The 56,361-nt window shown below is 68.3% G+C and carries 57 protein-coding genes and 2 tRNA genes (3 of these 59 cut by a window edge); 14 read left to right on the top strand and 45 right to left on the bottom strand.

Going from position 1 to position 56,361, the window contains the following annotated elements; translation table 11 throughout:
• On the bottom strand, positions 1-3 hold the beginning of the coding sequence (locus IM689_RS05225; protein ID WP_047312069.1) for an isoprenyl transferase. Its footprint begins 894 nt before the window's first position; 3 of the gene's 897 nt are visible here — the first part of the coding sequence; its start codon is at positions 1-3; its stop codon lies beyond the left edge, outside the window.
• On the bottom strand, positions 1-797 hold the 5' portion of the coding sequence (recO, locus tag IM689_RS05220) for a DNA repair protein RecO (RefSeq protein WP_193643159.1). The gene continues 1 nt to the left of window position 1, outside the view; 797 of the gene's 798 nt are visible here — the first part of the coding sequence; the start codon lies at positions 795-797; only part of the stop codon is in view: it crosses the left edge, with 2 bases visible at positions 1-2. Before recO ends, IM689_RS05225 begins: the two co-directional genes overlap by 4 nt.
• 154 nt (positions 798-951) lie before the next feature.
• Positions 952-1,173, bottom strand: coding sequence for a (4Fe-4S)-binding protein (locus IM689_RS15000; RefSeq protein ID WP_193643158.1), 222 nt, complete (start codon positions 1,171-1,173; stop codon positions 952-954).
• A 172-nt stretch (positions 1,174-1,345) separates the two neighbouring features.
• Between IM689_RS15000 and IM689_RS05210 the strand changes: the two genes are divergently transcribed.
• The 3 genes from IM689_RS05210 to IM689_RS05200 are packed head-to-tail and all read left to right on the top strand — an operon-like array spanning position 1,346 to position 2,647.
• A complete protein-coding gene (locus tag IM689_RS05210) occupies positions 1,346-1,987 on the top strand; it encodes an alpha-ketoglutarate-dependent dioxygenase AlkB (RefSeq protein ID WP_193643157.1) in 642 nt (213 codons plus the stop codon).
• Between the two features lie 49 nt (positions 1,988-2,036).
• Positions 2,037-2,330 (top strand): hypothetical protein, encoded by a 294-nt coding sequence (locus tag IM689_RS05205; protein WP_193643156.1) that lies wholly within the window; start codon positions 2,037-2,039, stop codon positions 2,328-2,330.
• Entirely contained in the window at positions 2,327-2,647 is a 321-nt protein-coding gene (locus tag IM689_RS05200; RefSeq protein WP_193643155.1) for a hypothetical protein, read from the top strand. The genes IM689_RS05205 and IM689_RS05200 overlap by 4 nt, the downstream gene beginning before the upstream one ends.
• Positions 2,648-2,840: 193 nt before the next feature.
• Here the strand turns inward: IM689_RS05200 and leuA are convergent, their stop codons facing one another.
• From leuA to hrcA, 9 genes are all read right to left on the bottom strand, one after another.
• The gene (gene leuA / locus IM689_RS05195) at positions 2,841-4,589 is read right to left on the bottom strand and encodes a 2-isopropylmalate synthase (protein WP_193643154.1); all 1,749 of its coding nucleotides are present in this window, start codon (positions 4,587-4,589) and stop codon (positions 2,841-2,843) included.
• Between the two features lie 231 nt (positions 4,590-4,820).
• On the bottom strand, positions 4,821-5,567 hold the full coding sequence (locus IM689_RS05190) for a class I SAM-dependent methyltransferase (RefSeq protein ID WP_227484466.1): 747 nt from the start codon (positions 5,565-5,567) through the stop codon (positions 4,821-4,823).
• Between the two features lie 16 nt (positions 5,568-5,583).
• Positions 5,584-6,513, bottom strand: coding sequence for a GTPase Era (gene era / locus IM689_RS05185; RefSeq protein WP_129665342.1), 930 nt, complete (start codon positions 6,511-6,513; stop codon positions 5,584-5,586).
• Complete coding sequence (locus IM689_RS05180) at positions 6,513-7,823, bottom strand: hemolysin family protein (RefSeq protein ID WP_193643153.1); 1,311 nt, start codon at positions 7,821-7,823, stop codon at positions 6,513-6,515. Before IM689_RS05180 ends, era begins: the two co-directional genes overlap by 1 nt.
• 18 nt (positions 7,824-7,841) lie before the next feature.
• Positions 7,842-8,348, bottom strand: coding sequence for an rRNA maturation RNase YbeY (ybeY, locus tag IM689_RS05175; RefSeq protein WP_193643152.1), 507 nt, complete (start codon positions 8,346-8,348; stop codon positions 7,842-7,844).
• Positions 8,345-9,409 (bottom strand): PhoH family protein, encoded by a 1,065-nt coding sequence (locus IM689_RS05170; protein ID WP_193643151.1) that lies wholly within the window; start codon positions 9,407-9,409, stop codon positions 8,345-8,347. The genes ybeY and IM689_RS05170 overlap by 4 nt, the downstream gene beginning before the upstream one ends.
• A gap of 22 nt (positions 9,410-9,431) precedes the next feature.
• Positions 9,432-10,178 carry a 16S rRNA (uracil(1498)-N(3))-methyltransferase gene (locus tag IM689_RS05165; protein ID WP_193643150.1) on the bottom strand — a complete coding sequence of 249 codons (747 nt, stop codon included), beginning with the start codon at positions 10,176-10,178 and terminating at the stop codon, positions 9,432-9,434.
• A 1-nt stretch (position 10,179) separates the two neighbouring features.
• On the bottom strand, positions 10,180-11,313 hold the full coding sequence (dnaJ, locus tag IM689_RS05160) for a molecular chaperone DnaJ (protein ID WP_047312059.1): 1,134 nt from the start codon (positions 11,311-11,313) through the stop codon (positions 10,180-10,182).
• 44 nt (positions 11,314-11,357) lie between these two features.
• Entirely contained in the window at positions 11,358-12,383 is a 1,026-nt protein-coding gene (gene hrcA, locus IM689_RS05155) for a heat-inducible transcriptional repressor HrcA (protein ID WP_118912652.1), read from the bottom strand.
• 184 nt (positions 12,384-12,567) lie between these two features.
• Between hrcA and IM689_RS14590 the strand changes: the two genes are divergently transcribed.
• The 3 genes from IM689_RS14590 (at position 12,568) to IM689_RS05140 (ending at position 14,409) form a co-directional block, all read left to right on the top strand.
• The gene (locus IM689_RS14590) at positions 12,568-12,870 is read left to right on the top strand and encodes a response regulator transcription factor (protein ID WP_047312057.1); all 303 of its coding nucleotides are present in this window, start codon (positions 12,568-12,570) and stop codon (positions 12,868-12,870) included.
• 77 nt (positions 12,871-12,947) lie between these two features.
• On the top strand, positions 12,948-13,829 hold the full coding sequence (locus tag IM689_RS05145; protein WP_047312056.1) for a DUF3097 domain-containing protein: 882 nt from the start codon (positions 12,948-12,950) through the stop codon (positions 13,827-13,829).
• A gap of 121 nt (positions 13,830-13,950) precedes the next feature.
• On the top strand, positions 13,951-14,409 hold the full coding sequence (locus IM689_RS05140; protein WP_193643148.1) for a DUF4870 domain-containing protein: 459 nt from the start codon (positions 13,951-13,953) through the stop codon (positions 14,407-14,409).
• A 73-nt stretch (positions 14,410-14,482) separates the two neighbouring features.
• Here the strand turns inward: IM689_RS05140 and hemW are convergent, their stop codons facing one another.
• Positions 14,483-15,715: a radical SAM family heme chaperone HemW gene (hemW, locus tag IM689_RS05135; protein ID WP_193643147.1), complete on the bottom strand. Its 1,233-nt coding sequence runs from the start codon at positions 15,713-15,715 to the stop codon at positions 14,483-14,485.
• Positions 15,716-15,748: 33 nt separating this feature from the next.
• A complete protein-coding gene (locus IM689_RS05130) occupies positions 15,749-16,780 on the bottom strand; it encodes a YeiH family protein (protein WP_193643146.1) in 1,032 nt (343 codons plus the stop codon).
• 86 nt (positions 16,781-16,866) lie between these two features.
• Here IM689_RS05130 and IM689_RS05125 point away from each other — a divergent pair, with 86 nt between their 5' ends.
• The gene (locus tag IM689_RS05125; protein ID WP_193643145.1) at positions 16,867-17,766 is read left to right on the top strand and encodes a LysR family transcriptional regulator; all 900 of its coding nucleotides are present in this window, start codon (positions 16,867-16,869) and stop codon (positions 17,764-17,766) included.
• Between the two features lie 12 nt (positions 17,767-17,778).
• Here IM689_RS05125 and IM689_RS05120 read toward each other — a convergent pair whose 3' ends face one another.
• Genes IM689_RS05120 through lepA form a run of 4 tightly spaced genes read right to left on the bottom strand, consistent with a single transcriptional unit; the run spans position 17,779 to position 21,700 of the window.
• Positions 17,779-18,252, bottom strand: a complete 474-nt coding sequence (locus IM689_RS05120) for a hotdog fold domain-containing protein (protein WP_129665318.1) — start codon at positions 18,250-18,252, stop codon at positions 17,779-17,781.
• 34 nt (positions 18,253-18,286) lie between these two features.
• The gene (locus IM689_RS05115; protein ID WP_193643144.1) at positions 18,287-19,036 is read right to left on the bottom strand and encodes an SDR family NAD(P)-dependent oxidoreductase; all 750 of its coding nucleotides are present in this window, start codon (positions 19,034-19,036) and stop codon (positions 18,287-18,289) included.
• 1 nt (position 19,037) lies between these two features.
• On the bottom strand, positions 19,038-19,859 hold the full coding sequence (trmB, locus tag IM689_RS05110) for a tRNA (guanosine(46)-N7)-methyltransferase TrmB (RefSeq protein ID WP_193643143.1): 822 nt from the start codon (positions 19,857-19,859) through the stop codon (positions 19,038-19,040).
• Positions 19,856-21,700: a translation elongation factor 4 gene (lepA, locus tag IM689_RS05105; protein ID WP_193643142.1), complete on the bottom strand. Its 1,845-nt coding sequence runs from the start codon at positions 21,698-21,700 to the stop codon at positions 19,856-19,858. The genes trmB and lepA overlap by 4 nt, the downstream gene beginning before the upstream one ends.
• Before the next feature lie 153 nt (positions 21,701-21,853).
• Here lepA and IM689_RS05100 point away from each other — a divergent pair, with 153 nt between their 5' ends.
• On the top strand, positions 21,854-22,450 hold the full coding sequence (locus tag IM689_RS05100; protein WP_193643141.1) for a rhomboid family intramembrane serine protease: 597 nt from the start codon (positions 21,854-21,856) through the stop codon (positions 22,448-22,450).
• A 19-nt stretch (positions 22,451-22,469) separates the two neighbouring features.
• Here the strand turns inward: IM689_RS05100 and IM689_RS05095 are convergent, their stop codons facing one another.
• Positions 22,470-23,717 (bottom strand): MFS transporter, encoded by a 1,248-nt coding sequence (locus tag IM689_RS05095; RefSeq protein WP_319803810.1) that lies wholly within the window; start codon positions 23,715-23,717, stop codon positions 22,470-22,472.
• 102 nt (positions 23,718-23,819) lie between these two features.
• On the opposite strand from IM689_RS05095, the gene IM689_RS05090 reads away from it, so the two are divergent.
• The gene (locus tag IM689_RS05090; RefSeq protein ID WP_319803809.1) at positions 23,820-24,440 is read left to right on the top strand and encodes a type II toxin-antitoxin system PemK/MazF family toxin; all 621 of its coding nucleotides are present in this window, start codon (positions 23,820-23,822) and stop codon (positions 24,438-24,440) included.
• A 67-nt stretch (positions 24,441-24,507) separates the two neighbouring features.
• On the opposite strand, the gene IM689_RS05085 is transcribed toward IM689_RS05090, so the two are convergent.
• Positions 24,508-24,990: a GNAT family N-acetyltransferase gene (locus IM689_RS05085; RefSeq protein ID WP_193643140.1), complete on the bottom strand. Its 483-nt coding sequence runs from the start codon at positions 24,988-24,990 to the stop codon at positions 24,508-24,510.
• Between the two features lie 185 nt (positions 24,991-25,175).
• Here IM689_RS05085 and IM689_RS05080 point away from each other — a divergent pair, with 185 nt between their 5' ends.
• The gene (locus IM689_RS05080) at positions 25,176-26,516 is read left to right on the top strand and encodes an acyl-CoA dehydrogenase family protein (protein ID WP_193643139.1); all 1,341 of its coding nucleotides are present in this window, start codon (positions 25,176-25,178) and stop codon (positions 26,514-26,516) included.
• Between the two features lie 46 nt (positions 26,517-26,562).
• Positions 26,563-27,798 carry an acyl-CoA dehydrogenase family protein gene (locus tag IM689_RS05075; RefSeq protein WP_193643138.1) on the top strand — a complete coding sequence of 412 codons (1,236 nt, stop codon included), beginning with the start codon at positions 26,563-26,565 and terminating at the stop codon, positions 27,796-27,798.
• Between the two features lie 253 nt (positions 27,799-28,051).
• Here IM689_RS05075 and IM689_RS05070 read toward each other — a convergent pair.
• The 7 genes from IM689_RS05070 to IM689_RS05040 all read right to left on the bottom strand — a co-directional run bounded on the left by IM689_RS05070 (position 28,052) and on the right by IM689_RS05040 (position 31,164).
• Positions 28,052-28,127 (bottom strand) — tRNA-Ala (locus tag IM689_RS05070).
• 359 nt (positions 28,128-28,486) lie between these two features.
• Positions 28,487-28,562: transfer RNA gene (locus tag IM689_RS05065), tRNA-Ala, on the bottom strand.
• Positions 28,563-28,656: 94 nt separating this feature from the next.
• Positions 28,657-29,181 (bottom strand): DUF4442 domain-containing protein, encoded by a 525-nt coding sequence (locus IM689_RS05060; protein ID WP_193643137.1) that lies wholly within the window; start codon positions 29,179-29,181, stop codon positions 28,657-28,659.
• A gap of 107 nt (positions 29,182-29,288) precedes the next feature.
• Positions 29,289-29,954 carry a histidine phosphatase family protein gene (locus tag IM689_RS05055; protein ID WP_118912666.1) on the bottom strand — a complete coding sequence of 222 codons (666 nt, stop codon included), beginning with the start codon at positions 29,952-29,954 and terminating at the stop codon, positions 29,289-29,291.
• Positions 29,954-30,325, bottom strand: coding sequence for a ribosome silencing factor (rsfS, locus tag IM689_RS05050; protein ID WP_118912667.1), 372 nt, complete (start codon positions 30,323-30,325; stop codon positions 29,954-29,956). The genes IM689_RS05055 and rsfS overlap by 1 nt, the downstream gene beginning before the upstream one ends.
• Entirely contained in the window at positions 30,326-30,934 is a 609-nt protein-coding gene (gene nadD, locus IM689_RS05045; protein ID WP_264674275.1) for a nicotinate-nucleotide adenylyltransferase, read from the bottom strand.
• Positions 30,931-31,164: a hypothetical protein gene (locus IM689_RS05040; RefSeq protein WP_047312042.1), complete on the bottom strand. Its 234-nt coding sequence runs from the start codon at positions 31,162-31,164 to the stop codon at positions 30,931-30,933. The genes nadD and IM689_RS05040 overlap by 4 nt, the downstream gene beginning before the upstream one ends.
• A 101-nt stretch (positions 31,165-31,265) precedes the next feature.
• Here IM689_RS05040 and IM689_RS05035 point away from each other — a divergent pair, with 101 nt between their 5' ends.
• Complete coding sequence (locus IM689_RS05035; protein ID WP_193643135.1) at positions 31,266-32,264, top strand: glycosyltransferase family 2 protein; 999 nt, start codon at positions 31,266-31,268, stop codon at positions 32,262-32,264.
• A gap of 44 nt (positions 32,265-32,308) precedes the next feature.
• On the opposite strand, the gene IM689_RS05030 is transcribed toward IM689_RS05035, so the two are convergent.
• From IM689_RS05030 to rplU, 5 genes are all read right to left on the bottom strand, one after another.
• Positions 32,309-33,580, bottom strand: a complete 1,272-nt coding sequence (locus IM689_RS05030; protein ID WP_227484465.1) for a glutamate-5-semialdehyde dehydrogenase — start codon at positions 33,578-33,580, stop codon at positions 32,309-32,311.
• A gap of 350 nt (positions 33,581-33,930) precedes the next feature.
• Entirely contained in the window at positions 33,931-35,067 is a 1,137-nt protein-coding gene (gene proB / locus IM689_RS05025) for a glutamate 5-kinase (RefSeq protein WP_182434647.1), read from the bottom strand.
• A 41-nt stretch (positions 35,068-35,108) separates the two neighbouring features.
• Positions 35,109-36,629 (bottom strand): GTPase ObgE, encoded by a 1,521-nt coding sequence (gene obgE / locus IM689_RS05020; RefSeq protein ID WP_118912672.1) that lies wholly within the window; start codon positions 36,627-36,629, stop codon positions 35,109-35,111.
• Between the two features lie 148 nt (positions 36,630-36,777).
• Positions 36,778-37,044 (bottom strand): 50S ribosomal protein L27, encoded by a 267-nt coding sequence (gene rpmA, locus IM689_RS05015; protein WP_047312037.1) that lies wholly within the window; start codon positions 37,042-37,044, stop codon positions 36,778-36,780.
• 49 nt (positions 37,045-37,093) lie between these two features.
• Complete coding sequence (gene rplU, locus IM689_RS05010) at positions 37,094-37,399, bottom strand: 50S ribosomal protein L21 (RefSeq protein WP_047312036.1); 306 nt, start codon at positions 37,397-37,399, stop codon at positions 37,094-37,096.
• Positions 37,400-37,585: 186 nt separating this feature from the next.
• On the opposite strand from rplU, the gene IM689_RS05005 reads away from it, so the two are divergent.
• Entirely contained in the window at positions 37,586-38,122 is a 537-nt protein-coding gene (locus tag IM689_RS05005; protein ID WP_193643133.1) for a DinB family protein, read from the top strand.
• 70 nt (positions 38,123-38,192) lie between these two features.
• On the opposite strand, the gene IM689_RS05000 is transcribed toward IM689_RS05005, so the two are convergent.
• Both IM689_RS05000 and IM689_RS04995 read right to left on the bottom strand, forming a co-directional pair.
• Positions 38,193-41,249: an Rne/Rng family ribonuclease gene (locus IM689_RS05000; protein WP_193643132.1), complete on the bottom strand. Its 3,057-nt coding sequence runs from the start codon at positions 41,247-41,249 to the stop codon at positions 38,193-38,195.
• A 387-nt stretch (positions 41,250-41,636) separates the two neighbouring features.
• On the bottom strand, positions 41,637-42,374 hold the full coding sequence (locus IM689_RS04995; protein WP_082128832.1) for a TIGR03936 family radical SAM-associated protein: 738 nt from the start codon (positions 42,372-42,374) through the stop codon (positions 41,637-41,639).
• Between the two features lie 49 nt (positions 42,375-42,423).
• Here IM689_RS04995 and IM689_RS04990 point away from each other — a divergent pair, with 49 nt between their 5' ends.
• On the top strand, positions 42,424-43,719 hold the full coding sequence (locus IM689_RS04990; RefSeq protein ID WP_193643131.1) for an MFS transporter: 1,296 nt from the start codon (positions 42,424-42,426) through the stop codon (positions 43,717-43,719).
• A 22-nt stretch (positions 43,720-43,741) separates the two neighbouring features.
• Here the strand turns inward: IM689_RS04990 and IM689_RS04985 are convergent, their stop codons facing one another.
• The 11 genes from IM689_RS04985 to rbfA all read right to left on the bottom strand — a co-directional run.
• A complete protein-coding gene (locus IM689_RS04985; protein WP_193643130.1) occupies positions 43,742-44,797 on the bottom strand; it encodes a hypothetical protein in 1,056 nt (351 codons plus the stop codon).
• A complete protein-coding gene (locus IM689_RS04980) occupies positions 44,797-46,800 on the bottom strand; it encodes a TIGR03960 family B12-binding radical SAM protein (protein WP_193643129.1) in 2,004 nt (667 codons plus the stop codon). The genes IM689_RS04985 and IM689_RS04980 overlap by 1 nt, the downstream gene beginning before the upstream one ends.
• 86 nt (positions 46,801-46,886) lie before the next feature.
• Positions 46,887-47,954, bottom strand: a complete 1,068-nt coding sequence (locus IM689_RS04975; protein ID WP_193643128.1) for a threonine aldolase family protein — start codon at positions 47,952-47,954, stop codon at positions 46,887-46,889.
• Positions 47,951-48,631: an SDR family NAD(P)-dependent oxidoreductase gene (locus tag IM689_RS04970; RefSeq protein ID WP_193643127.1), complete on the bottom strand. Its 681-nt coding sequence runs from the start codon at positions 48,629-48,631 to the stop codon at positions 47,951-47,953. The genes IM689_RS04975 and IM689_RS04970 overlap by 4 nt, the downstream gene beginning before the upstream one ends.
• Positions 48,624-50,060, bottom strand: coding sequence for a DUF6421 family protein (locus tag IM689_RS04965; RefSeq protein ID WP_193643126.1), 1,437 nt, complete (start codon positions 50,058-50,060; stop codon positions 48,624-48,626). Before IM689_RS04965 ends, IM689_RS04970 begins: the two co-directional genes overlap by 8 nt.
• Positions 50,061-50,222: 162 nt before the next feature.
• Positions 50,223-52,058, bottom strand: a complete 1,836-nt coding sequence (locus tag IM689_RS04960) for an AMP-dependent synthetase/ligase (protein WP_319803807.1) — start codon at positions 52,056-52,058, stop codon at positions 50,223-50,225.
• A gap of 65 nt (positions 52,059-52,123) precedes the next feature.
• Positions 52,124-53,224: a rod shape-determining protein RodA gene (gene rodA, locus IM689_RS04955; RefSeq protein ID WP_227484464.1), complete on the bottom strand. Its 1,101-nt coding sequence runs from the start codon at positions 53,222-53,224 to the stop codon at positions 52,124-52,126.
• A gap of 16 nt (positions 53,225-53,240) precedes the next feature.
• Positions 53,241-54,191, bottom strand: coding sequence for a bifunctional riboflavin kinase/FAD synthetase (locus IM689_RS04950; RefSeq protein WP_193643123.1), 951 nt, complete (start codon positions 54,189-54,191; stop codon positions 53,241-53,243).
• Positions 54,192-54,200: 9 nt separating this feature from the next.
• Positions 54,201-55,301, bottom strand: coding sequence for a Nickel transporter NicT (locus IM689_RS04945; RefSeq protein ID WP_197078998.1), 1,101 nt, complete (start codon positions 55,299-55,301; stop codon positions 54,201-54,203).
• A 94-nt stretch (positions 55,302-55,395) separates the two neighbouring features.
• Positions 55,396-56,325: a tRNA pseudouridine(55) synthase TruB gene (truB, locus tag IM689_RS04940; RefSeq protein ID WP_193643122.1), complete on the bottom strand. Its 930-nt coding sequence runs from the start codon at positions 56,323-56,325 to the stop codon at positions 55,396-55,398.
• A protein-coding gene (rbfA, locus tag IM689_RS04935; RefSeq protein WP_047312022.1) for a 30S ribosome-binding factor RbfA crosses the window boundary here: on the bottom strand, positions 56,322-56,361 show its final stretch. The gene runs 395 nt beyond the window's last position; the window shows 40 of its 435 coding nt (coding positions 396-435); its start codon lies beyond the right edge, outside the window — the gene reads right to left on this strand; it ends in the stop codon at positions 56,322-56,324. Before rbfA ends, truB begins: the two co-directional genes overlap by 4 nt.

The raw sequence follows: 56,361 nt of genomic DNA, 5'->3' as shown, positions 1-56,361 counted from the left end.
CACGAATGGTGTCCTTCCGAGGCGGTCGCGGGAGCGGCCGGACGAGCGGGGGCCGCGGCGATCTCGTGGTCTCCGCGGTCGACGTGGCGCAGCGAGCGTACGCCGTGTTCAAGGTGCCACTGTACGTACGCGGCGATGAGGGCACTCGACTGGCGGCGCGCGCGATCGTCGGTGGCGGCAACGCCGATCCAGTCGCCGCGCATGAGGGCGTCCATGAGGACGAAGGTCTCCGGCGCGGGTGCACTCGAACCCGGCGGGCGGCACTGAGGGCACACCGCTCCCCCGGACGCCACGTTGAACGAGCGGTGCGGGCCCGGGTCGCCGCAACCCGCGCAGTCGCGGAAGCTCGGCGTCCAGCCGGACGTCGCGACGGCACGCACGAGGTAGGCGTCGAGGACGAGGTAGGCCGGAATCTTGTTCTGCGCGAGGGCCGCCAGGGCTCCCGCGAGGAGGTTGAAGTGGGCGAGGACGCGCTCGGAATCCTCACACAGCCGGTCGGCCGTCTCGAGCATGGCGGCGCAGGCGGTATAGGCCGAGTAGTCCTTGGAGATGGCATCGCCGTACGGAGCGAGGATGTCGACCTGGGTCACGGTGTCGAGGTTGCGCCCCTCGTACATCTGCACGTCGGTGACCATGCCCGGTTCGAGGCGCGCCCCGAACTTCGACTTCGTCTTACGCACGCCCTTAGCGACGGCACGCTTCTTGCCGTGGTTGCGGGTGAGCATCGTGATGATGCGATCGGCCTCCCCCAGCTTGTGGGTACGCAGCACGATCGCTGCGTCGCGGTAGAGGGCCATGACTCCATTGTCTCGCGGGCGTCAACCCGGGGCGCGTGGGCGCGCCGTTGCCGGGTTGGGGTTCCGCTTCTTGGTGGCAGTTGGGGCAGGTGGTGACGGTTGTCCGTCACCATCTACCCCAACCGTCACCACCGGGCGGCCACCAGGTGCGCGCTCAGTCCTCCTCGATGTGCAGGGCCCCGGACGGGCAGCGCCCCACGACCTCGCGCAGGTGATCGGCGGAGGCCCCGTCGGGAGCGTGCTCGGGATTGATCCACGGTCGCTCGGACGTGTTGAAGACGCTCGGCATGCCCTCGACGCAGCGAGCGGCGTGTTGGCAGACCTCCCCCTCGAACGAAACGTCGACGATCGGGCCGGTGTAGGTCTTGCGTGTCACGACAACCTCCTCGGTCGGGTGTCGCTCTGCAGCGTATGCGACCCGAGACGGTCGGCGTTCAGTGCGCCAGCTGGTGAGGTTTGCTGCGGTTGGTGACGTTGCAACGTCACCAACCGCAGCAAACCTCACCAGCTGACCTCCGTCGCAGCTCTCCCATGCCATAATCGAACGCATGTTCGGAGGTTTACAGGGTTCACTGCTCGACCAGGTCGACGAGGTCGGCGTCCGCCCGCTCGCCGGCGCCGTACGTCGCACCGAGTTGTCGCGTGGTGCGTGGGTCGATCTGCGCCCGGGCTTCATCACCGGCGCTGACGAACTGTTCACGCGCCTCAATCTCGGCGGTAGCGCCGGAGTCGACTGGCAGGGTGAACGTCGCGTCATGTGGGAAAAGGAAGTGGAGACGCCACGCCTCCTGCGCTTCTACCGCGGCGACGAGACGTGGCCCGATCCGGTGATGCGTGAAGCACAGGATGCTCTGAGCCGTCACTACTTCCCGGAACTCGGGGAGCCCTTCACCACGGCGGGAATGTGCCTGTACCGCGACGGCCGGGACTCCGTCGCCTGGCACGGTGACAAGGAAGGACGCTCGAGCACGCAGGACACGATGATCGCCATCGTCTCGATCGGCTCACCGCGCACGCTCGCGCTGCGTCCGGTCGGAGGCGGCAACAGCCTGCGATTCCAGATCGGGCACGGCGACCTGCTCGTCATGGGCGGCAGCTGCCAACGGACCTGGGAACACGCGGTGCCCAAGACAACGAAGCCGGTCGGCCCGCGCATCAGCATCCAGTTCCGGCCGTACAACGTCCGCTGAAGGCACTCGTGCTGGGCGAACGTCCAGCGTCGCTGCATAGAGTCCACGCATGGACGCTGCACAGAGACTGATCCGGGGCCAGGAGCTCATGGACGCCGTCATCGCCGACACCGAGGCCATCCGCGCGCTCACGCGCGACCTGCCCGCCATGGGCGAGCGCTTCGACGCCGTCGACGCCGCCCACCACGAGACGTGGAGCGAGAACCCGGACGACCCGGGCGCGGTCTCGATGCCCGTCATCAGCGACGACTACCCGTGGGACATCGCGACGCCCCGCAGCAACGCGCTGCGTCACCTCGTGCGCACCGCCGCCGACCTGCACACCCAGGAGCGTGACGCGTGAGCACCGACGCAACGAACAGTTCAGCGAGTGAGCCTCTGAAGACTGGTCGCGATCAGAGCACCCTCGACGCCGTCGAGCACGACACCGCGCGCATCGCCCGGTTCACGAGCGAGCTGCGCACGATGGACGCCCGCTTCAGCGAGTTCGACGCGTACTACCGCGGCGCCTGGAGCACCGATCGTGACGACGAGGACGCCCCCAACCTGGCCGTCACCGGCGAGGACTACCCCTGGGACGCCCTCAACGACTACCTCGACGCCCTACGCGAACTCCTGCGTATTGGCACCGAACTGCAGACGCGCGAACGTCGTCCCTGATCTCGAACTGGCCCCCGGCCTCACGGCAGGCTCCCCCGCCCAGCGCCGGTCTCCTGCGACACACGACGGGCCGCCGACAGACATGACGAAGCGGGTGGAGCCCAGTACCTTCCCCGGTTACTGGGTTCCACCCGCCCACATGATTATGCCGTCAATCGCGCGCTGATGAGCACTTGCGCGATCACACGACCGCTCAGGCGTTCACCTTCGCAGCGTCACGCTCCGCGCGGTTGACCGCCGACAGGATCGCCATGAGCGAGGCCTTGACCGTCGACTCGTGGATGCCGACGCCCCACAGCACGCGGTCGCCGATGGCCACCTCGACGTACGCCGCAGCGCGCGACGCCTCGCCCGAGCTCAACGTGTGCTCCGAGTAGTCGAGCAGGCGCACGTCGACGTCGATGCTGCTCAGCGCGTCGAAGAACGCGTCGATCGGGCCGTTACCGGTGCCCGTGATCGTGAGCGGCTCCCCCGCGTCCGTGAGGCGCGCGACGATGTGGTCCTGGCCGTCGTCCGTCGACTCGAGCGAGTGACCGACCGGCGAGAAGCGGCCCCACGCGCAGTCACCCGTGCCCGTACCCGGCAGGTACTCGTCGGAGAACGTCTCCCACAGCCACTGCGGCGTCACCTCGCCGCCCGCAGAGTCCGTCCACTTCTGGACGACGCCCGCGAACTCGATCTGCAGACGACGCGGCAGGTCGAGGTTGTGCTCGCTCTTGAGCAGGTACGCGACGCCGCCCTTGCCCGACTGGCTGTTGACGCGCACGACCGCCTCGTACGAGCGGCCCACGTCGTGCGGGTCGACCGGCAGGTACGGCACGCCCCAGACGAGCTCGTTGATCGGCTTGCCCGTCTCCTTGGACTGACGATCCATGTCGTCGAAGCCCTTCTTGATGGCGTCCTGGTGCGAGCCGGAGAAGGCCGTGAAGACGAGGTCGCCGCCGTAGGGGTGGCGCTCGGGCACCGGCATCTGGTTGCAGTACTCGACCGTCGACCGGATCGTCTGGATGTCGGAGAAGTCGATCTGGGGATCGACGCCCTGGCCGAACAGGTTGAGGCCCAGCGTCACGAGGCACACGTTGCCGGTGCGCTCACCGTTGCCGAACAGGCAGCCCTCGATGCGGTCGGCGCCGGCCATGTAACCCAGCTCGGCCGCCGCGACGCCCTCACCCCGGTCGTTGTGCGGGTGCAGCGACAGGATGACCGATTCGCGGCGGTTGAGGTTGCGCGACATCCACTCGATCGAGTCGGCGTAGACGTTCGGCGTCGCCATCTCCACCGTCGCCGGCAGGTTGATGATCATCTTGTGGTCCGGCGTCGGGTCGATGACGTCGATGACCTCGTTGCAGATGCGTGCCGCGAACTCCAGCTCGGTGCCCGTGTAGGACTCCGGCGAGTACTCGTAGTACACCTTCGTCTCGGGGATCGTCTCCTCGAGCTTCTTGCACAGGCGCGCGCCCTGCAGCGCGATGTCGACGATGCCGTCCTGGTCGAGGTTGAACACGACGCGGCGCTGCAGCACCGACGTCGAGTTGTAGAAGTGCACGATCGCCTGCGGAGCACCCTTGATGGCGTCGAACGTCTTCTCGATGAGGTGGTCGCGGCACTGCGTCAGCACCTGGATCGTCACGTCGTCCGGGATGTGCCCGCCGTCGATCAGTTCACGCACGAAGTTGAAGTCGGTGTCGGACGCCGAGGGGAAACCGACCTCGATGTCCTTGTAGCCCATGTCGACGAGCAGCTTGAACATGCGCATCTTGCGCTCGGAGTTCATCGGATCGATGAGCGCCTGGTTGCCGTCACGCAGGTCGACCGCGCACCAGCGCGGGGCCTTGTCGATGACCTTGTCGGGCCACGTGCGATCGGGCAGGTCGACCTTGATCTGCTCGTGGAAGGGGACGTACTTGCCGATCGGCATCGTCGTCGGCTGCTGTGCGTGCATTTGGGTTTTCGCCTCACTGCGTTTCGTTGCGGGTGCCGGCCGAGCACCATTCAACTCCGCGGTGAGGATGGCCGACTATCTGGCCCCACCGCGGCATCGAAGAAGGAGGCTCACTCCCTGCGAAAAGCGCACGTCACCAACCTAAGCGTGACGGGGCGCACAGCGCCACCCCTCGAGACGACCGTTTCAGAAAACGGACAGCGTTGCGGCGGGCAGAGAGTGGGCGTCCCGTCAGCGGCGGATGTCGCTCGCGCGGCGGATGACGAGATACTTCTCGTCGAGTTCCTCGATGGAGTACTTGCCGATCGGCACCTCGGAGACGACGAGTTCCTCGTCGAGCGAGAACGGCGCGATGCGCGTCGTCACCTCGCGCACGATCTCGCCGTCACGCACGGTGCGGTAGGTGTTCGTGATCTCGACGCGCCCGTCCTTGACCGGCACCGTCTGACGCCAGCGCTCGTAGGTGTTGCGGCCCATCGTGGCGCTGGCCGACTTCACCATCTCCTCACCGGTCTCGACGACGCCGTACGCGCGGCTCATGAGGATCGGGGCGCCCTCCGGCAGCACCTGGGCCATGCGGTCCCAGAACGCCTGACGGGCCCGTCCGCCGAGGAAGTAGATGACGTTGAACAGCAGCGCGCCGCCGATCTGCTCGGGCATCCACGCGTCGAGGATGGAGTTCGGCACGACGGTCGTGCGCTCACGCAGTTCGGGGCGTTCGGCCACGCGCATCATGAGCATCGAGCGCATCCAGGCGTCGGGCTCGACGGCGATGAGCTCGGAGTCGGGGAACTGCTCGGCGAGGGCCAGCGTCGTCAGGCCCGAACCCGGGCCGATGTCGACGAGCGGCAGGTCAGGCTTGAAGCCGGCTGCCTCCCAGGGGATTCCGCCGACGTAGTCCGTCGCCGGATCGATCGGCAGACGCAGCGTGTCACCGAATTCGGCCCACGCCTCGTGATCCTTCATGTTGTCAGCCATCGTGTCGTTCACACCCTCAGAAATTGAATCCCAGCTTGCCCAGCTGCTTGGGGTCGCGCTGCCAGTCCTTCGCGACCTTGACGTGCAGATCGAGGTAGACCTTCTGGCCGAGGAGCTTCTCGATGCCCTCACGCGCCGTCGTGCCCACCTCGCGCAGACGCGAACCACCGCGCCCGATGATGATCGCCTTCTGGCTCGAGCGCTCGACGAACACGTTGACGCGCACGTCCATGAGCGGCTTGTCCTCGGGGCGCCCCTCGCGCGGCACCATCTCCTCGACGACGACGGCGAGCGAGTGCGGCAGTTCGTCGCGCACACCCTCGAGCGCGGCCTCGCGGATGAGTTCGGCGATCATGACGATCTGCGGCTCGTCGGTGAGCACGTCATCCGGATACAGCTTCGGCGACGGCGGCAGGTAGCTCGTGAGCACCTTCGCGACGTCCTCGACCTGACGCCCGGAGACGGCGGAGCACGGCACGATCTCCGCCCACTCCCCCAGTCGGTCGACCTCGATGAGGTGCTCGGCGAGGCGCTCACGATCGACCTTGTCGGTCTTCGTCACGATGGCGACGACCGGCTTGCGGCGCACGCGCTGCAGCTCCGCGAGGTCCTTCGCGATGTACTGGTCGCCCGGGCCGACCTTCTGATCGGCGGGCAGGCAGAAACCGATGACGTCGACGTCCAGCAGCGTCTCGCGCACGACGTCGTTGAGTCGCTCCCCGAGGAGCGTGCGGGGCTTGTGCAGCCCGGGGGTGTCGACGAGGACGATCTGCCCGTCGTCCTGCGTGAGAATGCCGCGGATCGTGTGACGCGTCGTCTGCGGCTTGCTCGACGTGATGGCGACCTTCTCGCCCACGAGGGCGTTCGTCAGCGTCGACTTGCCGGCGTTGGGCCGACCCACGAGGCAGGCGAACCCTGCCCGGTACGTGCTCTCGTCAGTGTTCATCACACCATCTCCTCCGCGCCGCTGTTGGCGGCGTGTTCATCCCCGCGCTCGGCGGGATCTTCGTCACCGACGCGCTCGACCACGAGCGTGGCCAGCTGGTGGCGTCGTCCGGCCATCTTCTCAGCCGTGAGGCGCAGACCCGCAATCTCACCGGCGGCGCCGGGCAGCGGCATCCGTCCGTCGATCTTGGCGAGCAGGCCGCCCACGGTGTCGATGTCGTCCTCTTCGATCGTGACGCCGAACAGCTCGCCCAGGTCGTCGATCGACATGCGCGCGGGCACGCGGGTGCGACCGTCCCCGAGATCCTCGACGCCCGGCGTGACGCGGTCGTACTCGTCGTCGATCTCACCGACGATCTCCTCGACGATGTCCTCCATCGTCACGAGGCCCGCGGTGCCGCCGTACTCGTCGACGACGATGGCGAAGTGGACGCGGTCGCGCTGCATCTCCTTGAGCAGGGCGTCGACCGGCTTCGACTCGGGCACGAACGCCATGTCGCGCATGACCTCGCTGATGCGGATCTCCTCGGCCTCACCCGTGAGGTGACGACGCACGACGTCCTTGAAGTAGAGCAGGCCGACGATGTCGTCGGTGTTCTCGCCGACGACGGGCACGCGGGAGAAGCCGGAACGCACGAAGAGGTTCATCGCCTGGCGCAGGCTCTTGTGGCCGTCGATGACGATCATGTCGGTGCGCGGCACCATGACCTCGCGCACGATGGTGTCGCCGAGTTCGAAGACCGAGTGGATCATGCGCCGTTCGTCGGCCTCGATGAGGTCGGAATCCTCGGCGAGGTCGACGAACTCGCGCAGTTCGGCCTCGGAGTCGAACGGGCCCTCGCGGTAACCCTCGCCCGGGGTGACGGCGTTGCCGAGCGCCACGAGCATCCGTGCCAACGGCGAGAGGACCTTGAGCGCGACGAGCAGCGGACGCGACGCGGTGAGCGCCACGGCGTCGGCGTGCTGGTGGCCGAGCGTGCGCGGCGAGACACCGACGAGCACGAACGAGACGACCGCCATGACGGCCACAGCCGTGATGAGCGCGGGCCAGAAGTCGTCGAAGATGCGGGTGGCCGCGACGGTGACGAGCACGGCCGCCGTCATCTCGGCACCGACGCGCATGAAGGTGAGCACCATGAGCGCGGTGCTGTGTCGTTCGACGACGGCTCCGAGCGCCGGCGCGGCGGCGTGGCCGTCCTCGGCGAGCGACGCGACGCGCAGGCGCGTCATGCGGCTGACGGCGGATTCCACGAGGGCGAACCCGAAGCCCAGCACCACGCTGACGAGCGCGGCGATAAGCACGATCGTCACGTGCGTTTCACTCCCCGACTACTCGCGACCGCTGGGTGGCGCGATGCGGATCGTGCCCGCCTCGACGCTGCGGCCGCGGCTCGCGAGGTAGGTGAGCAGGATCGTGCGCTGCAGTTCGAACATCTCGAGGCGCTCCTCGGCCTCGGCGTGGTCGTAGCCGAGCAGGTGCAGCACGCCGTGAACGGTGAGAAGGAGCAACTCCTCCATCGTGTCGTGCCCTGCCGCGGACGCCTGGGCGGCGGCCACCGTCGGGCACAGAACGATGTCGCCGAGCATGCCCTCGTCACTCAGCGCGCCCTCACGACCGGGCGTCAGCTCGTCCATGGGGAAGCTCATGACATCGGTGGGGCCCTCGAGATCCATCCACTGCACGTGGAGGGTCTCCATGGCCGCCTCGTCGATGATGCGGATCGACAGCTCCACGTTGGGGTGGACGAACATCGCGTCCATCGCGTAGCGGGCGCAGTCGTGAATCTCGTCGAGATCGACGGCGACGTCGGTCTCGTTGGCGAGGTCGATCGTCACTCGCGTTCTCCCTGCTCGTCGTTCGCACGCGCCTCGCGGCGCTTCTTGGCCTGCGCCTTACGACGCTCGGCAGCGGCGTCGTAGCGACCGTAGGCGTCGACGATGTCGGACACGAGGCGGTGACGCACGACGTCGCCGCTGCTCAGGTGCGCGAAGTGCACGTCGCCCACACCCGTGAGCACGTCCTCGATGACGCGCAGGCCGGACGTCGTGCCACCCGGAAGGTCGACCTGCGTCACGTCACCGGTGACGACGATCTTCGAACCGAAGCCCAGACGCGTGAGGAACATGCGCATCTGCTCGCTGCTCGTGTTCTGGGCCTCGTCGAGGATGATGAACGAGTCGTTGAGCGTGCGTCCACGCATGTACGCGAGCGGCGCCACCTCGATGGTGCCGGCGGCCATGAGCTTGGGGATCGAGTCGGGGTCGATCATGTCGTGCAGCGCGTCGTAGAGCGGGCGCAGGTACGGGTCGATCTTGTCGTTGAGCGTGCCAGGCAGGAAGCCGAGCCGCTCGCCGGCCTCGACGGCGGGGCGCGTCAGGATGATGCGGTTGACCTGCTTGCTCTGAAGCGCCGCCACGGCCTTGGCCATGGCGAGGTAGGTCTTGCCGGTACCGGCGGGGCCGATACCAAAGACGATCGTGTTCTTGTCGATCGCGTCGACGTACTCCTTCTGGCCCAGCGTCTTGGGACGAATCGTCCGGCCGCGGCTGGAGATGATGTTCGTCGTGAGCACGTCGGCCGGGCGCTGCGCGTTCTTGCTGCGCAGCATGGCGATGGAACGCTCGACGTTGTCGCGGTTCACCGCGTGCCCCGCGTCGATCATCGTGAGCAACTCACCGACGAGGGTCTCGACGATGGCCGCGTCCTCGGCCGGGCCGTCGATCGTCAGCTCGTTGCCCCGCGCGAAGACGAAGAGGCGCGGGAAGGCGCGCTCGATCGTGCGAAGGAGCTGGTCGGTGGGCCCGAGCAGCTGAACCATCGACACGTCCGGCGGGACGACGATACGGGTCTGGCTGGACGAATCGGGGGTGGCCTGGGTGGCGGGAACGTCTGTCATCGTGCCTCCAGTCTAGGGCGCGTCAGCTCCAGCGCGAGCGCGCGAAGAGCGCGGCCAGTGCCGCGGGGCCGGCCGACGACGAGCGCAGCACCGTGCGTCCCATCCGGACGCTCGTGGCGCCCGCAGCGGCGAACGCGTCGAGTTCGCCGGGCGTGATGCCGCCCTCGGGGCCGACGACGAGCACGACGTCGCCCGCGTCGGGCAACGTCACGTCGCTCAGTCCGACCTCGGCGTCCTCGTGAAGGACGAGTGTGAGGGCCGATTCCTCGACGAGGCGGACAACGGTCTGCTTCGCCGCGAGCTCGTCAACGACGGGCGGCGTGGCCTGACGCGATTGTTTCGTGGCGGCCTCGGCCTGCGCCACCCATTTACGGTGCGCCTTGGCGGCCCGCTCGCCCTTCCACTGCACGATCGAGCGCTCAGCCTTCCAGGGCACGACGCGGTCGACACCGAGCTCGGTGGCGGCTTCGAGCGCCTGGAGATCGCGGTCGCCCTTGGCGAGTGCCTGGACGAGGGTGAACGTGACGGCCGGGCGCTCCTCGCGCTCCACCGTCTGCACGAGCGCCGTCAGTTCCGACTTGGCTGTGGACGCGACGACGCAGTGGGCCAGGAGCCCTTCGCCGTCGGCGAGGAGGATCTCCTCCCCCACGGCCATGCGCTTCACGGTGACCGCGTGGCGTCCCTCGTCACCGCCGAGCACGACCGGCTCCTCGGGCCGCATTTGCTCACGCAGCGTGCCCGGCGCGACGAAGTACAGATGTGCGGTCACGTCAGCCCTTCCAGGCCTGACGCAGCTTGCCGAGCAGGCCCTGGTTGACGGGTTGGAACTTGGGAGCAGGCGTTTCCTCGCCGCGCGACGCCGCGAACTGACGCAGCAGGTCGGCCTGCTCGCTCGTCAGCTTGCTCGGCGTGCGCACGTTGGCGTGCACGAGCAGGTCGCCGCGGCTCTCAGTACGCAGGCGCGTGACGCCGAGGCCCTTGAGCGTGACGACGTCGCCCGGCTGGGTACCGGCCTGGATGTCGATGTCGCGCGGGCCGTCGAGCGTCTCGAGCGGAAGGGACGCGCCGAGTGCGGCGGCCGACATCGGCAGTTCGAGCGAGCAGTGCAGGTCGTCACCCTGACGCTGGAACATAGGGTGCTTCGCGACGCGCACCTCGACGTAGAGGTCGCCGGCGGGGCCGCCGCCGTGGCCGACCTCGCCCTCGCCGCGCAGCTGGATGCGCGTGCCGGTGTCGACGCCCGCGGGCACCTTGATGCTGATGGTGCGGGTGTCGCGCTTTCGGCCGTTGCCGTCGCACTCGAAGCAGGGGCTGTCGATGATGTCGCCGTAGCCGTCGCACGCCGTGCACGGACGCGAGGTGAGCACCTGGCCGAGGAAGCTGCGCTGCACCTGCTGGGTCTGGCCTGCCCCACCACACACGTCACACGTGTGCTTGCCGGTGCCGGGGCGCGAACCGTCGCCGTGGCACGTCGTGCAGACGACGGCGGTGTCGAACGTCAGGTCGACCTCGCCGCCGAAGACGGCGTCGGACAGCTCGATGTCGAGCGGCAGCAGGGCGTCCTGGCCGTGTTGTACGCGGCTGCGCGGGCCACCCGAGGCGCCCGCTGCGCCGCCGGTGAAGAACGCGTCCATGATGTCGCTGAAGCTGAAACCGGCGCCGCCGAAGCCGGCACCCGCACCGCCGCCGGGCGCGTACGGGTCGACTCCCTGGTCGTAGGAGGCCTTCTTCTCGGGGTCGCCGAGCACCGCGTAGGCCTGACCGACGCGCTTGAACTGATCCGCCGCCTCGTCGGACGGGTTGACGTCCGGGTGGAGCTTGCGCGCCATCTTGCGGTAGGCGCGCTTGATCTCCTCGCTCGAGGCATCGCGGGAGAGGCCGAGTTCGGCGTAGTAGTCGTTCACGAACGTCCTTGTCGTCAGCGGGTGGAAAGGGATGTGTGCGGGCGTCAGCTCTCGATGAGCTGTGAGACGTAGCGGGCCACGGCCCGCACGTTCGCCATCGTCTGGGGGTAGTCCATGCGGGTGGGTCCGAGCACGCCGAGGGCCGCCACGGCGTCGGGGCCGTAGGAGGTGGTGACGAGCGACGTCGAGTGCAGGCCCTCGTGGGGATTCTCCGCGCCGATGCGGACCGTCACCTGGTCGTGGGCTTCGGCATCCTCGGCGAGGTTGCTCATGAGGCGCAGGATGACGACGTGCTCCTCGAGTGCGTCGAGCACCGGCTGCACGTGCAGCCCGTCTGTTCCGGCGCGCGCGAGGTTGGCCGTACCGGCGAGCACGACACGCTCCTCACGTTCCTCGCCGAACACGGCGGTGATCGTCTCGACGACGGCGTCGACGTCAGCGCGCCGCTCGGGCTCGAACGCTTCGCGCAGCAACGACAGGCCGCGGGCCGCCTCCGCGAGAAGAAGGCCGTCGGTCTCGGCGTTGAGTCGCTCGCGCAGCCGTGCGACGAAGTCGTCACTCTCGGCCACGGGGTGGGCGAACTCGACGTTGCGCTGTTCAATGCGGCCCGAGTCGAGGATGACGACGAGCATGGCGCGGGTCGGCGTCATCGCGAGGCACTCGATGTGACGCACCCGCGAGCGCCGCAGCGACGGGTACTGCATGACGGCGGCCTGCTGGGTGAGCGAAGCGAGCAGACGCGCGGTGCGCTCGACGATGTCGTCGAGGTCGATGCTCTCCGCGAGGAAGGCCTGGATGGCGCGGCGCTGGCTCGGCGTGAGCGGACGCACCTGAGAGAGGCGGTCGACGAAGACGCGGTAGCCGGCATCGGTCGGAACACGCCCGGCGGAGGTGTGCGGCGCGGCGATGAGGCCCTCGTCCTCGAGAGCCGCCATGTCGTTGCGGATCGTGGCCGCCGAGACACCGAGCTGGTGACGTTCGAGGAGGGCCTTGGAGCCGACCGGCTCGGACGTGGAGACATAGTCCTGCACGATCGCGCGCAACACTTCGAGACGGCGCTCGTTGCTCATGCCTTCACACCTCCTTGACCTCCTCCAAGGTTGGCACTCACGGGTATCGAGTGCCAAATCTTTCCGGGCGTGTTCGCTCAGGGCGTCGCGGCCGCGGCCGGCCGGAATGTCGGGTTTTCCCCACCGTCAAGAAGCCCGCAGGCAGGATGGTTGTGCCCCCGTGCCTCTCCATAGCGTCGAAGAGATGAGCACTCCAGACGTCACAGCCCCTGTCCCCACGAACGCCGCCGGCTCGGCGACGGACCGCGAGTTCCGGTGGTCCCCACGCCGTGCACTGCGCGACAGCGTCTACCTGTTCGCAGGCTGGTGGATCCACCTGCTCATCGCCGAGGGTCTGACGAACCGAGGCATCGCGAAGCGCCTCGTCGTCACGGAGGGCGCCGTGGAGAAGCACGTGCAACGCATCTTCACCAAGCTCGATCTGCACACCGACGGCGACGAGCACCGTCGAGTGGCGGCGGTGCTCACCTTCCTCCGCTCGTCCTGACCGTGGGCGGCGCCGCTTCTGCGCCCGCCCAGCGCGCCTCCGCCCGTGCCGCGTCGGGCTTGCCTACCCTGACTGCCATGAACGACCGCTACGGCTCCGATGTCCTCTCCGGTGACTGGCGCGCGCCCAAGCGCGGCCGCTCGCGTGAGGTGCCGGCCGAGCGCGACGTTGTTGTCGAGGACGCCCAGAGCGGTTACGTGGGTGCCGTCGTTCGCGTCGAGAAGTCGGGTGGAACCCACGTCGTCTTCCTCGAGGATCGCTTCGGCAAGACCCGCGGCTTCGCCCTCGGGGGTGGCTTCCTCGTTGACGGTGAACCCGTCATCCTCACTCCCCCGCGTCCCGCAGACGCTGCCGCACTCGCCGAGCGCAAGGTGCAGGCCGGACGCACGGCGTCGGGTTCGGTCGCCGTCCCGAACGCCAAGGCGCGCGTGGCCCTCGGTTCGCGCATCTTCGTCGAGGGCCGTCACGACGCCGAACTCGTCGAGAAGGTCTGGGGTGACGACCTGCGCATCGAGGGCGTCGTCGTCGAGTACCTCGAGGGCGTCGACGACCTCGCCGCCGTCATCCGCGACTTCCGCCCCGAGAAGGGGCGCCGTCTCGGCATCCTCGTCGACCACCTCGTGCCCGGCACGAAGGAGGCCCGCATCGTCGCCGAGGCCCAGGCACTTCCGCAGGCCCGCGATCACGTGCTCATCGTCGGTCACCCCTACGTCGACGTGTGGCAGTCGGTGCGCCCCGAGCGCCTCGGGTGGTCCAAGTGGCCGACGATCCCCAAGGGTCAGTCGTGGAAGCACGGCATCCTCGCCGAGCTCGGGTGGCCGCACCAGAGTCAGGCCGACGTCGCGCGGGGCTGGAAGCAGATCCTTGGCACAGTGCGCACCTACGCCGACCTGCAACCGGAACTGCTCGGACGAGTCGAGGAACTCATCGACTTCGTCACCGACCCCGAGCAGCAGTGACGCCCTGAGCCCCAGCCTCAGGGACGAGCCAGGGTCACCCAGGATGGCGCCGACGGAATGAGGAGGGCATCGTTGAGGTTGGAACGATGTTCACCAAAGCATCCAAGGTCGTGAGGACACCATGAGCCAGCAGCCCTACCCCACCCCCGACCCCCAGTGGAGCCACAACGGCGACGCCTACCCCAAGGGTCGGCCCACCGAGGCGGGCGTCACGCCCCGCCAGTTGAGCTCCGACGAGACGGGCGCCGCTGTGGTCGCCCACCTTTCTGCACTCGTCGCGGCCGTCGTGTCGGCCGGTTCGCTCAGCCTGCTCGGCCCGCTCATCGTGTGGTTCATCTACAAGGACAAGTCACCCGCCGTGCGTGAAGCCGCCGCCGGGGCGTTCAACTTCAACCTCTCCTGGTGGTTGCTCTACTGGGTCGGCTGGCTGTTCGCCATCACGTTCATCGGCATCGTCGTCGCGATCCCGCTGTGGCTCGTCATCACGGTGGTTGCCCTGTGGTGCCACATCCGTGGCGCGCTCAACGCGAGCAGCGGCCGCCCCTACCGCTACCCGTTCCAGCTGCGCGTGCTCAGCTGACTCGGGGCCGACAACGCGAAGGGCCGGAACGTCACATCTCTGGGGTGACGTTCCGGCCCTTCACGTTCGGCGGTCAGTAGTCGAGCAGCCGCCGGACGACGGTGTCTGTGAGCAGCCGCCCGCGCAGTGTGAGCACGGCCCGACGGTCACGGACCGCAGGCGTTCCCTCGAGCAGACCGTCCGCGACGAGTCCCGCCACCGCGCGACGACCCGCGTCGTCGAGCAGGTCGAGCGGCAACCCCTCAGCGAGACGCACGCGCAGGAGCACCTTCTCCTCGTAGCGCTGACGCTCGTCGAGGATCTCGCGCGCGAGCGCAGGTGAGGTTACTTCACCGACCCGCTGTGCGTAGGCGCGCGGGTGTTTGACGTTCCACCAGCGCACCCCGCCGACGTGGCTGTGGGCTCCGGGACCCGCGCCCCACCACGGTTCGTCACGCCAGTAGGCCAGGTTGTGACGGCACTGGAAGCGCGGTTCCTTCGCCCAGTTCGACACCTCGTACCAGCGGTACCCCGCGGCCTCGAGGAGTTCGTCGGCCAGTTCGTACTTGTCTGCTTCGTCGTCGTCATCGGGAAGCGGCAGTTCGCCGCGGCGCACCTGGGCGCCCATCTTCGTGCCCTCCTCGACGACGAGCGCGTAGGCGCTGATGTGGTCGGGATGGAGCGCGATCGCCGCCTCCAACGAGGCCCGCCAGTCGTCGAGCGACTCCCCCGGCGCGCCGTAGATGAGGTCGAGACTCACCTGCAGGCCGGCAGCCTTGGCGGCGCGGACGGCGCGCTCGACGTTGGCCGGATCATGGGTGCGCTCCAGCGTCGCGAGAACGTGCGGCACCGACGACTGCATCCCGACGGAGATGCGCGTGAAGCCGCCCTCGGCGAGCACGCGCAGGTACGTTTCGTCGACCGAGTCGGGGTTGGCCTCGGTCGTCACCTCGGCGTCGTCGGCGAGGCCGAACCGCTCGCGCGCCGCGTCGAGCATCCGCACGAGGTCGGTCGCTGCGAGCATCGTCGGCGTTCCTCCACCGACGAAGATGGTCTGCACTGTCGGCACGCCGCCGGGCGCCTTTCCCATCTCGCGCGCTGCGAGGTCGAGTTCACGTTCGACAGCGCCCGCGTACGTGTCGAGGCTCGCGCCGGGGACGCCGAGTTCGGTGAGCGTGTAGGTGTTGAAGTCGCAGTACCCACAGCGCGTCACGCAGAACGGCACGTGCAGGTACATCGCGAAGGCGCTGCCCGGCACGCTCGCGAGGGCGTCGGCTGGCAGCGCTCCGTCGTTCGGTGCGGGCTCTCCGTCGGGCATCTGCGGCATGGGTGGCATTCTCCCACCGCCTGCGGAGCGTCTCTAACCGACGAGCAACGCCCCGCCCAGGCCGAGGGCGGCGACGAAGACGGTGCAGAGCGCTGCCTGCGCGAAGGGTGCCGCGCCGGCAGCACGCATGGCCTTGGCCGTCACTCCCGTGCCGAGAGCGAACATCGCGGCGGCGAGCAGCAGCGTCTGGAGCACCTTCGCCCCGTCCAACACGGAACTCGGGATCGGCACCACGCTCCGCACGACGACCGCTGCGACGAAGCCGACGACGAACAGCGGCACGAGGGGTGGGAGGGTTGCCGACCCGGACTCTGCCCCGCCCATGGTCCGACGTCGATGCACGGCGATGACGGTGATCAACGGCGCCAGCATGAGCACGCGGGCGAGCTTCACGACGACGGCCACCGCGAGCGCCCCCTGCCCGACGAGGCCCCCGGCAGCGACGACCTGGGCCACCTCGTGCACGCTCGCACCCGCGAAAACGCCCGCGGTGTGATCGTCGAGCCCCAAGGCGGCGGACAGCGCGACGAGCGGGATCATGAGCGTGCCGAAGACGACGACGAGCGCGACCGACGTTGCGACCTCCTCGTCGCGGGCGTCGCTCACCCCTGCTGCTGCGGCGACGGCTGCGGCGCCGCAGATCGAGAACCCGCACGCCGTGAGCAGACTCTGCGTGGGCTCAATACCGAGCCGCTTGCCGCACCACAGCCCGAAGGGCACTCCGAGCGCCACCACAGCAACGGCCAGGACGATGACACCGAAGCCGAGCGAGGCGATGGCGCCGAGCGAGAGCTGGAGGCCGAGCAGCACGATGCCGATGCGCAGAACGCGCTTCCCGGCCAGGTCGAGGCCAGGGCGCCACGCGTCGAGCCGCACGGCGTTGGCGGCGACGACGCCGAGCAGAATCGCCACGAGCACCGGGCTGAGCAGCGGGCTGATGCGTGACACGACGAACCCGACGAGCGCCGCTGCGAACGCCAGGGCCAGACCGCCGGCCACTGGGTGGGATGCAGTTCGGGCCGCTGTTTCTGCGCGGCGTTGCTCGGGTCGGGTCACGCTCCCCATCCTCGAACGCCTACGACCTGGCCGGTAGTGCCATGTTCAGCATGCTGGTATATGCGGCGGATATGGACGCCGGTTACGCTGGCCCGATGAAGAGCTGGCCGGATCTCGCAGCCCTGGAGCTGCTCGTGGCCGTGGCCGACCACGGCTCCCTCAGCGCCGGCGCACGTGCCTGTGGCTCGGCGCAGCCCAACGCCAGCCGCAGCATGGCGCGGCTCGAGCGCTCGGTCGGCGTGCCCCTTCTCCACCGCGCCACAACCGGCGCCACCCTGACGACGCAGGGCCTCATGGTCGTCGAGTGGGCTCGCGGCGTGCTGGAGGCCGCGCGCGATCTCGACGCCGGCGTCACCGCCCTGGTGAGCGGCGTGGATGCACCGCTCACCGTGATGGCCAGCCAGACCGTGGCCGAGCACCTCCTGCCGGGCTGGATCGCGCGCTGGCACGAAGCCCATTCCGGTGAGGCCACGCCGGGCCTCTCCGTCGCCGTCGGCAACACGACCGACGTGCTCAGCGCCGCTCGCTCCGGTGAGATCGATCTCGGGTTCATCGAGGGCCCGGGTGCCCCTCGCGGCCTCAACTCGACGGTCGTCGCCACGGACGACCTCGTCCTTGCCGTCGCCGCACACCACCCCTGGGCCCGAACTCGCAGTATTGACGCGGACGAACTCGCCGCGACGGCCCTCGTCACCCGCGAGCCGGGATCCGGAACCCGCGTGGCGCTCGACCGCGCGATGCGCCCGCGCACCTGCGCTCCGCCACTGCTGGAGCTGTCGAGCAACGCCGCGGTCAAGGTCTCCGTGTCGGCCGGCACCGGGCCGGCCGTCCTCAGCCGACTCGCGATCAGTGATGCCCTGGCCGCGGGCACCCTCGTCGAGATCACCGTCCGCGACGTCGACCTGCGCCGGAAGCTGCGCGCCGTGTGGGCAGGTCCGCGCCGGATGACGAACGAGGCCGCCACGTCGCTTCTTGCGATCGCGGCGGCCTCGTAGCGGCGTCAGGCGTTACTTCTTGGCGGAGACGTAGATCGGGATGATGCCCTGGACGGCGACCGTGCCGTCCTTGACCAGGCGTCCCGTCATGCGCACGTCCACCGTGAAGGGAGGCTCCTTGGCCCAGTCCTCGGGGCTCGTCTCGGCGACGCACTCGACATCGCCGGGGGTCTTGGCGACGTAGTCGAGCTGGATGCCCTTGGGGATCCAGCGCATGCCCTTGGGCACCGTGGCCTCGGCGAGCAGACCCATGGCCATCTCCATGCCGTTGGCAATCGCGATGGCGTGGACGGTGCCGATGTGGTTCTGCACACCCCACCACTTCTTGATGGCCACGACGCCGCGGTGCGGCTCCATGGTCTTCACAACGGGCGCAATCGTGCGGAAGTAAGGCGCCTTGAGCGCGAAGGCGGCCGAGAAGGCTGCGCGACCGAGCTTCTCGTTCTTCTTCGTGAGCTTCGTGTAGAGCGCGAGAGTCTGGTTCATACCCACCAGATTACCCGCGAGTAATAGCGAGCGCTCAGTGGACGCTGAAGCCGCCGTCGGCCGCGATCGTCTGGCCGGTCACGAAACCACTCGCCCGCGACGCGAGGAACACCGCGAGGCCCGCGAAGTCCTCGGGCACGCCGTTGCGTCCGACGAAGGTGCGGGTCGCGAGCGCCTCTTCGCGCCCCGGTTCGGCGACGGTTGGCAACGTCATCGGGGTGACGACGAATCCGGGAACGATCGTGTTCGCCGTGACACCCGAGCGTGACCAGGCCTCCGCTTGCGAGCGTGACAGCCCGGTGACGGCGGCCTTCGTCACGCCGTAGACGCCGGAGTTGCCGAAGGCGCTCCAGCTCTGCTGCGAGCCGATGTTGAGGATGCGTCCGTACCCGCGCTCGGCCATGCGTGGCCCTGCGGCCTGGCCGAGCCGGTAGGGCGCTTCGAGGTTGACGGCCATCGTCTCGGCGTACTGCTCTTCGCTCGTGTCCGCCAGTGGCGGTCGGTGGTTGACGCCGGCACACGTGACGAGGATGTCCGCGTGCTGCACCGCGGCTCCGACAGCCAGGTTCGCCAGCGCGTTCGCATCACCGACGTCGCAGACTTCCCACGTCGCGCCGATCTCGGCGGCCACTGTGGCGAGCTTGTCGGCGTCCCGGGCCACGAGGTGAACGCTCGCACCGGCACCCGCAAGGGCCGTGGCGATACCTCGCCCGATGCCCGACGACCCTCCCGTGACGACGGCATTCAGCCCCTCAAGGGAGAACAGGTCGTCGAGGTAGCTCACGTCAGTTCGCCCGAGTCACCGCGAGATCACGCACGACGCGCTCGACCTTGAGGCCCTTGTTCTCGAAGCGCGTGGTCGTGCGTCCCTCGAAGCGCGGGGCGAACCCGCCACGCGCACCCTCGGGGTCGACGTCCGGGTCACCGGGGTCGGCGAGGCGTCCCACGTGCGGGTTGTCGAAACGCGGTGAGCCCTCGACGACGTCGCGCATGTGCCACGCGTAGTCGGCCCAGTCGGTGGCGAGGCGCCACGTGCCACCGGGCACGAGAACGTCGGCGACGACGTCGGCGAAGCCGGGCTGCACGAGGCGACGCTTGTGGTGCTTTCTCTTGGGCCACGGGTCCGGGAAGAACGTCCACACCTCGGCAACGGAGCCCGGCGCGAAGAGACGGTCGAGCGCCTCCGACGCGTCGATCTCGATGAGCCGGACGTTGGTCACGCCGGCGTGGACGGCCTTGGAGATCGTCTGCGCGATGCCCGGGCGCCACACCTCGAGCGCGATGAAGTCCGTCCCCGGGTTCTCGGCAGCCGCGTAGACGACCTGATCGCCCGCGCCGGAACCGATCTCGACGACGAGCGGCGCGGTGCGTCCGAACACCTGCTCCATGTCGACGTGGTAGCCGTCGATCGGTTCGGTCGAGGCCTCCTTGCGCGGCACGTCGATGACGTACTGCCCGGAGTGGTCGGCGAGCGCACGGTGGTGACGTTCGGGCATGCGGCCGCCGCGGCGGGTGAACGAACGGGTCCGCGCGAGCGGGCGTTCGGCCGCCTGACCCTCGTCACCGGGCGGCGTCACCGAACCCGGGACGAAGCCGGGCTTGCTCACTTCTTGTCCTTCGGCTTCTCGTCGCCCTGGCTCAGCGCTGCGATGAAGGCTTCCTGCGGCACCTCGACCGAGCCGACCATCTTCATGCGCTTCTTGCCTTCCTTCTGCTTCTCGAGCAGCTTGCGCTTACGCGAGATGTCACCGCCATAGCACTTGGCGAGCACGTCCTTGCGGATGGCGCGGATGTTCTCACGAGCGATGACGCGCGTGCCGATGGCGGCCTGGATCGGCACCTCGAACTGCTGGCGCGGAATGAGGTCCTTGAGCTTCGTCGCCATCATCGTGCCGTAGCCGTAGGCCTTGTCACGGTGGACGATCGAGCTGAACGCGTCGACCTTGTCGCCCTGGAGCAGGATGTCGACCTTGACGAGGTTGGCACTCTGCTCGCCGGCGGGTTCGTAGTCGAGCGAGGCGTACCCGCGCGTCTTCGACTTCAGCTGGTCGAAGAAGTCGAACACGATCTCCGCGAGGGGCAGCGTGTAACGCATCTCGACGCGCTCCTCGGAGAGGTAGTCCATGCCGAGCAGGTTGCCGCGCTTGTTCTGGCACAGCTCCATGACGGCACCGATGAACTCGCTCGGGATGAGGATGGTCGACTTCACGACCGGCTCGGTGATGTCGGCGATCTTGCCGTCGGGGAACTCGCTCGGGTTGGTCACCTCGGTGACACGGCCGTCGTCGGTCGTCACCTGGTAGACGACGTTCGGCAGCGTGGAGATGAGGTCGAGGTCGAATTCGCTCTCGAGGCGCTCACGCGTGATCTCGAGGTGAAGCATGCCGAGGAAGCCGACACGGAAACCGAAGCCGAGCGCGGCCGACGTCTCGGGCTCGTAGACGAGCGCGGCGTCGTTGAGCTTGAGCTTGTCGAGGGCGTCACGCAGCAGCGGGTAGTCCGAACCGTCGATCGGGTACAGCCCCGAGAACACCATGGGCTTCGGGTCCGAGTACCCGCCGATGGCCTTGTCGGCCGGCTTGGCCGCGTTCGTCACGGTGTCACCGACCTTGGACTGACGCACGTCCTTCACACCGGTGATGAGGTAACCCACCTCGCCGACGCCGAGGCCCTTCGTCGCGGTCGGCTCGGGCGAGCTGACGCCGATCTCGAGGAGTTCGTGCGTGGCACCCGTGGACATCATGGCGATCTTCTCGCGCGGGTTGAGCTTGCCGTCGACGACACGGACGTAGGTGACGACGCCGCGGTAGGTGTCGTAGACCGAGTCGAAGATCATGGCGCGCGCCGGGGCGTCTGCGTCACCGACGGGCGGGGGCAGCGTGCCGACGATCTTGTCGAGGAGCGCCTCGACGCCCTCGCCGGTCTTGCCGGAAACCTTGAGAACGTCGTCGGGGTCGGCGCCGATGAGGCCCGCAATCTCGGCGGCGTACTTCTCCGGCTGCGCTGCCGGCAGGTCGATCTTGTTGAGCACAGGGATGATCTCGAGGTCGTTCTCCATCGCGAGATAGAGGTTCGCGAGGGTCTGAGCCTCGATCCCCTGAGCGGCGTCGACGAGGAGGATCGCGCCCTCACACGCAGCGAGCGAACGCGAGACCTCGTATGTGAAGTCGACGTGACCGGGGGTGTCGATCATGTTGAGCGCGTACGTCTGACCATCGAGCTCCCACGGCATGCGCACGGCCTGGCTCTTGATCGTGATACCGCGCTCACGCTCGATGTCCATGCGGTCGAGGTACTGCGCGCGCATGGACCGCTGCTCGACGACACCCGTCAGCTGGAGCATGCGGTCGGCCAGCGTCGACTTGCCGTGGTCGATGTGGGCGATGATGCAGAAGTTGCGGATCATCTCCGGCGGGGTCGCGGCCGGCTCGAGTGCCTTGCGGGCCATGGGTGACAACTGAATACCTCGTCGATTTCGTCTGGAGCGCTACGTCGGGGACGGCACAGTACGTGACCATTCATTCTTCCATGCCTGCGCGAACCGGATCACCGCCGTCGTTCCAGTGCCCGACTTGCTCCCCAGCGTTGGCAAAATGGGTCCATGGACCTTCGTGAGCGAACGCGCCAGGCTGGTGGACGGGCAGGGTCCTCCGCCGTCGACACCGCTTTCTTCGTGGCCCTGCTGTGGGTCGTCGAGATCATCGACGTGATCACGCGTCACGCCGTCGACCGCTTCGCGTCGTTGCGCGCCTGGGAGTTCACCGACCTCCCGTCGATCTTCACGTTCTCCTTCGCGCACTACGGGTGGGCGCACCTGATCGGCAACACGGCGCTGCTGCTGCCCTTCGGCTTCCTCCTCGGCCTCAGCGGACGACGGGTGGCCGTGCAGGTGACGCTCGTCGTCATGGTCTGCTCGGGTCTCGCGGCGTGGGCCCTCACTCCCCCGCACTCTGCGACGGCCGGAGCGTCCGGCGTCGTCTTCGGCTGGCTGACCTACCTCATCGTGCGCGGCGCGTGGAGCAAGCGCTGGACCGAGGTTGCACTCGGCCTCGCGCTCCTCGCCGTGTTCGGCTACGTCCTGTGGGGCGTTCTCCCCGGGGCACAGGGCGTGTCGTGGCAGGGGCACCTCGGCGGCGCGGCCGGCGGGCTGCTGTCTGCCTGGCTCATCAACGACAAGCGCTCGCGTCGTCGATTCTGAGCAAACCCCGAAGGGTAGGTCAGGCAGCTGCCGCGTGCTGCGAGGCCGCCTCACGGCGTGAGGTGAACGCTGACGCCGCGGCCACGACGGCGCCGAACACAGCGAGAATGGCGCCCACGCGCGAGCACCACTCGTAGCCGAGCCCCGCGTCGAGGACGACGCCGCCGAGCCACGCCCCGAGGGCGTTGGCGAAGTTGAGCGTCGCGTGGTTGAGCGCGGCGGCGAGCGACTGACCCTCGTGGGCAACGTCCATGAGGCGGATCTGGATCATCGGCACCATGACCGTCGGCAGGAAGCCGAGAAGCCAGACGAACAGCACGGCCGTCGGCTTGTAGTGCGCGGCGTACCCGAACAGGTCGAGCATGACGGCGATCGCGATGAGGCAACCGAAGATGCCGCGCATGAGCCCGTGCATCGCGACGCGTCCGGAGACGAGCGCGCCACACGTCATGCCGACGCCGTACACGACGAGGATGAGCGGCACGGTGGCCTCGGAGAAGCCGGTCAACTCGGTCATCGTCGGGGCGATGTAGCTGAACGTCGAGAACATGCCGCCGAACCCGACGATGCCGATGGCGAGTGCGAACCACACCTGCGGTCGGGTGAGCGCCTTGAGTTCCTTCTTCGCCGTGACGAGTCCCGTCGTCCCCTGGTGAGGCACCCACGCCAACACGGCGAGCGCCGAGAGTAGACCGATGACGGCCACGAGCGCGTAGGGCCACTGCCATCCCATGCGCTGCCCCATCCACGTCGCGATCGGCACGCCGATGACGTTGGCGACGTTGAGGCCGCCGAGCGTCATCGAGACGGCCCAGGTGCGCCGGTGTTGGGCAACGAGCGACGCAGCGACAACCGCACCGAGGCCGAAGAAGGCACCGTGCGGCATGCCGGAGACGACACGGGCAGCGAGGAGCACGTGGTAGTTCGGAGCCAGAGCAGCCCCGACGTTGCCGACGAAGAACGCGAGCATGAGGCCGATGAGCACCGTCTTGCGCGGCACCTTGGCGAACACCATCGTGACGAGCGGCGCGCCGATGACGACACCGAGCGCGTACGCGGAGACGGCGTTGCCCGCCTGCGGGATCGAGATGCCGAGACCGCGGGAGATGTCGGGCAGCAGCCCCATCGTGACGAACTCCGTCGTGCCGATGGCGAAGCCGCCGAGCGCGAGCGCCGCGATCGCGAGACCGGCCCGCGGATGGGCGCCGTTGCCCTCGTCGACGACGGAGGGGTCGGCGATGTCGCGGAGCGCGGTCGGTTCGATCACCTATCGATTGTTCCAGCCGCCGAGGAGTGCCTCGTACCGTCCGCGGGGCTGCCGACGCGTGTGTTTCGTCACGAGGGCGGGCCCGCTCGTTAGGCTCGTGGCGTGAACCTCAAGCAGATGGCCGGTCGTGTCGCTACCTCCCTCGCGCGCGAGGGCATGAGGGCTCTTCTCGACGGGAGATCGCGCTCGGATCGCTCCGGTGCTGCGAAGCGATCGAAGGCGCCGAAGACCCCGGGCACCGTCGCGACGCCACAGCACTCACGGGGCGGCGGGCGGCGCTCGCCTGCATCGAACGCCCCCGCCGACACGGGCTATCGAGGCGACTGGCATGGCGTCCTGCCCGCCACGAGCTGGCAGGCGAAGGACGACGGCCGTCCCGACCCCGGCGAGATCGTCTGGGCGTGGGTGCCCTACGAGGAGGACCACACCCAGGGCAAGGACAGGCCGGTGCTCGTCGTCGCCCGTCACCCGCAGGAGGACGGCGTGACGCTCGCGCTCCCCCTGACGAGCAAGGACCACGACCGCGACGCCGCGCAGGAAGCACGAGCCGGTCGGCACTGGATGGACATCGGATCGGGCGCGTGGGATCGCGCCGGGCGTCCGAGCGAGGTTCGCCTCGACCGCATCCTCCAGCTCGACGAGGCGTCGGTGCGCCGCGAGGGCACGGCACTGGATCGCGAGATCTTCGAGTCGGTCATCGCCGCCGTTCCAGGACGGCGCTGACCAAGAACGACGACAGGTCTGACCGACGCCGCTGACGCTGTCATGCCGCGCCGGGTCGCGAGACGAGTCAGTCCAGGCCCATCGACATGTGTTGGAACGGCCCGACCGGGCTGAACCCGGCCTTGCGGTAGAGCGAGTGGCCACTCTCGGTGGAGAACAGGCTCACCCACCCGGCGTCCTGTTCGCGACACCAGGCGAGCGCGGCGTCGAGCAAGGTCTTGCCGTAGCCGCGACCGCGGAAGACCAGATCGGTGCTCATGTCACCGAGGTACGCCGAACGCCCCGATCCGTCCGGTCCGGGAAGGTGCTGCTCCACGGACGTCGAGACGATCGATGCGAGCGGTGTGCCGGGGCCCGCACCCTCCTCGGCGTCGATGACGAAGCACGCGTAGTTCGGCGAGTCGAGCAAGGTCGCCGCGGCTGCCGCGCATCGCTCGCCCCACGCGTCGTCGAGCTCGATGTGCCATGGCCAACCGTCCTCCATGAGCAGGCCCTTGAGTCGGACGATCTCGGGGATGTCGGAGTGTTCGGCGCGACGGACGGTGACCATGCGCCCAGGGTACGACCCGGCCCCCCCAGCGTCGTGGCGCCCCGTCCCCAACGCACAGAGCCACGCGCCGAAGAGGTTGTTACCGATACTCACAGTTTCCGATACCGCGCGTACCTACGATCAGGTAACCTCAGGGAAAGTTGGCCCGCCGGGGGGCCGCTCAACGATCCAGAGGAAAGGCCGAGATGACTTCCACGAACTCGAAGGCGTCGATCGCCGACAAGGGCCAGGCGGTCGCTCTTCGACTGTTGGCCAAGGCGGGCGGGCACGACCTGCTCAAGAACCCCGCCGTGCGCTCCAAGGTCGAGCGCGCGCTCTACAACGGCAGCAAGCAGGGCTTCAAGGTTCAGACTGCCGCGGGCCGTGCGTTCGCGAAGAAGAGCGGTTCGGGTGAGCCGGCACGTCCGGCCCCGACGAAGCCGCGTCGGGAGTTCGACCTCACGCCGACCGAGGACCAGGCGATGATCGCCGGAGTCGCCGCCGAACTGGCCGACGAGGTTCTGCGTCCCGTAGCCGCCGACGCCGACGGTGCCCGCGCCGTGCCCGACGAGATCCGCGCCCAGGCGGCCGAGATGGGCCTGACGCTCCTGTCCCTTTCCGCCGAGCTCGGCGGTGTCGCCGAGGAGCGCTCCGCCGTCATGAACGTGCTCGTGCTCGAGCAGCTCGCCCGCGGCGACATGGGTCTCGCGGTCGGCATCATGGCGCCTGCCGCCGTCGCCGGAGCGATTGCCTCCTACGGTTCGTCGGCGCAGCAGGAGACGTACCTTCCCGCGTTCACCGACGAGAAGAAGCCTGCCGTCGCCTCGCTCGCGATTGCCGAGGCCGGCCCGCTGGCCGACCCGCGCAAGCCCGCTACCAAGGGCGAGCTTCGCGGCGACAAGCTCGTTCTCACCGGCGAGAAGGCCCTCGTGCCGTGCGCCGACTCGGCCGAGCTGTTCGTCGTCACGGCCGAGGTCGACGGCGACCTGCGCCTCGTCATCGTCGAGGCCGGCACCGAGGGCCTCAAGGTGTGCGACGACCCGGCCATGGGTGTTCGCGCGTCGCACACCGGCCGCCTGCACCTAGAGAACGTCGAGGTCTCCGCGGACAACCTGCTCGGCACGAGCGAGGACGCGCTCGACGCGATCCGCCGTTCCCGCCTCGCCTGGGCCGCTCTCGCGTGTGGCACCGGCCGCGCCGTGCTCGACCAGGTTTCGCAGTACGTGACGGAGCGCAAGGCGTTCGGTGAGCCGATCGGTCACCGTCAGGCTGTCGCGTTCACCGTGGCGAACATCGCGATCGAGCTCGACGGCATGCGCCTGGCAACGCTGCGTGCGGCGGCTCGTCTCGACTCCGGCCGCAAGCCCGAAGCAGCCGCTGAGGCCATCGCGCACGCTCGCGCGCTCGTCACGAAGTACGGCGCGCAGATCGGTAGCGACGCGGTGCAGCTGCTCGGCGGCCACGGCTTCGTCAAGGAGTTCGACAACGAGCGGTGGTACCGCGACCTGCGCGGCGCAGGCGTCCTCGAGGGCGGCGTGGGCGTCTGACGCCTTGCTCCCCCACTCCCCGAAGATTTCGCGCAAAGGAAACGTCATGATCGATCTCGAAATCCCGAAGAAGTTCGTTCCCCTCGTCAAGCAGGCCGGTTCGATGGCCGACGAGGTCTTCCGCCCCGTCAGCCGCAAGTACGACCTCGCCGAGCACGAGTACCCGCGTGAGCTCGACCTCGTGTCGGCCCTCATCGACGGCATGTCCGACTCGGGCGCCGGAAACGGCGCCGGTGCCTCCGGCTCGACGCGCGCCGCCGAGGACGAGGAGAAGCCGAGCAAGTCCGCCAAGAAGGGCGGCAACAAGAACGGCGCCAACATGAGCTCGGCGCTGTCCATCATGGAGACGTGCCGCGGCGACGTGGGCCTGACGCTGTCGATCCCCCGCCAGGGCCTCGGTAACGCCGCCATCGCCGCCGTCGCGAACGACGAGCAGAAGGAGCGCTACGGCAACCGTTGGGCCGCCATGGCGATCACCGAGCCGGACACCGGTTCGGACTCCGGCAACATCCGGACGACGGCCACGAAGGACGGCGACGAGTACGTCCTCAACGGCGAGAAGATCTTCGTCACCTCCGGTGAGCGCGCCGAGCTCGTCGTCGTGTGGGCGACGCTCGACAAGTCGCTGGGCAAGAAGGCCATCAAGTCGTTCGTCGTGGAGCGCTCGAACCCGGGCCTCAAGCTCGTGCGTCTCGAGCACAAGCTCGGCATCCGCGCCTCCGACACCGCCGCGTTCGTGCTCGACGACTGCCGCGTGCCGGCCTCCGACCTGCTCGGTGACCCGGAGATCCGCACCGAGTGCGGCTTCGGTGGTGCGATGCAGACGTTCGACAACACGCGTCCGCTCGTCGCGTCGATGGCCGTGGGCCTGACGCGTGCCTGCCTCGACTTCACGCGCGCCGCGCTCGAGAAGGCCGGCCACGGTCAGGACTGGGACGCCCCGATCGCCGCGCAGTCGTACGCGAGCGCCCGACTCGTGCAGATGGAGGCCGACTACGAGGCCGCGCTCCTGCTCACGCTGCGCGCCGCGTGGATGGCCGACAACGGCAAGCCCAACTCGATGGAAGCGTCGATGGCGAAGGCCAAGGCCGGCCGCACCTGCGTCGACGTCGCACTGTCGTGCATCGAGCTCGTCGGTGTCGACGGCTACGCCGAAACCGAGCTGCTCGAGAAGTGGGCGCGCGACTCGAAGATCCTCGACATCTTCGAAGGCACGCAGCAGATCCAGCTGCTCGTCGTCGCCCGGCGCCTACTCGGCCTGACGAGCGGCCAGCTGAAGTGACGCACTGACGAGTGCCAGAAGGGGCGGGTGTCTACGGACGCCCGCCCCTTCTGCGTGTGCACCGCCAACCGGGTTCGATCCTTGGGGCAAAGCAGAAGGGCCAGGACGAAAAGCGTGTCCTGGCCGTTCTGCCATTGGTGGAGCTATGGGGACTCCGTCGGACTCGCTAGCGCTCGCCCTCCTCCTCGAATCACAAAGTTCAATAAATGCCAAAACGACCAGGACGAAAAGCGTGTCCTGGCCGTTCTGCCATTGGTGGAGCTATGGGGATTCGAACCCCAGACCTCTTCCATGCCATGGAAGCGCGCTACCAACTGCGCCATAGCCCCGCGCTCACCGGGGTGAGCAACACGGTTACTTTACCCTCCGGTCGCCTCCGCGCCAACTTGGGCCGGGCCCGGCTCCGTCCTACGCAGCAGCGCCACGCCTGCACCTCCGGCGGCCGGCTCCGGGCGGGATGACGCAACGAGGTGCGGATTCTTCCCCTCTTGTGTCCAAGGGCGCATCTTGCGCGCAAGAAGGGAAGATCTCGTCCCTTGTTGCCTTGTGGTTCGGTGGCTGGGGTCGCTGACGCGAGCTATGGGGACCCCGTCGGGCTCGCTACGCTGCGGGGCGGCTCCTCGAATCGCCATGTTCGATAAATGGCAGAACGGCCAGGACGAAAAGCGTGTCCTGGCCGTTCTGCCATTGGTGGAGCTATGGGGATTCGAACCCCAGACCTCTTCCATGCCATGGAAGCGCGCTACCAACTGCGCCATAGCCCCGCGCGAATCACTCAGCAACGCTGCGCGACTCGCATACTTTAGCGAGCCTTCACGGCCACCCGCAAATCGGGGGTCAGCCGACGTTCGACGCCTCTCAAACCGGCGCGCCGGTCGACTGCGCCTGCCCCTGGCGCGCGGCTCGATCCGAGCGCTTACGGATGTAGACCACGCGCTTCGCGTGAGCCACCACGGTGCCGTCCGCCATGTGAAGATCGCATTCGAACGTGTGCAGCACCTTGCCCTCGGCGTCAGCCTTCGCCTTCAACTCGGCGACGAGTTCCTTGGGCGCTTCGAACTCCGCGTAGACGGTGCCTGTGCCCGGCTTCTTGAACTCGATCTCGCACGCCTTGTCCCACACGAGATAGTCCGTGCCGATCTGGTGCATGACGAGCAGCGGGTAAAAGGCGTCAGTCATCGCGTTGAGCGAGCCGCCGAACGCGGTGCCGTTCTGGTTACGGTTGAAGCGGTTGAGACGAAGCTCGACGCGTGCACGCGTCCAGTCCTCGTTGAACTCGCGCACCCGGATGCCGGCGCCGAGCAACGGCGGGTAGAAGTTCATCAGTCGCGCCATGCGCTGCGGTGACATCCGCTTGCGCTCACGTCCTGCGTGCTTACTCATCTCGCTCGTCCGCTCCTCGTGTACGGGTGAGTAACTTTGGTTCCCAATCTACGTCACAGGGCGCAGCGAGACCCAGTGACTGACTCAGCGCTGGACATCGTCACCGATCAGGGCGCCGCAGCCCCGGCGCCCGCGTTCCACTGCTCCACCCGCCACGAGCCGGAGTCGTCGCCCACGAGCACGATCCACCGGCAGTTGCCGATGGCCGTGAAAGTGTGCGCCACCTGCCCGTGAGTAAGACACACGGCGTCAGCAGCCAGGGCGCGCATCGCGGCACCGTGCAGAACGAGCAGGGCACTCTCCCCCGCCGCGAGCGGCGCCGTGGCCTCGTCGAACGCGGGACGGACGCGTGCAGCTACGTCCGCCATCGACTCACCGTGCACGCCGCGCGGGATGTCCTCCCCCCGCGCGAGGGCTGCGCTCTCCTCGGGGTAGGCGTCGTGAACCTCGCTGTGCAGCATCGTCGACCACTGGCCCGTGTCGATCTCGACGAGGCGCTCGTCGCTTCGACGCCGCAGCGGACGTCCGCGAAGATCGAACGCCCCCTTGAGCACGGCCGCCGTCTGCGCAGCGCGGCGCAGCGGTGAGTACGTCAGGGACACGATGGAGGCGTCCCGCACGAGCACCTCGGCCGCCCGCTCCGCCTGGGCGAGTCCCGTGGCATCGAGGGCGATGTCCGTTCGTCCCTGCCAGCGCTTCTCGAGATTCCACGCCGTTTGACCGTGGCGCAGCAAAATGGCCCGCCGAAGCGGGCCATCGAGCGGTGCGACCATCAGGAAGCGGCTTCGTCGAGATCCAACTCGATGACGGGGCAGTCCTGCCAGAGGCGCTCGAGGTCGTAGAACTCCCGGTCCTCCTCGTGGAAGGCCTGCAGCACGATGTCGCCGAAGTCGATGAGCACCCAACGGCCCGACGCGCGGCCCTCGCGGCGCACTGGCTTGGAGCCGAGCGGCAACAAGGCCTCCTCGACGGCGTCGACGATGGCGTTGACCTGACGCTCGCTCTCCGCCGAGGCGATGACGAACGTGTCGGTGATCGCGAGCTGGTCGCTCACGTCGAGCGCGACGATGGACGTCGCAAGCTTGTCCGCAGCGGCCTGGGCGGCCGCCTGCGTCAGTTCGATGGAACGGTCTGTAGCCGTCACCTAGTCCTCCTGGAGGTGGCCCGCGTCGGGGCCGTAAAGCTGATACTTGTGGATGTACTGCACGACGCCGTCCGGCACGAGATACCAGACCGGCTTTTCGTCGCGAACGCGGTCACGGCAGTCGGTGGAACTGATCGCCATGGCCGGAATCTCGTGCAGCGTGACGCGATCACGCGGGAGCCCGTGGTCACTCAACTCGTGCCCGGGCCGGGTGACGCCGATGAAGTGGGCGAGATCCCACAGCTCCTCGACACCCTTCCACGACAGGATCTGTGCCAGGGCGTCGGCGCCCGTGATGAAGAACAGTTCCGCGTCGGGACGCTGCGCGTGCAGATCCTTCAACGTGTCGCGCGTGTACGTCGGGCCGGCACGATCGATGTCGACACGGCTGACGCTGAAGCGCGGGTTCGAGGCTGTCGCGATGACCGTCATGAGGTAGCGGTGCTCCGCAGCCGCGACGTCACGACCGGCCTTCTGCCACGGCTGCCCCGTGGGCACGAAAATGACCTCGTCGAGGTCGAGGAGGCTTTGAACCTCACTCGCCGCGACGAGGTGACCGTGGTGAATGGGGTCGAACGTACCGCCCATGACCCCGATTCGTGGTGTCAGTGCGAAGCCCCGTGCTTCTTGTGGTTGTCGGGAGCCGGGCCACCGTGGTGAGCCTGGCCGCGCGGCGCACCGAAGCGGGCAGCCGTGTTACGGAAGGCCCACAGCAGCGCGAACAGCAGCAAGAAGATGGTGAACGCCATGAGACCGAAGCCCCACGGCGGCATGAAGATGTGGTTCTCCTCGAGCTCCGGAACCTCAACGGCTGCGGCGAGCGAAACAAGCGACGTCATGAAAGCAAGGATACTGCCTCGACACAGCATCGGGACAGCAGGCCCTCCTAACGTCGCTGACGCCAGGCCGTTGCGCACCGCACGTCACGAGAGCTGCCGTCATGAATCCCCACCTTTCCGTCGTCGTCCCCATGTTCGACGAGGAGTCCGTCCTCCCCCTCTTCGTCGAGCGACTCCGCCCCGTGCTTGACGATCTGCGCGCGTCCTACGAGGTCGTGTGCGTGGATGACGGCTCCCGTGACGCGACGCCCGCTCTGCTCGAGCGCTACCGCCGCGCGTGGCCGCAGCTACGCGTCGTCCGGTTGCGCGCCAACTCGGGTCACCAGGCCGCGATCAGCGCCGGCCTCGCCCGCGCACGTGGCGACTGGGCGGTGACGATCGACGCCGACCTGCAGGATCCGCCCGAGGTGATCAGCGAGATGCTGCGCGTCGGCACGGAGCGCGGCGTCGACGTCGTCTACGGCGTGCGCACGGATCGCTCGAGCGACACGTTCTTCAAGCGGGTCACCGCCGAGGGGTTCTACGCCGTCATGGCCCGGCTCGGCGCACGCGGCGCGATGAACGCCGGCGACTTCCGGATGATGTCGCGCGCGACCGTCGACGCCGTTCTGGCCCTGCCGGAGACGAACCGCGTGCTGCGCCTCGCCGTGCCGACGCTCGGTTTCCCCTCCGCCGAGGTCGGCTACCGCCGCGAGGAACGCGCCGCCGGCCGCTCCAAGTATCCGCTGAGCAAGATGTTGCGGCTGTCGCTCGACGCCGTCACCGGCGCATCGAGCGCACCGCTGCGCCTCGCGACGTGGTGCGGGCTGCTCGGATTGCTCGTCGCCTTCGGCGTCGGCGCGTTCGCATTGTGGGCCAAGGTCATGGGCCACTCCGTGACGGGCTGGGCCTCCACGATCGTCGTCATCAGCGGCTTCGGGGCCGCGCAGTTGCTCGGCCTCGGGCTCCTGGGCGAGTACGTGGGCCGTATGTTCGCCGCGGTGCAGGCACGCCCGACGCACTACGTCGCCTACGACTCGCTCGAGGAGTCCGCGCTCGGCCGCCAGCCGTCGATCGAGCACCTCGCCCCGGAACCCGCCGTAATCGCGCACGCGTCGTAAAGGAGGGCGCGTCGGGCAGTCCGTCAAGGCATCGGCGAGGCCGCTCAGCGGATCTGACCGTCTCCGTCGACGACCCACTTGGTCGTCGTGAGCTCGGCGAGCGCCATCGGTCCGCGGGCGTGCAGCTTCTGCGTCGAGATACCGATCTCGGCGCCGAAGCCGAACTCGCCGCCGTCGGTGAAGCGCGTCGAGGCGTTGACCATGACGACGGCCGAGTCGACCTGGGCGATGAACGCGCGTGCGGCGGCACGGTTCTCGGTGACGATGCAGTCGGTGTGGTGCGTCGAGTAGCCGTCGATGTGCTCGATGGCCTCGTCGAGTGAGTCGACGACGCCGACGGACATTTCGAGGTCGTGGAACTCGGTGTTCCAGGCTTCGTCCGTGACGGGCTTCGTCTCGACGTCGCCGGCGAGGGCCGTGGCGCGCTCGTCGGCGTGAAGGGTCACGTCCTTGTCGGCGAGCGTGCGCAGCACGCGCGGGAGGAACTCGTCAGCGACGTCGCGGTGCACGAGCAACGATTCGGCGGCGTTGCAGACGCTCGGACGGTGCGTCTTGGAGTTCACGGCAATCTCGAGCGCCATGTCGAGGTCGGCGTCGGCGTCCACGTAGACGTGGACGTTGCCGGTGCCGGTCTCGATGACGGGCACGGTGGAGCCGGTGACGACGGTCTCGATGAGCTTCGCTCCCCCGCGCGGAATGACGAGGTCGACGAGGCCGCGCGCGGTGATGAGTGCCTGGACGTCCTCGTGGCCGCCGTTGAGCAGCTGCACGGCGTCGGCGGGCAGACCTTGGCGTTCGAGGCTCTCGCGGAGCGCGGCGACAATGGCGGCGTTGGTGTGTGCGGCTGCGGAGCCACCGCGCAGGATCATGGCGTTGCCGCTCTTGAGGCCGAGGCCGGCCGCGTCCACCGTGACGTTGGGGCGGGCTTCGTAGACCATGCCGACGACACCCATGGGTACGCGAACCTGCTTGATCTGCAGGCCGTTGGCAAGGGTGTTGCCGCGCACGACCTCACCCACGGGGTCGGGCAGTGCGGCGAGATCGCGGAGGGCCTGCGCGACGGCGCTGACGCGTTCGGGCGTCATGCGGAGGCGGTCGGCGAGGCTGTCGGAGATGCCGGCGTCGCGGCCGCGTTCGAGGTCGCGTTCGTTTCCGGCGACGATGCTCGCTTCGGCGGCTTCGATAGCGTCGGCGAGGACGCCGAGGGCGGCGTCCTTCTCGGCGCGTGACAGCAGGGCGAGTCGCTTCGAGACGACGCGCGCGGCCTTTCCGGCTGCGGCGACCCGTGCGGTGGACTGCTCAAGGTTGCTGTTCATGTTTTTCATCCTATGGAGGGGCCAACGGCGACCCAAACGCGAATGCGACCCGGGTCACACACCAAGCCGGAGAGGCGGGCCCGGGACGCACCACCCGCCGGGTCCCTCCACTCAAGGCGTGACGGAGCCTGGCCGAGGGGGCGCGCGTCAGCCCCTGCCCGCCAAAGCCCAGCACCGACAAAGCCGAAACACTCTTCGTAGAGCCAACCCTGCTGGAAGCGGACTCCACGAGGAGACCAGGGCGCATGAGAATCCCGAGCTTGCGAGGGGTTCTCACGCGCCCTGACCGACGAGTGGCCCGAAGCCATGTCGCACCGAGACGGGCCCCTGGGCCCGGCCGGAAGACAGGGCTACGGGAGCACGACCAAATGGTCGCGGTGCACAAGGCTCCGCTCGAAGGCGGGGCCGATGTTGTCGGAGAGTTCGCGGGTGGAGCGGCCTTTGGCGCGTTCGACGTCGGCGACGTCGTAGTTGACGAGGCCGCGGGCGAAGACGGTGCCGTTCTCGTCGGCGAGGTCGACGGCGTCGCCTGCGAGGAAGCGGCCTTCGGTGGCGACGACTCCGGCGTGCAGGAGGGAGCGTCCTCGGTCGCGCACGGCCTTGACGGCGCCTTCATCGAGGACGAGTCGGCCGGCGGGCGTGGTGGCGTGAGCGAGCCAGAGGCGGCGGGCTCCGCGGCGGCGTCCGGTGGGCGCGAAGGCGGTGCCGATGTCGTCGCCGGCGAAGGCCTCGCGGGCTTGCGGCATGGAGGTGAGCATCGTGGGCACACCTGCGGCGGTGGCGATGCGCGCTGCGTCGATCTTGGTGCGCATACCACCGGTGCCGACGCCGGAGCCGGTACCGCCGATCTCCACGTCCTTCATCTCTTCGACGTTGGGGACGAATGGGATGCGCTTGGTGCCTTCGCGGCTGGGCGGGCCGTCGTAGAGGGAGTCGACGTCGGAGAGCAGGATGAGCGCGTCGGCGTCGATGAGGTGACTGACAAGCGCGGCGAGGCGGTCGTTGTCGCCGAAGCGGATCTCCTGGGTGGCGACGGTGTCGTTCTCGTTGATGATCGGCACGGCGCCGTGGTCGAGGAGCGTCTCGAGGGTGGATCGGCCGTTGAGGTAGGTGGTGCGGCGGGTGACGTCGTCACTCGTGAGGAGTACCTGCCCGGCGGTGAGGCCGAGGCCCTGGAACAGCAGCGAGTAGGCCGACATGATCTGACCCTGGCCGACTGCGGCAGCGGCCTGCGCCTCGGGAAGCGCGGTGGGCCGCGTCTGCATCCCGAGCGGCGCCATGCCTGCGGAGATGGCGCCGGAGGAGACGAGGAGCACTTCCTTGCCCGCGTGGCGACGTTCGGCGAGGATGCCGACGAGCTCGGTGAGCGCGGAGTGGTTGATGCCCCCACTCGTGTATGTGATGGACGACGAACCGACCTTGACGACGACGCGTTTGGCATCGCGAATCTGCTCGCGAAGGCTCTCGCTCGTGTGGGCTGCAGACAACGGGGGTATTCCCTTCTCCGACTCGTCGAACGGCGAGGTGACTACTGGCGGTAGCCGTCGTGCTCGGTCCAGATACCGGCTTCCCGTTCCGCGGCGATCTCTTCGCGAGCCACACGCTGGCCGTCCTTGCGGCCGTGGAACTCGTCGCGCTTCTCGGCGCGAGTGGGGCGAGCGTTCTCCTCGAGGCGCAGGTCGGTGCCGCGTGCACCGAGCAGTTCCGCGCCCGCCTGCAGCGTGGGCTCCCAATCGAAGACGACGGCGTTGTCGCCGGGGCCGATGAGAACCGTCGAGCCGGGCACTGCGCCGGCCTTGAACAGTTCTTCTTCCACTCCGAGGCGGTTCAACCTGTCCGCAAGGTAGCCAACTGCTTCGTCGTTCGCAAAGTCGGTCTGGCGAACCCAGCGGGTGGGTCGCTCGCCGACGATGCGGAACATCGTGCCGTCCGTGCCACCCTCCTTGACGATCTTGAACCCGGCGTCGTCCATGGCCTTGGGCCGGACGATGACGCGCGCGGGCACGGCGGATTCGACTTCCTTGCGGGCTTCGGCGACGTGACGCGCAAGCGCGAACGTGAGCTCCTTGAGTCCGAGGTGGGCGACGGCGGAGACGATGAAGACTTCGAGGCCGCGGGCCTCGAGGTCCGGCTTGACCATCTCGGCGAGTTCGAGTGCGTCGGGAACGTCGGCCTTGTTGAGCACGACGATGCGGGTGCGCTCGGACAGCGGCTTGCCGCCCAGCGAGTCGTCGGCGACATACTCCGACAGCTCGTGCTCGATCTGGTCGAGGTCGCTCATGGGGTCGCGGCCCGGCTCGAGCGTGGCGCAGTCGATGACGTGCACGAGCACCGAGCAGCGCTCGACGTGTCGCAGGAACTCGAGGCCGAGGCCCTTGCCCTGGCTGGCGCCGGGGATGAGGCCGGGCACATCGGCGATGGTGAAGCGCTCACTGCCCGCGTTGACGACGCCCAGGTTCGGCACGAGCGTCGTGAACGGGTAGTCGGCGATCTTCGGCTTGGCCGCGCTCACGACGGAGACGAGCGAGCTCTTGCCTGCGCTGGGGAAGCCGATGAGGGCCACGTCGGCGAGCGTCTTGAGCTCGAGCACGACGTCAGCCGTCTCCCCCGGTTCGCCGAGGAGGGCGAAGCCGGGAGCCTTGCGGCGGCGGCTCGCGAGGGCCTTGTTGCCGAGTCCACCGCGACCGCCGGCGGCAGCGATGAACCGGCTGCCGAAGCCGACGAGGTCGGCGAGGATGTTGCCCTCACGGTCCTTGACGACCGTGCCTTCGGGCACCGGGAGGACGAGCTCGTCGCCGTCGGCGCCGTTGCGCTCGTCGCCCGCGCCGGGCTTGCCGTTCGTGGCGCTGCGGTGCGGGTTGCGGTGGTACTCGAGCAGCGTCGTCACCTGGGGGTCGACCTCGAACACGACGTCGCCGCCGTGGCCGCCGTTGCCGCCGTCAGGGCCACCGAGCGGCTTGAACTTCTCACGCTTGACGGAGGCCACGCCGTGGCCGCCGTTGCCCGCCGTCACATTGAGGACGACGCGGTCGACGAAGTTCGTTGCCATGGTGGTTCCTTTCGGTGCGGCCTCGAGCGGACGCAGCCAGTGGACGAACGGCGAAGAGCCCTCGTCCTCGATTCTAGGGACGTGCAGACATGCGTGAAGGGGTGAGCCCGATTGCTGGGCTCACCCCTTCAACAAGCGATCGCGAGGATCAGGCCGTAATCTCCGGCTCGACGACGATGTCGACGACCTTGCGGCCCTTGCGCTGGCCGAACTTGACCGCGCCGGGGGCGAGAGCGAACAGCGTGTCGTCGCCGCCACGGCCGACGTTCTCACCGGGGTGGAAGTGCGTGCCGCGCTGGCGGACGATGATCTCGCCGGTGCCGACGATCTGACCGCCGAAGCGCTTCACGCCGAGTCGCTGTGCGTTGGAGTCACGACCGTTTCGGGTCGAGGATGCACCCTTCTTGTGTGCCATGTCTAAGCCTCTTTCGAAAATCTGTGGAAGATCAGTTCTGAGCCGTGGCTCAGCCGATCTTGGTGACCTTGATCTGCGTCAGCGGCTGACGGTGGCCCTGGCGCTTGCGGTAACCCGTCTTGTTCTTGTACTTCATGATCGTGATCTTCGGGCCCTTGGCGGCCTTGATGACCTCGGCCGTGACGGTGACCTTGGCCAGCGCGTCGGCGTCGACCGTGATGTCGGAACCGTCGACAAGCATGAGCGGCTTGAGCTCGAACGACTCGCCCGGCTTCGTCGTCACCTTGTCGATCAGAAGGGTGTCGCCGACGGAGACCTTCTCCTGGCGGCCACCTGCGCGAACAATCGCGTACACGTGGGACTCTCTTTCGTCATGGCGCACTCGCTCTGTCTGACCGGCCGGTAGCTACCCTGCGAACAGGACACCGGGCGCGGTGGGCGCACCAAAGAACAAGAATACCGTGCGCGGTGGCTCGCCCCAAATCTGCGAAGGCCCCGAAATTCGCTTGCCGCACCGGCGCGCAGCCACCAGGCTGCACGCATGACGACACCCATCGTGCCCGAGCGCGACGACGAACGAGGCGATCCGCCGAAGGTGAGCGGCGAACGCGCCGTGCTCGACGGCTGGCTCGATCTCTACCGCGACACCGTTCTGCTCAAGATCGCCGGCCTCGACGCCGAGCAGCTCGCTCGCCGCAGCGTTCCTCCCTCCACCCTCAGTCTCATCGGTGTCGTGCGCCACCTCAATGAGGTCGAGGCGTACTGGCTGCGCGTCGTGCTCGACGACGAACAGGACGTGCCCGACTACTACTCCACCGCTGACGAGCCCGACGGCGACTTCGACCTCGCGAACGCCGCCGACGCGGCCGACAACCTCGCCGCCTACGAGCGCGAACTCGACGTGACGCGAGCGCGGGCCGCCGCGTGGAGCGACCTCGACTCCCCCGTGCGCGGCCTGCGTAGGGGCGAACCGGTCAACCTGCGCTGGATCCTCGTCCACCTCGTCGAGGAGTACGCCCGCCACCTCGGGCACATGGATCTTCTGCGCGAAGCCGTGGACGGCCGCACCGGCTACTGACGCATTCGTCGAAAGCGCCCCGCCACCTGCGATACGGCAGGAGGCGGGGCGCTCTCGTGGTGTTCGGCGATCAGGCCTCGTCGGCCTTCGTGCCCGGCGCACCGGCCGGGGCGACGACGCGCGTGCGCTTCTTGCGGGCCGGGGCCTTCGTCTCGGAGGTGACCGCAGCCTGCGCCGGAGCGCTCTGCGCGGAACCGGCGGCGTCGCTCGCCTCACCGGCGACCTTCGTCAGCGGCGCGCTCGACATCGGTGCGGCAGCCAGGTCGACGGCCTGCAGGCTCACGGGCGCACCCGAGCTCGACGCCGCACGACGCAGACGCTTCGCGGCGGCCGTCGCCTCCTGCGTGACGACGGGGGCCTCCGCCTGAGTCGGGGCCGAGTCAGCGGCGACATTCGGAGCATCAGCGGGCGTCTCGGGCGACGCAGCGGCAGCTGCCGGAGCGTCACTCGTGGTCGTGGAGGCCTGAACCGTCATGACGGTCGCCTCTCCGGCGGCCGTGGGCGCACCCGTCGATGTGGCGGCACGACGCGAGCCGCGACGGCGAGCCGGGGCCTTGCCATGCTCCTGCGGCGCGCTCTTCGTCGAGGTGCTCGACGACGACTCCACGTGCCCGACGTTCTCACGCACCGTGGTGCGCTCGGGTGCGGCCGTCTTCGTCGCGGCGTCCTTCTCGCTCACGACTGCGTCCTCGGACGAGGTCGTGGAGACCGGCTCGGACGTGGCCGACTTGTCGCCCGCGGAGATGGCAGCAGCGTGCGCCGCAGCCGCGATCTGGGCGAAGCCGTTGTCGCGCTCGTCGCCCTTCTTGTCGTGGGACGAGTCGTTGGAGTTCGAGTTCGAGCCGCCGGAGGTGTTGCCGTTGTTGCCTCCGTTGTTGGAGCCACCATTGCCGTTGCCACCGCGACGCGAGCCACGACCCTTGCGGCTCGTGTCGTTGCCGTTGATGTCACGGTTCTCGACCGGGTGGTCGTGCACGATGATGCCGCGCCCATGGCACGACTCGCACTGCTCGGAGAACACCTCGACGAGGCCGGAACCGACACGCTTACGCGTCATCTGCACGAGGCCGAGCGACGTCACCTCGGCGACCTGGTGCTTCGTCCGGTCACGTCCAAGGCACTCGAGGAGACGGCGCACGACGAGCTCGCGGTTGCTCTCGAGCACCATGTCGATGAAGTCGACGACGATGATGCCGCCGATGTCGCGCAGTCGCAGCTGACGCACGATCTCCTCGGCCGCTTCGATGTTGTTCTTCGTCACCGTCTCTTCGAGGTTGCCGCCGGAGCCGACGAACTTGCCCGTGTTGACGTCGACCACCGTCATGGCCTCGGTGCGGTCGATGACGAGCGAACCACCGCTCGGCAGCCAGACCTTGCGGTCCATGGCCTTGGCGAGCTGCTCGTCGATGCGGTGCTTGGCGAAGACGTCCTTCTCGCCGGTCCACTTCTCGAGGCGCTCGGTGAGGTCGGGCGCCACCTCGGAGATGTAGGAGTGCACCTCGTTCCAGGCGCGGTCGCCGGAGACGACCATCTTGGCGAAGTCCTCATTGAAGACGTCACGGATGACGCGGACCGTGAGGTCCGGCTCGCCGTGCACGAGCACCGGGGCGTTGCCGCTCTCGGCCTTCTTCTGGATCCTCTCCCACATCTTCGTGAGGCGCTCGACGTCGGCACGCAGCTCCTCCTCGGAGGCACCCTCGGCGGCGGTGCGCACGATGACGCCTGCGTCGGCGGGCACGACCTCCTTGAGGATCTTCTTCAGGCGCGCGCGCTCCACGTCGGGCAGCTTGCGGCTGATGCCGGTCATCGAGTTGCCGGGCACGTAGACGAGGAAGCGTCCCGGCAGGGAGATCTGCGACGTCAGGCGCGCACCCTTGTGGCCGATCGGGTCCTTCGTCACCTGGACAAGGACGCTCTCGCCCGCCTTGAGGGCGTGCTCGATGCGCTTGGGCTGGTTGTCGAGACCGGCGGCGTCCCAGTTGACCTCTCCGGCGTACAGCACGGCGTTGCGGCCGCGGCCGATGTCGATGAACGCTGCCTCCATGGAGGGCAGGACGTTCTGGACGCGACCGAGGTAGACGTTGCCCGCCATCGACGAGGCCTGCTCCTGGCGCGAGACGTAGTGCTCGGCGAGCACGCCGTCCTCGAGGACACCGATCTGCGTGCGGCCCTCGCGCTCGCGCACGACCATGACGCGCTCGACGCTCTCGCGGCGTGCGAGGAACTCGGCCTCGGTGATGACGGTGCGGCGACGACCGGCCTCGCGGCCCTCGCGGCGGCGCTGCTTCTTCGCCTCGAGACGCGTCGAACCCTTGATCGAGGTGACCTCGTCCTTGGCCTTGCGGGGCTCGCGGACGCGGGTGACGGTGTTCGGGTCGTCGGAGTCCGAGCCGCCCGAACCGCTGCGGCGACGACGGCGGGTGCGCTTGCGCGAACCCGAGTCGTTGGAGTCGTCGTCGCCGTTGTCGGAGTCGTTCGAGGCGTTGTCCGAGGTGTCGTCCTCGTTCGCGTCGCCGTCGCGCTCGGCATTCTTGCCGTTGTCCGAGCCGTTCGACTCGTTCGAGTTCTTGTCGCCCGAGTTGTTCGAATCGCCGGAATCGCCCGAGTTCTTGGAGGAGTTCGAGCGGCGACCGCGGCCACCGCGCCGGCGGCGACGCGGGGTCTGGTCGTCGTCGTTGTCATCGGTGTCGTCGTCGCCGGAGGCGTTCACGTCGTCGGCGTCGCCGTCGCCTGCGGCGACGGAGTTGGCCGAACTGTCTCTGCGATCGTTGTTCCCGTCACGCGAACCGCGGCGACCGCCTCGTCCGCGGTTGCCACGCGAGGTGTCGTCCCCGTCGTCGCCGTCATCCGAGCGGGACTCGGCGTCGTCGTCCGACGCTGAGGCCCCGTCACGCTCGTCCTCGCGGGGCACGCGCTCACGCTTGGGAGCGCGCTTCTGCGGGTCCGGAGCCTGAAAGAGCAGACCGAAGGCGGCGCCGGGCGCGGGAGCCGCAGCTGCCTCGTCGGTGGTATCGGCTTCCTCGGTCTCGTCGACCTCCGGCGTTTTGGGAGCCTGCTGTGAGGCGAAAGGACTACCTGCGAAGAAGGGGCTCGCGAAGGTGGTCTCGTCGTTGTTCTCGGGGGCCATGGGCCCTCCTTCTCGTCGGCACGGCGTGTGCCACAGAAAGGCCCGTTTGGCCTTGCACGCGCCGCGGCGCGGATGAAGCAAATCGCCGTCTCGGGTCGTGACCCGCAACGACGGAAGTCGTCTTCTACGTGGATCGTCGGCTCGCGCATCGCGCGGCACCGAACGTCACGCCGCAGCCCCTCGCGGTCGGCAGCTTCGCAGTGTGTGCGTCGGCCACCCTCGCTCCGGACGGCTCGGGTGAGGTGCGGCTCGCGCCGTCGTCCCCCACGTCCCGTCGGCGCGGTCGGAAGGTTCTGCGGGTTCGCCGCGAATTCTGTGAGACTCACGCGAACCACAGGCAGTATCGCACAGGTCGTCGCCGTGCGGCCCACTCGCCACGCGAGGACATCATTGCTCGAACGGGTCTCCGACCGTGTTGCCGGGCTCCAGAGTGCCCTGCGCGAGGCGGGTCATGAGCGGCGGGCGCGGAACGACGAGTTCCGTGAGTTCACCGATGCCCTTGAGCACGTCGTTGGGTCGCACGGCGGGCGTGGTGTGCTGGATCGTCATCGTCCACCGGGCGATCTCGGCACCGGCGTCCGAACGAACCCCGACGACGTCGGAGGTGAGGACGGCCTGGCGGACGTCGAACTCGCGCACGCCCGACTTCGTCATGCGCGTGACGAGCAGTTCGGTGCGAGTCATGAACGCGTCGACGGCTTCGGTGAGGGTCTCGAGCGGGATGCCCTCGAAGTCGAGTTGCCAGACGCTGGCCTGGAGCAGATCCGCGAGCGCACCCGGTGCGGCTTCCACGACACGCAGGACGGCGAGATCCGTCGGCAGCGACTCGTCGAGTGCTTCACGAAGCTTCTCGACGTCACACACCTGCGTCAGTTGGAGCTGGAAGTACTCCGACTCGGACGCCGTTCCCGTCGGGGCAGCGTTGGCATAGGAAATGCGCGGATGAGGGTGGAAGCCGGCGGAGAAGGCCATCGGCACGCCCGCGCGACGGACCGCTCGCTCGAGCGCGCGCTGAAAGTCGCGTGTCGAGGAGAAGCGCAGGCGCCCGCGCTTGGCGTAGCGCACGGACACCTTCTGCACTGCCGGTGCGGGAGGTGGGCCTTCGGGAACTCGCTGACGTGCCACGAGTGAGAAGCCTACCCGTGCTCGCGCCGAGCGCCTCTACCATGCGTTCATGACGCAGCCGATGCGCCCGCGCGCACCGCGGCTCCACCCCGCTTGGATCGTCGCGGGCATCACTTTCATCACAGCGATCTCCGCCGCCGGTTTCCGTTCGGCACCGAGCGTCATGATGCATCCGCTCCACGAGGAGTTCGGGTGGTCGATGGGCCTCATCGGCTCCGCCGTGTCGGTCAATCTCCTCTTCTACGGCCTCACTGCTCCGTTCTCCGCCGCGGCCATGGAGCGTTTCGGCGTTCGCGCGGTCGTGGTGGCCGCGCTCGCCCTCATCGCCGCAGGCGCCGTGCTGCCGGTGTGGATGACGCAGCCGTGGCAGCTCATCGCATGCTGGGGCGTGCTCATCGGCCTCGGCGCCGGCGTCATGTCGATGTCGCTCGTCGCGACGGTGAGCAACCGGTGGTTCGAGAAGCGCCGCGCCACCGTCTCGGGTGTTCTGGCCGCCGGGGCTGCCACGGGTCAGCTCATCTTCCTGCCGATCATGGCGCAGCTCACCGATGCGTCGGGCTGGCGCTCGGCCACCGTCGCCATCGGTGCACTGGCGCTCGTCGCGATCCCGCTCGTGCTGTGGCGGATGCGCAATCACCCCTCCGACCTCGGCGTCAACGCCTACGGCGTTCCGGCCGACGAGCCCGTGCGCACTCCCCCACCGGTTTCCACGGGCGCGGCCCGACTCGCGCTCTCCTCGCTCAAGGACGCGGCCGCCCGTCCGGCGTTCTGGATCCTGGCCTTCACGTTCGCCGTGTGCGGCGCGACGACGAACGGCCTGGTCGGCACCCACTTCATTCCGGCCGCCATGGATCACGGCATGGCCGGCACGGCCGCCGCGAGCCTTCTCGCGCTCGTCGGTGTGTTCGACATCATCGGCACGATCTTCTCGGGATGGCTCACCGACCGCGTCGACCCAGCGCTGCTGCTCACGATCTACTACGCGGGCCGGGGACTGAGCCTCATCGTGCTGCCCATGCTCTTCACCGACGACGTGAAGCCGAGCATGTTCGTCTTCATCCTCTTCTACGGGCTCGACTGGGTGGCAACCGTGCCGCCCACCATTGCCCTGTGCCGCGCGTACTTCGGCCCGGAGCGAGGCGCCATCGTCTTCGGCTGGGTCTTCGCGAGCCACCAGATCGGGGCGGCGATCGCCGCGACGGCGGCGGGCATGGTGCGCGACGAACTCGGCACCTACACGTGGGCCTGGATGGTCGGGGCCGCGCTGTGCGGACTCGCTGCTGTGGCATGTCTGGGCATGAGGCGTCGAGGTCGGGTGCCGAGCGAGGTCACCGTCCCGGCCTGATCCGGGTAAGCCCCCTCGGCCGTCAGTGGAGGATGCGGGTGAGCACCGCCGTCGGACCCTCGATCGGGCCCTTCGTGAGCGGTTCGCGCGGAACGGCCGAGCGCCACAGGAGAGGAAGGACAAGTCCGAGAGCCGTGAGGATCGCGACGTTCACCCAGCTGTCGTCGGGCTGACCTGGTGCGTACGAGCGTACGTACCAGGCGAGGTATCCGATCTGCACAACGTAGACGCTGAGCGTCATGGCCCCTGCGACGGAGAGCAGCGGGATGTCAACATGGTCGGGAGCGAGCCCGAGCCAGACGCCCGCGATACCGACGACGAGCAGCGCGCAGAAGGCGACCTCGAGGTGCGTGCCGCTGTAGGGCTCGAAGTCGATGCGGCCGGCCTCCTTGGCGAGCATCAGCCCTGCAGCCAGGAGGAGCGAGAAGGCGCCTGCTGCCGCGATGTGCCAATTGAGGCGAACCGACGACATCGCTCGCCAGAGGATGATGCCGATGCACGTGAAGACGAGGAGCGTCGTCAGGCGATAGTGGGTGCCGGTGAAGACCACATTCCACAAACGCGCACCGACCTGGTCGCCCCGGACGGCAGCCTCAGCCGCTTTCGAGCCGAACGACTCCATGAAGTACGGGGCCGAAGCCCACAGCGCCGTCGCGACACCGGCAAGCGCACTCACGGGAAGTCGAGCGAGCAACGGAGCCAGAAGGGTCGGCAACGCGAGGTAGAGCAGGACGATGTCGACCTGGGCTCCCCACGTCTCCAGCCACAAACCGAGAGCGACCAGCACAGCGGCGCGAATGCCGGCGCGCACGAACGCGGCCGGGAGCCCGCGGCTTCCTCGGTCGCCCAGTTCGGCGCCGATGCCGATGAGAAGAGCGAACAGCGGCGCCGTGGCGAACTCCGTCAGGTTGAACAGGCGCAGCGGCCCGGGGCTCGGAGCGCAGTGCGCCACGAACATCGCGATGAGGACGAGTCCGCGCAGACTGTCGACGCGGGTGTCACGGCCCCTGACGCTGGCCGGAGCTCGACGTGCGCGTCCGGAGCGTCCTCGCCGGGACGCCCTGGAGCGTGTGGCCATCAGTGCGAGTGCTCGGCTGACGCCAGCTTCTTGGCTCCCGAGCCGAGAACGGTGAGTGGCAGCAACGTCTTGCCCGTGGGGCCGATCTGGATGTCGGTGTTCATCTGCGGGCACACGCCGCAGTCGAAGCACGGCGTCCAGCGGCAGTCGTCGACCTCTTCCTCGTCGAGGGCGTCCTGCCAGTCCTGCCAGAGCCATTCCTTGTCGAGGCCGGAGTCGAGGTGATCCCACGGGAGCACCTCGAGTTCGCCGCGCTCGCGCGTGGTGTACCAGTCGACGTCGATGGGGTCGTCCATCTCCGCGAAGACGCGGGCGGCCTGTTCCATCCACCGCTCGTAACTGAAGTGTTCGCTCCAGCCGTCGAACCGGCCGCCGTCACGCCAGACCGCCTCGATGACCGAACCGATGCGGCGGTCACCGCGGCTGAGCAGCCCCTCGACGATGCCGGGCTTGCCGTCGTGGTAGCGCATGCCGATGCTCGAACCGAACTTCTTGTCGGAGCGGATGGCGTCCTTGAGCTTCTTCAGGCGCTCGTCGGTCTCCTCCGCGGAGAGCTGACCGCACCACTGGAACGGCGTGTGCGGCTTCGGGACGAAGCCACCGATGGAGACGGTGCAGCGGATGTCCTTGCGACCCGAGACCTGGCGGCCCGTCTCGATGACGCGCTTGGCCATGTCGGCGATCTGCAGGACATCCTCGTCCGTCTCGGTGGGAAGCCCGCACATGAAGTACAGCTTCACCTGACGCCAGCCGGCGCCGTAGGCCGCTGCAACCGTGTTGATGAGGTCGTCCTCGGAGACCATCTTGTTGATGACCTTGCGGATGCGCTCGCTGCCGCCCTCGGGCGCGAACGTCAGGCCGGAGCGACGACCGTTGCGGGTGAGCTCGTTGGCGAGGTCGATGTTGAACGCGTCGACGCGGGTCGAGGGCAGGGACAGACCCGTCTGGGTGCCCTCATAACGGTCGGCCAGGCCCTTGGCGAGATCACCGATTTCGGTGTGGTCGGCGGAGCTGAGGGACAGCAGGCCGACCTCCTCGAAACCGGTTGCGGCCAGGCCGTTCTCGACCATCTCGCCGATACCGGTGATGGAGCGCTCGCGCACCGGGCGGGTGATCATGCCTGCCTGGCAGAAGCGACAGCCGCGGGTGCAGCCGCGGAAGATCTCGACGCTCATGCGCTCGTGCACCGACTCGGCCATCGGTACGAGCGGCTGCTTCGGGTACGGCCACTCGTCGAGGTCCATCACCGTGTGCTTCGAGACGCGCCACGGCACGCCCTGCGCCTCCTCGGTGAGGACGACGCGCTGGATGCGACCGTCGGGCAGGTAGTCGACCTGGTACATCGACGGCACGTAGACACTGCCGGTGCGTGCGAGTTCGAGCAGGAGGCCACGGCGTCCGCCGGGCTTACCGCTGCTCTTCCACTCCTTGATGATGTCGGTGATGAGGAGGACGGCCTCCTCGCCGTCACCGACGACGGCAGCATCGATGAAGTCCGCGATGGGCTCGGGGTTGAAGGCCGAGTGCCCGCCCGCGAGGACGATGGGGTCGTCGAGACCCCGCTCGTTCGCGTGCATCGGGATGCCCGCGAGATCGAGCGCCGTCAGCAGGTTCGTGTAGCCGAGCTCGGTGGAGAACGAGACACCCAGCACGTCGAAGTCGCGCACGCTGCGGTGACCGTCGACGGTGAACTGCGGAACGCCGGATTCGCGCATGAGCGTTTCCATGTCCGGCCACATCGAGTACGTGCGCTCGGCGAGAGCGTCGTCGCGCTCGTTGAGCACTTCGTAGAGGATCATGACGCCCTGGTTGGGCACGCCCACCTCATAGGCGTCGGGGTACATGAGCGCCCAGCGGGTGGTCAGCTCCTCACCCTCGGGGCCGTAGCCGCCGCAATTCCAGTCCTTGAGTTGGGCGTTGAGCTCGCCGCCGACATACTGGATCGGCTTGTTCACCTGCTCCAGCAGGGGCTCAAGGTCGTGGAAGAGGGACTCACCAGGCATGTTTCAAGAATAGGTGCGCCCACGGACAACCCCAAAAGGTTGCCGTGGGCGCGCCTGTCGCGTGAGTGCGACGGCCTGCCGGACGATCAGCCGGTGGTTGCCTCAGCGATGGCTGCGACGAACGCGTCCACGTCGGTCTCGCTCGTGTCGAACGAGCACATCCAGCGCACCTCGCGGCGCGCCGCGTCCCAGTCGTAGAACCGGAACTTCTCGCGCAGGACGTCGGCCACACCTTCGGGCAGCACCGCGAAGTTGCCGTTGACGTACGTGTCCTGGGTGAACTCCACGCCTTTGATGGAACCGTCCGCGAGGCCGGCCTCCACGCCGTCGCGCAGACGACGCGCCATCGCGTTGGCGTGACGGGCGTTCTCGAGCCACAGCTCGCCCTCGTACAGGGCGATGAGCTGCGCGGCGACGAACCGCATCTTCGACGACAGCTGCATCGTGTACTTGCGCACGTACGGCAGGCCTTCGGCTGCCTCCGGGTTGATGACGACGACCGCTTCGGCGAGCATCGCACCGTTCTTGGTGCCACCGAGGCTGAGGACGTCGACGCCGGCGTCCGTCGTCATCTCGCGCAGACTGACGCCGAGGGACGCCGCTGCGTTCGACAGCCGCGAGCCGTCGAGGTGCAGCTTGAGGCCGAGCGAGTGGGCGTGGTCGGCGAGCGCCTTGATCTCCTTGACCGTGTAGAGCGTGCCCAGCTCGGTCGACTGCGTGATCGAGACGACGCCGGGCTGCGCGCGGTGCTCGTCACCGAAACCCCATGCCTCGGTGTCGACGAGCTCCGGCGTCAGCTTCCCGTCGGGCGTCACGACGTTGAGGATCTTGAACCCGCCCACGCGCTCCGGGGCACCGCCCTCGTCGACGTTGATGTGCGCCGTCGTCGCAGCGATGACCGCGCCCCAACGCGGCAACATGGCCTGCAACCCGACGACGTTCGCGCCGGTGCCGTTGAAGACGGGGAACGCCTCGACGTCGTCACCGAAGTGACGGGCCATGACCTCCTGTAGCCGCGCCGTGTACACGTCGGCGCCGTAGGCCACCTGGTGTCCGCCGTTCGCCGCCACGAGGGCTGCCATGACGTCCGGGTGCACCCCGGCATAGTTGTCCGAGGCGAAACCGCGCTCGTTGAGGTCGTGCTCCGTCTTCACGCCTGACTCCCGGTGAGATCGATGATCTGGTCGTTCACGTCGGCCGCGTCGCCCGCGAAGGCGGTGACCACGGCGTCGGCGAGCGATTCTTCCAGACCGTCCAACCCCTTGACGCGGTAGATCACCGCGGCACCGGAGAGGTCACATCCCTCGTCACGCGCGGCCTTGGTAAAGCCGTGTGCGAGGGCCCGCGTCCAGGCCTCCGTCGCGGCCTTGACCGCGGCGTAGTTGGCGCCACCTGCGAGAGGTCGCCTGAGCGCCGTGCTGGACACGACGGCAACCCGACCGCGACTCGAGGCCTGAAGGTCGGCGTCGAACGCCCGGGAGACGAAACGCAACGCGGTGAACGAGTTCTCGAGGAACCGGTAGTCGGCCTCACTCTGACCGGCGAGGCCTCCCCCGCCGCGCCACCCACCGACGAGGTGGACGAGTCCGTCGATGGGGCCCACCTTGGCGTGCACGCGCTCGGTGAGGCTCGCGACGTCGTCCTCGCTCGCGAGGTCCGCGGTGAACGTCACGGTGCCCGGCACTGCTTCGCGCAGGGCGGCGAGCTTGTCGTCACTGCGACCGACGGCGACGACGCGCGCCCCGGCACCGGTCAGGGCGCGCGCCATCACCTCGCCGCTGGTGCTCGTGGCACCGGCGACGAGCACCGTCAGGGAATTCAGATCAGACATCCTTGCCCGTCATCCCGCTCGTGGAGAGGATCACCGGCTGCAGCTTGCGGTTGAAGGCCTCGTAGAACATCGACAGCGGGAACTCGTCGTCGAGCACTGCGTCGGTGTAACCCTTCGGCGGACCGGCGAGCACCTCGTCCGGCAGACCCTTGGCCCATGCGGACGCCGGGTGCGGCGTCAGGACGCCGCGAATGAGGTCGTACGCGGCGAGCCAGTGCGTCACCTTGGGACGGTCGATCGAACGCCAGTAGAGGTCGTCGATCGCGTCACCGAGTTCGACGACGGCGGCCGGCACGGCATCCCAGTCGAACGCGAGCGACGTGTCGGTCCAGTGAAGGACGCCCTTCTGGTGCAGCCACGCGAAGATCAGCTGCCCGCCGAGGCCGTCGTAGTTGCGCGTGCGGTCCCCCGTGATGGCGAAGCGGAAGATGCGGTCGAAGAGCACGGCGTACTGCACGAGTCCGGCGTGGTCGAGCATCTCCAGTTCGTCGTCGGAGAGGCCGAAGCCCTCGTCACGGCGAGCGGCGAGCTTCTTCTCCAGCGCGACGCACTCACGGTAGGTCGTGAGGTCGCAGCGCAGTTCCTCGAGGGAGTACAGGAAGTACGGCATGCGCTGCTTGATCATGAACGGGTCGAACGGAAGGTCACCGCGCATGTGGGTGCGGTCGTGGATGAGATCCCACATGACGAAGGTCTTCTCCGTGAGCTCCTGGTCCTGCGCCAGGCGCTCGGCGCCCTCCGGCAGTTCGAGGCGTGTCACGTCCGCGGCAGCCTTGAGCACCGTGCGGAAGCGAGCTGCCTCGCGGTCCTGGAAGATCGCCCCCCAGGTGAACGTGGGCACCTCGCGCATGGCCACCGTCTCCGGGAAGAGCACGGCCGAGTTGGTGTCGTAGCCGTCGGTGAAGTCGAGGAAGCGCAGCGAGACGAAGAGTCGGTTCGTGTACGCGCGCTCGAGGTCCTCGATGAAGCCGGGCCAGATGACCTCGGTCAGGACGGCCTCGATGTGACGGTTCGGCGAGCCGTTCTGGGTGTACATCGGGAAGACGACGAGGTGCTGCAGCCCGTCGACGCGGTTTTGCTGCGGCTGGAACTCGACGAGCGAGTCGAGGAAGTCCGGCACCCCGAAGCCGCCGTCACGCCAGCGCTCGAAGTCGACGACGAGCGCACGCAGGTACGCGTCGTCGTGAGCGAAACGCGGACGCAGCGCCTCGACGGCATCGACGAGGACGGCGACGTCCTCGCGAGCCTGCTCGTGGTGGGCCGCATCCGGAATCGAACCGTCCTTGACCTGCACGCTCGCGATGCTGCGCGCGGCCTCCTTGAGGCGCTTCCAGGCCGCACTGTTCTCCACAGCGCCGTCTTCGACGACCTCGGGCTCCCCAACGATCTCCTTGTGCTCACGGTTTCGGAAGGTCGTGTCGACGGACATGGAAAACCTCCAATCGAGGAGTTGCGGCCGCTGGACCCACCCCGGGTCGATGTAAGCGGCGAACGTAGCTGACGGCTCTAACATTACCCGAAGGTGTGCCGCCTCACACAGACGAACGACCCGGTCCGATGCGGACCGGGTCGTTCGTCTTGAGGGTGCTGATCAGTCGGTGTAGAGGCCGTCCAGATCGCCCTTGAACTTCTCGACGACGACGCGACGCTTGAGCTTGAGGCTCGGCGTGATCTCGCCCTCCTCGATGGAAAGGTCGCGCGGCAGGATGATGAAGCGCTTGATCTGCTCCCAGCGGTTGAGCTGCAGGTTCATCTCGTCGACGTAGCCCTGCACCATCTCGCGGCACGCGTCGCTCGTGACGATGTCGCGGTAGCTCTTGCCGGCCATGCCGTTCTTCTCGGCCCAGCCCGCGATGGCCTCCTCGTCGAGCGTGATGAGGGCGGAGACGAACTTGCGACCGTCACCCTCGACCACGAGGTTGGAGGCGTAGGGGCACACGCCCTTGAACATTGCCTCGATAGCACCCGGCGAGACGTACTTACCGTTCGAGGTCTTGAACAGGTCCTTCTTGCGGTCGGTGATGCGGATGTGGCCGCTCTCGTCGATCGCACCGATGTCACCGGTGTGGAACCAGCCGTCGACGAGCACGCGACTCGTCTCCTCCTCGAGGTTCCAGTACCCCTGCATGACGCCCGGGCCCTTGACGAGAAGCTCGTCGTCCTCGCCCAGCTTGAACTCGGTGCCCGGCAGCGGCCATCCGACGGTGCCGGCCTGGTTGGCGCCGAGGTAGGGGCGGTTGACCGAGGCCGCAGCAGACGACTCCGACAGGCCGTAACCCTCGAGCACCGGCATGCCGACGGCGGAGAACCACAGCGCGACGTCCTTGTTGAGGGCCGCCGAACCGGAGATGAAGTAGCGGATCTGCCCACCGAAGCGGTCGCGGATCTTCGCGAGGACGAGCTTGTCCGCGAGCTTGTACTTCGCCGCAAGGGCGCCGCTCGGCTCGTGTCCCTGGGCGCGGGCCTCGGCCACCTGCATGCCGACACCGACCGACCACTTGTAGAGCTTGAGCTTGACGCCGCCGTCGGCCTCCATCATGCCGTTGATGCGGGCGTAGACCTTCTCGAAGATGCGCGGCGCAGCGCCCATCCACGTCGGCTTCGTCTCGGGCAGGTTCTCGACGATCTTGTCGACACGACCGTCGACGACCGTCGGGAAGCCGACCTGCATCGGCAGGCACAGAAGCATCTTGCCGAACACGTGAGCCAGCGGGAGCCACAGGTACTGCACGTCGTCGGAGTTGAGCAGCCCGGTCGAGTCGACGGCGGCCGCCTCGTACGCCCATGCGGAGTGCGGCAGACGCACGCCCTTGGCCGGGCCGGTCGTTCCCGACGTGTAGATGAGGGTGGCGAGGTGCTCGGGCTGGATGCCTTCCATGCGCTCCTCGACGACGTTGGGCTCCTTGGCGAGCAGTTCCTCACCGAGCTTCTGCAGGTCGTCGAGAGTGATGACCCAGTCGCCGTCACCCTCGCCGCCGAACGTGACGACCTTGACGATCTCACCGATCTGGTCACGACCCTGGCGCAGCTTGTCGACCTGCTCGGCGTCCTCGGCGAAGACGATGCGCGAGCCCGAGTCGGTGAGGATGTGGACGACGTCCTTGAGCTGCGACGTCGGGTAGACGGTGGTGGTGGCGGCACCGGCCAGCATGGTGCCGAGGTCGGCGAGCACCCACTCGAGGCGCGTCGACGAGGCAATGGCGACGCGCTCCTGGCCTTCGATGCCCAGGGAGATGAGACCGGCGGCGATCGCGCGCACATCCTTGTCGGTCTGCGCCCACGTCATCGACTTCCAGGCGCCGTCCTTGGCGAAGCGGAAGCCTTCCTCGTGCGGCGACTTCGCGACGCGCTGCGTGAACAGGTGAGCGACGGAGCGTGCCCGGTTGTCGAGGATGCTCCGATCGAAGGTCTCGTCAGCTTTGTTCATGACCATGGTGGGCCCTCCAGAGGTGCGGCGCCGGCAGTTACCCGCGGGTTCACATCGTGTTTCCCTCACGATATGCGACGGCGCGATGCCGCATGGACGTTTCCGACGAGTCCGACCGCGATCCAACAGGAGAACATGCTCGAACCGCCGTAGGACACGAACGGCAAGGGCACACCGGTGACGGGCATGAGCCCCAGGTTCATCCCGATGTTCTCGACGCTCTGGAAGAGGAACCAGCCCGCGATCGCTCCGCACAGGATGCGGCCGAAGGCGTCCCGCGAGCGGATGCCGATGACGAGCGTCCGCACGACGACGAACATCTCGAGCGCGACGATGCCGAGCGCACCGACGAAGCCGAGCTCCTCCCCTGCGACGGAGAAGACGAAGTCGGTGTACTGGAAGGGGATGAATCCACCCTGGGTCGAGCGGCCCTCGAACAGCCCCTGACCGAACCAGCCGCCCGAACCGATGGCGAGCTTGACCTGCGCGACCTGATAACCGATGCCCGACGGGTCGGCCTCGGGCCGCCAGAACGCGAGGAGCCGGTCGCGTTGGTACTGAGCGAGCAACGGCGTCATGAAGGCGAGGCCCGCCACGGCCACGGCGGCGGCGAACAGCCAGGCGAAGACCCGCGCACGAAGCCCCGCGACTGCGAACGCGGAAACCGCCATCGCGGTGACGACGAGCGCCGAGCCGAGGTCCGGCTGCGCCATGATGAGCGCGAGCGGAACGGCCGCGAGACCGAGGCCGACACGGACGTCACGCCGGGCGAGCGCGCCCCTCACCTGATCGGTGTCGGCGAGCGCTGACGCGACGGCAAGGCCGAGAGCCACCTTGGCAATCTCGGCGGGTTGGACGGAGAAACCCGGCAGCTCGATCCACGACCGCGAGCCGTTGATCGTGCTGCCCAGTGGACTGAGGACGGCGAGGAGTCCGAGCACCCCGGCGAGGTAGGCCAGCGGAACGGCCGCCCGCAGCGTGCGAGCGTCGAGGCGCAACACGGCAAACGCCAAAGCCATACCGACGGCGACGTTGAGTGCTCCGCGGACGGCAAAAGAGCTTCCGCTCGTCGCAGCCGTCGCCGACCACGTGAGCAGGATGCCGAGGAGGCTCAGTCCCGCTGCGGCAACGAGCAGGCCGAGGTCGAGGTGCGCGAGGTCGCGCAACCCTCGACCGTGTCGTTCACGAGCAGCCAAGGACAGGGCGGGAGGCGGCGACGTCGGCGTGCATCTGTTCGATAAGTTCGTCGATGGAGTCGAACTTTACGTTGCCGCGCAGGCGGCCGACGAACTCGATGGCGACGCGTTCGCCGTACAGCTCAAGGTCGTCGCGGTCCAGAACGTAGGCCTCCACCGTTCGCTCCGGAATGTCGAAGGTCGGGTTGGTGCCCACGGAGATCGCGGCCGGCAGCCGGTACTCGGGGTGGTCCTGCGGCAGTTCACGACGCACGAGCCACCCGGCGTACACGCCGTCGGCGGGTACGACGCCGTCGGCGTCACGGGCGAGATTGGCGGTCGGGAAACCGAGCTCGCGGCCCCGTTGGAAGCCCTTGACGACCTCGCCGACGACGCAGTGGTGACGCCCGAGCACGTCGGCGGCCTCGTCGACCTTGCCCGCGGCGAGCAATTCACGCACCTGCGTCGACGACCAGCGGACGCCCGGGCCGACGTCGTCGAGCGCGACGACGTCGAAGCCGAACTCCTGGCCGAGTTCGCGCAGGGTGTCGATGTCACCGGAGTTCTTGATGCCGAAGCGGGTGTCCTTGCCGACGACGACGGCGCGGGCGCCGAGCGCGTCGACGAAGGTGCCCTCGACGAACTCGCGGGGCGTTTCGGCGGCCAGTTCGCGGGTGAACGGCATGACGACGACGGCGTCGAGGCCGCGCTGTTCGAGCAGATAGAGACGGTCTTCGAGGCCCGTGAGCAGCTCAGGCGCACGGTCGGGGTGCAGGACCGCGAGGGGGTGCGGGTCGAACGTCACCGCAACCGTCTTGGCGTCATGCTTGGCTGCCTGCTCGTGGAGCTCGGCGATCACCGCGGCGTGCCCTTGGTGGACGCCGTCGAAGTTTCCCAGGGTGACGACGGTGGGACCGAAATCGGTCGGCAGGTCGGAAGGATCACTCAGGCGCAACACTCGCCCACCTTAGCCGTTGACGCCGAGCTCGCGCTCATCGATACGTGCCAGGCGCCACACCGCCACGGCGAGCAGCCACGTCACGACGAAGAGCCCGACGATGACGTATCCGACCTCGTCGAGCGGGATCGCGCCGAGCCACGCCACCGGCCCGCTCGTGATGCCCCACTTGTCGCTGACGACAGAGGCGAGTTCGATCGTGCCGATGACGAGGGCGACGACGACCGAGAGGCCGGTGACGGTGACGTTGTAGTACAGGCGCCGCAACGGCTTGGCGAAGGCCCAGTCGTAAGCACGCGTCATGAAGACGCCGTCCGCGGCGTCGAGCAGGCTCATGCCCGCGGCGAAGATGACGGGCAGGGTGAGGATGGCGTACCAGGGCAGGGCGAAGGCCGCCGCTCCGCCAGCGAGGACGAGCAGCGAGACCTCGGTCGCCGTGTCGAACCCGAGGCCGAAGAGGAAGCCGAGCGGGTACATCTGGGCCGGCTTGGTGATCGACTTCGTCGCACCGCGGAAGAAGCGCGCGAAGAAGCCACGGCCGTTGAGGTGTTCCTCGAGGGCGACCTCGTCGAGGTGACCACGACGGGCCCGACGCCAGACGCGCACGATGCCGATGAGGCTCACGAGGTTGAGGATGCCGATGAGCCACAGGAAGCTGCCGGAGACGGTGGGCCCGAAGATGCCGAGCCACCGGTGCAGGCTCGAATCGTCGTCGGCCACCGGTCCGGCGATGGCCTTGACGCCGAGGGCGAGCAGGAGGCACATCGTGAAGACGACGCTCGAGTGGCCGAGCGAGAACCAGAAGCCCACGCTCACCGGTTTGCGATCGCGCCCGTCGTTGAGGAGCTTGCGTGTCGTGTTGTCGATGGCCGCGATGTGGTCGGCGTCGAAGGCGTGGCGCATCCCGAGCGTGTAGGCCGTGATTCCGAGCCCGATGCCGAAGACCTGGCCCCGTCCGTCGGTGCCGAGATGGAGGTTCTGGGGCGCCACGATGAGCGCGAGCACACCCCAGCCGAGCACGTGCAGGAGGGCGACGAAAGCCGTCATCCCCAGGATCGAACGCCGCTCGGCGGCATTGAAGCCTTTCCACCAGGTGGGGAGCTTGGACACGGTGGCCTCTCGGGTGACGGTGCGAAACCTGAGCATCGTACGCCCGGAGCACCGACTGTTGCGACGGCGTCGCAGAAACCGGCTGGCCGGTGGATTACTTCGGGAAGGTGACTCGCGACTTCGCCTTCGGGGTGCTCTCGTCGAGGATCGCCGCGAGGCGCCCGTCGGGGGCGATGGCGGCCACGGTCTCGGCGCGCTCCGGTGCCGAGGCGATGCGCTGGCCGAAGGTCAGCGCCCGCTCCTCGTCCTCGGTGACGTGATGAACGGCGAAGGCGTCTGCGGCGGCGTCCGCCATCGGGATGACGCTCGGGGCCCGGCCGGTGTCGACTTCGTCCGAGATGTCGTCGAGGGTGCGGGCAGCGTCGAGGGTGAAGGTGCCGACGCGGGTACGGCGCAGGGCTGTGAGGTGGCCGCCCACGCCGAGGGCGGCTCCGAGGTCACGTGCGAGGGCACGCACATACGTGCCCGAGGAGACCTCGACGACGACATCGACGTCCACGACGCGCGTGGCACCATCGGCACTCGTTTCGCGCACCTCGAGAACCTCGAAGCGGCCGACCGTGACGGGGCGGGCGGCGAGTTCGACGTCCTCTCCCCCACGCACCCGGGAGTAGGAGCGCTTGCCGTCGACCTTGATGGCGCTCACGCTGCTCGGTACCTGCTCGATGTCACCGGTGAGTTCGGCGACAGCAGCGCTGAGGGCCTGCTCGGTCACGACCTCGCGCGTGGCACCGGGCGCATCGACGACATCACCTTCGGCGTCGTCGGTGACGGTGGACTGCCCGAGCCGGATCGTGGCCGTGTACTCCTTGTCGCAGCCGACGAGGAAGGTGAGCAGCTTCGTCGCGCGATTGACGCCCACGACGAGCACGCCGGTCGCCATCGGGTCGAGGGTGCCGGCGTGCCCGACCCGGCGCGTGTTCGCGAGGCGTCGCATCCGGCCGACGACGTCGTGCGACGTCCATCCGGCCGGTTTGTCGACGACGAGGATGCCGTCGGGTGTCTGCGGTCGCGCGTCGTTCACTGCTCGTCCGCGGCCTCGGGCTTCTTGTACGGGTCG

It is taken from the genome of Dermacoccus barathri (genome assembly GCF_015070805.1).
Classification (GTDB): Bacteria; Actinomycetota; Actinomycetes; order Actinomycetales; family Dermatophilaceae; genus Dermacoccus; species Dermacoccus abyssi.
Note: the sequence above shows the minus strand (reverse complement) of the source record. Positions and strands in the feature narration are given on the sequence as shown.

Excerpts from the sequence above, each read along its gene's own strand:
- IM689_RS05210 (WP_193643157.1), top strand. The coding sequence starts at position 1,346 with ATGTTCGGAGGTTTACAGGGTTCACTGCTCGACCAGGTCGACGAGGTC.
- IM689_RS05205 (WP_193643156.1), top strand. The coding sequence starts at position 2,037 with ATGGACGCTGCACAGAGACTGATCCGGGGCCAGGAGCTCATGGACGCC.
- leuA (WP_193643154.1), bottom strand. The coding sequence starts at position 4,589 with ATGCACGCACAGCAGCCGACGACGATGCCGATCGGCAAGTACGTCCCC.
- IM689_RS05190 (WP_227484466.1), bottom strand. The coding sequence starts at position 5,567 with ATGGCTGACAACATGAAGGATCACGAGGCGTGGGCCGAATTCGGTGAC.
- era (WP_129665342.1), bottom strand. The coding sequence starts at position 6,513 with ATGAACACTGACGAGAGCACGTACCGGGCAGGGTTCGCCTGCCTCGTG.
- IM689_RS05170 (WP_193643151.1), bottom strand. The coding sequence starts at position 9,409 with ATGACAGACGTTCCCGCCACCCAGGCCACCCCCGATTCGTCCAGCCAG.
- hrcA (WP_118912652.1), bottom strand. The coding sequence starts at position 12,383 with ATGAGCAACGAGCGCCGTCTCGAAGTGTTGCGCGCGATCGTGCAGGAC.
- IM689_RS14590 (WP_047312057.1), top strand. The coding sequence starts at position 12,568 with ATGAGCACTCCAGACGTCACAGCCCCTGTCCCCACGAACGCCGCCGGC.
- IM689_RS05145 (WP_047312056.1), top strand. The coding sequence starts at position 12,948 with ATGAACGACCGCTACGGCTCCGATGTCCTCTCCGGTGACTGGCGCGCG.
- IM689_RS05140 (WP_193643148.1), top strand. The coding sequence starts at position 13,951 with ATGAGCCAGCAGCCCTACCCCACCCCCGACCCCCAGTGGAGCCACAAC.
- hemW (WP_193643147.1), bottom strand. The coding sequence starts at position 15,715 with ATGCCGCAGATGCCCGACGGAGAGCCCGCACCGAACGACGGAGCGCTG.
- IM689_RS05130 (WP_193643146.1), bottom strand. The coding sequence starts at position 16,780 with ATGGGGAGCGTGACCCGACCCGAGCAACGCCGCGCAGAAACAGCGGCC.
- IM689_RS05125 (WP_193643145.1), top strand. The coding sequence starts at position 16,867 with ATGAAGAGCTGGCCGGATCTCGCAGCCCTGGAGCTGCTCGTGGCCGTG.
- IM689_RS05120 (WP_129665318.1), bottom strand. The coding sequence starts at position 18,252 with ATGAACCAGACTCTCGCGCTCTACACGAAGCTCACGAAGAAGAACGAG.
- lepA (WP_193643142.1), bottom strand. The coding sequence starts at position 21,700 with ATGGCCCGCAAGGCACTCGAGCCGGCCGCGACCCCGCCGGAGATGATC.
- IM689_RS05100 (WP_193643141.1), top strand. The coding sequence starts at position 21,854 with ATGGACCTTCGTGAGCGAACGCGCCAGGCTGGTGGACGGGCAGGGTCC.
- IM689_RS05085 (WP_193643140.1), bottom strand. The coding sequence starts at position 24,990 with ATGGTCACCGTCCGTCGCGCCGAACACTCCGACATCCCCGAGATCGTC.
- IM689_RS05080 (WP_193643139.1), top strand. The coding sequence starts at position 25,176 with ATGACTTCCACGAACTCGAAGGCGTCGATCGCCGACAAGGGCCAGGCG.
- IM689_RS05075 (WP_193643138.1), top strand. The coding sequence starts at position 26,563 with ATGATCGATCTCGAAATCCCGAAGAAGTTCGTTCCCCTCGTCAAGCAG.
- IM689_RS05060 (WP_193643137.1), bottom strand. The coding sequence starts at position 29,181 with ATGAGTAAGCACGCAGGACGTGAGCGCAAGCGGATGTCACCGCAGCGC.
- IM689_RS05055 (WP_118912666.1), bottom strand. The coding sequence starts at position 29,954 with ATGGTCGCACCGCTCGATGGCCCGCTTCGGCGGGCCATTTTGCTGCGC.
- IM689_RS05040 (WP_047312042.1), bottom strand. The coding sequence starts at position 31,164 with ATGACGTCGCTTGTTTCGCTCGCCGCAGCCGTTGAGGTTCCGGAGCTC.
- IM689_RS05035 (WP_193643135.1), top strand. The coding sequence starts at position 31,266 with ATGAATCCCCACCTTTCCGTCGTCGTCCCCATGTTCGACGAGGAGTCC.
- IM689_RS05030 (WP_227484465.1), bottom strand. The coding sequence starts at position 33,580 with ATGAACAGCAACCTTGAGCAGTCCACCGCACGGGTCGCCGCAGCCGGA.
- obgE (WP_118912672.1), bottom strand. The coding sequence starts at position 36,629 with ATGGCAACGAACTTCGTCGACCGCGTCGTCCTCAATGTGACGGCGGGC.
- rpmA (WP_047312037.1), bottom strand. The coding sequence starts at position 37,044 with ATGGCACACAAGAAGGGTGCATCCTCGACCCGAAACGGTCGTGACTCC.
- IM689_RS05005 (WP_193643133.1), top strand. The coding sequence starts at position 37,586 with ATGACGACACCCATCGTGCCCGAGCGCGACGACGAACGAGGCGATCCG.
- IM689_RS05000 (WP_193643132.1), bottom strand. The coding sequence starts at position 41,249 with ATGGCCCCCGAGAACAACGACGAGACCACCTTCGCGAGCCCCTTCTTC.
- IM689_RS04990 (WP_193643131.1), top strand. The coding sequence starts at position 42,424 with ATGACGCAGCCGATGCGCCCGCGCGCACCGCGGCTCCACCCCGCTTGG.
- IM689_RS04985 (WP_193643130.1), bottom strand. The coding sequence starts at position 44,797 with ATGGCCACACGCTCCAGGGCGTCCCGGCGAGGACGCTCCGGACGCGCA.
- IM689_RS04980 (WP_193643129.1), bottom strand. The coding sequence starts at position 46,800 with ATGCCTGGTGAGTCCCTCTTCCACGACCTTGAGCCCCTGCTGGAGCAG.
- IM689_RS04970 (WP_193643127.1), bottom strand. The coding sequence starts at position 48,631 with ATGTCTGATCTGAATTCCCTGACGGTGCTCGTCGCCGGTGCCACGAGC.
- IM689_RS04965 (WP_193643126.1), bottom strand. The coding sequence starts at position 50,060 with ATGTCCGTCGACACGACCTTCCGAAACCGTGAGCACAAGGAGATCGTT.
- IM689_RS04960 (WP_319803807.1), bottom strand. The coding sequence starts at position 52,058 with ATGAACAAAGCTGACGAGACCTTCGATCGGAGCATCCTCGACAACCGG.